This window comes from Streptomyces sp. 5K101 (assembly GCF_046506645.1).
In the GTDB taxonomy this organism is placed as follows: Bacteria; Actinomycetota; Actinomycetes; order Streptomycetales; family Streptomycetaceae; genus Streptomyces.
Genome location: NZ_JBKFFO010000001.1, coordinates 568,028 through 625,698, shown reverse-complemented (window position 1 = coordinate 625,698; position 57,671 = coordinate 568,028). Strand labels below are relative to the sequence as shown.

General features: G+C 70.4%; 43 protein-coding genes and 2 pseudogenes (2 of these 45 running past the window's edge). 26 read left to right on the top strand and 19 right to left on the bottom strand.

Annotated features, from left to right (window positions below; translation table 11 throughout):
• Nucleotides 1-1,163: the 3' portion of a DHA2 family efflux MFS transporter permease subunit gene (locus tag ACLB9X_RS02795; protein WP_410358557.1), read on the top strand. 910 nt of this gene lie to the left of the window's left edge; only the last 1,163 of its 2,073 coding nucleotides appear in the window; its start codon lies off the left edge, out of view; it ends in the stop codon at nt 1,161-1,163.
• A gap of 3 nt (nt 1,164-1,166) precedes the next feature.
• Here the strand turns inward: ACLB9X_RS02795 and ACLB9X_RS02790 are convergent, their stop codons facing one another.
• The 5 genes from ACLB9X_RS02790 to ACLB9X_RS02770 form a co-directional block, all read right to left on the bottom strand.
• Nucleotides 1,167-1,646, bottom strand: a complete 480-nt coding sequence (locus ACLB9X_RS02790) for a GNAT family N-acetyltransferase (protein ID WP_410358556.1) — start codon at nt 1,644-1,646, stop codon at nt 1,167-1,169.
• Between the two features lie 86 nt (nt 1,647-1,732).
• Nucleotides 1,733-2,056, bottom strand: a complete 324-nt coding sequence (locus tag ACLB9X_RS02785) for an antibiotic biosynthesis monooxygenase family protein (protein ID WP_410358555.1) — start codon at nt 2,054-2,056, stop codon at nt 1,733-1,735.
• Between the two features lie 290 nt (nt 2,057-2,346).
• Nucleotides 2,347-2,769 carry a hypothetical protein gene (locus tag ACLB9X_RS02780; protein ID WP_410358554.1) on the bottom strand — a complete coding sequence of 141 codons (423 nt, stop codon included), beginning with the start codon at nt 2,767-2,769 and terminating at the stop codon, nt 2,347-2,349.
• A gap of 81 nt (nt 2,770-2,850) precedes the next feature.
• Nucleotides 2,851-9,324 carry an RHS repeat-associated core domain-containing protein gene (locus ACLB9X_RS02775; RefSeq protein WP_410358553.1) on the bottom strand — a complete coding sequence of 2,158 codons (6,474 nt, stop codon included), beginning with the start codon at nt 9,322-9,324 and terminating at the stop codon, nt 2,851-2,853.
• A gap of 179 nt (nt 9,325-9,503) precedes the next feature.
• Nucleotides 9,504-13,304 carry a LamG-like jellyroll fold domain-containing protein gene (locus ACLB9X_RS02770; protein ID WP_410358552.1) on the bottom strand — a complete coding sequence of 1,267 codons (3,801 nt, stop codon included), beginning with the start codon at nt 13,302-13,304 and terminating at the stop codon, nt 9,504-9,506.
• A 733-nt stretch (nt 13,305-14,037) separates the two neighbouring features.
• Between ACLB9X_RS02770 and ACLB9X_RS02765 the strand changes: the two genes are divergently transcribed.
• Nucleotides 14,038-15,450, top strand: coding sequence for a hypothetical protein (locus ACLB9X_RS02765; protein WP_410358551.1), 1,413 nt, complete (start codon nt 14,038-14,040; stop codon nt 15,448-15,450).
• 175 nt (nt 15,451-15,625) lie between these two features.
• Here ACLB9X_RS02765 and ACLB9X_RS02760 read toward each other — a convergent pair whose 3' ends face one another.
• Together ACLB9X_RS02760 and ACLB9X_RS02755 are read right to left on the bottom strand one after the other, a co-directional pair.
• Complete coding sequence (locus ACLB9X_RS02760; protein ID WP_410358550.1) at nt 15,626-16,321, bottom strand: O-methyltransferase; 696 nt, start codon at nt 16,319-16,321, stop codon at nt 15,626-15,628.
• A 15-nt stretch (nt 16,322-16,336) separates the two neighbouring features.
• Nucleotides 16,337-17,473: a DUF2330 domain-containing protein gene (locus ACLB9X_RS02755; protein WP_410358549.1), complete on the bottom strand. Its 1,137-nt coding sequence runs from the start codon at nt 17,471-17,473 to the stop codon at nt 16,337-16,339.
• 247 nt (nt 17,474-17,720) lie between these two features.
• On the opposite strand from ACLB9X_RS02755, the gene ACLB9X_RS02750 reads away from it, so the two are divergent.
• Nucleotides 17,721-19,736: a bifunctional glycosyltransferase 87/phosphatase PAP2 family protein gene (locus ACLB9X_RS02750; RefSeq protein ID WP_410358548.1), complete on the top strand. Its 2,016-nt coding sequence runs from the start codon at nt 17,721-17,723 to the stop codon at nt 19,734-19,736.
• A gap of 80 nt (nt 19,737-19,816) precedes the next feature.
• Here the strand turns inward: ACLB9X_RS02750 and ACLB9X_RS02745 are convergent, their stop codons facing one another.
• Nucleotides 19,817-20,251, bottom strand: a complete 435-nt coding sequence (locus tag ACLB9X_RS02745; protein WP_410358547.1) for an ATP-binding protein — start codon at nt 20,249-20,251, stop codon at nt 19,817-19,819.
• Between the two features lie 129 nt (nt 20,252-20,380).
• On the opposite strand from ACLB9X_RS02745, the pseudogene ACLB9X_RS02740 reads away from it, so the two are divergent.
• From ACLB9X_RS02740 to ACLB9X_RS02725, 4 genes and pseudogenes are all read left to right on the top strand, one after another.
• Nucleotides 20,381-20,859, top strand: a pseudogene (locus ACLB9X_RS02740) (Scr1 family TA system antitoxin-like transcriptional regulator); the annotation flags it as partial.
• A gap of 491 nt (nt 20,860-21,350) precedes the next feature.
• Complete coding sequence (locus ACLB9X_RS02735) at nt 21,351-22,196, top strand: MIP/aquaporin family protein (RefSeq protein ID WP_410358546.1); 846 nt, start codon at nt 21,351-21,353, stop codon at nt 22,194-22,196.
• Nucleotides 22,197-22,266: 70 nt separating this feature from the next.
• On the top strand, nt 22,267-23,784 hold the full coding sequence (gene glpK, locus ACLB9X_RS02730) for a glycerol kinase GlpK (protein WP_410358545.1): 1,518 nt from the start codon (nt 22,267-22,269) through the stop codon (nt 23,782-23,784).
• Nucleotides 23,785-23,869: 85 nt separating this feature from the next.
• Nucleotides 23,870-25,582 carry a glycerol-3-phosphate dehydrogenase/oxidase gene (locus ACLB9X_RS02725; RefSeq protein ID WP_410358544.1) on the top strand — a complete coding sequence of 571 codons (1,713 nt, stop codon included), beginning with the start codon at nt 23,870-23,872 and terminating at the stop codon, nt 25,580-25,582.
• Between the two features lie 324 nt (nt 25,583-25,906).
• On the opposite strand, the gene ACLB9X_RS02720 is transcribed toward ACLB9X_RS02725, so the two are convergent.
• Nucleotides 25,907-27,151 carry a cytochrome P450 gene (locus tag ACLB9X_RS02720; protein WP_410358543.1) on the bottom strand — a complete coding sequence of 415 codons (1,245 nt, stop codon included), beginning with the start codon at nt 27,149-27,151 and terminating at the stop codon, nt 25,907-25,909.
• A gap of 256 nt (nt 27,152-27,407) precedes the next feature.
• On the opposite strand from ACLB9X_RS02720, the gene ACLB9X_RS02715 reads away from it, so the two are divergent.
• Nucleotides 27,408-28,577 (top strand): steroid 3-ketoacyl-CoA thiolase, encoded by a 1,170-nt coding sequence (locus ACLB9X_RS02715; protein ID WP_410358542.1) that lies wholly within the window; start codon nt 27,408-27,410, stop codon nt 28,575-28,577.
• 50 nt (nt 28,578-28,627) lie between these two features.
• Complete coding sequence (locus ACLB9X_RS02710; RefSeq protein ID WP_410358541.1) at nt 28,628-29,083, top strand: nuclear transport factor 2 family protein; 456 nt, start codon at nt 28,628-28,630, stop codon at nt 29,081-29,083.
• Between the two features lie 451 nt (nt 29,084-29,534).
• Here ACLB9X_RS02710 and ACLB9X_RS02705 read toward each other — a convergent pair whose 3' ends face one another.
• Entirely contained in the window at nt 29,535-30,569 is a 1,035-nt protein-coding gene (locus ACLB9X_RS02705; protein ID WP_410358540.1) for an MBL fold metallo-hydrolase, read from the bottom strand.
• A gap of 267 nt (nt 30,570-30,836) precedes the next feature.
• Here ACLB9X_RS02705 and ACLB9X_RS02700 point away from each other — a divergent pair, with 267 nt between their 5' ends.
• From ACLB9X_RS02700 to nadE, 3 genes are all read left to right on the top strand, one after another.
• Nucleotides 30,837-32,306, top strand: coding sequence for an aldehyde dehydrogenase (locus tag ACLB9X_RS02700; protein WP_410358539.1), 1,470 nt, complete (start codon nt 30,837-30,839; stop codon nt 32,304-32,306).
• Complete coding sequence (locus tag ACLB9X_RS02695; protein ID WP_410358538.1) at nt 32,299-32,532, top strand: ferredoxin; 234 nt, start codon at nt 32,299-32,301, stop codon at nt 32,530-32,532. Before ACLB9X_RS02700 ends, ACLB9X_RS02695 begins: the two co-directional genes overlap by 8 nt.
• Nucleotides 32,533-32,672: 140 nt before the next feature.
• Nucleotides 32,673-33,503 carry an ammonia-dependent NAD(+) synthetase gene (nadE, locus tag ACLB9X_RS02690; protein ID WP_410358537.1) on the top strand — a complete coding sequence of 277 codons (831 nt, stop codon included), beginning with the start codon at nt 32,673-32,675 and terminating at the stop codon, nt 33,501-33,503.
• 531 nt (nt 33,504-34,034) lie between these two features.
• On the opposite strand, the gene ACLB9X_RS02685 is transcribed toward nadE, so the two are convergent.
• Entirely contained in the window at nt 34,035-34,733 is a 699-nt protein-coding gene (locus ACLB9X_RS02685; protein ID WP_410358536.1) for a TetR family transcriptional regulator, read from the bottom strand.
• Nucleotides 34,734-34,928: 195 nt separating this feature from the next.
• Between ACLB9X_RS02685 and ACLB9X_RS02680 the strand changes: the two genes are divergently transcribed.
• The 3 genes from ACLB9X_RS02680 to ACLB9X_RS02670 all read left to right on the top strand — a co-directional run bounded on the left by ACLB9X_RS02680 (nt 34,929) and on the right by ACLB9X_RS02670 (nt 38,172).
• A complete protein-coding gene (locus ACLB9X_RS02680) occupies nt 34,929-36,242 on the top strand; it encodes a glycosyltransferase family 4 protein (protein WP_410358535.1) in 1,314 nt (437 codons plus the stop codon).
• Between the two features lie 35 nt (nt 36,243-36,277).
• Nucleotides 36,278-37,036: a class I SAM-dependent methyltransferase gene (locus ACLB9X_RS02675; RefSeq protein ID WP_410358534.1), complete on the top strand. Its 759-nt coding sequence runs from the start codon at nt 36,278-36,280 to the stop codon at nt 37,034-37,036.
• A gap of 89 nt (nt 37,037-37,125) precedes the next feature.
• The gene (locus tag ACLB9X_RS02670) at nt 37,126-38,172 is read left to right on the top strand and encodes a prenyltransferase (RefSeq protein ID WP_410358615.1); all 1,047 of its coding nucleotides are present in this window, start codon (nt 37,126-37,128) and stop codon (nt 38,170-38,172) included.
• A 212-nt stretch (nt 38,173-38,384) separates the two neighbouring features.
• Here ACLB9X_RS02670 and ACLB9X_RS02665 read toward each other — a convergent pair whose 3' ends face one another.
• The 5 genes from ACLB9X_RS02665 to ACLB9X_RS02645 form a co-directional block, all read right to left on the bottom strand.
• Nucleotides 38,385-38,675, bottom strand: coding sequence for a hypothetical protein (locus ACLB9X_RS02665; protein WP_410358533.1), 291 nt, complete (start codon nt 38,673-38,675; stop codon nt 38,385-38,387).
• Nucleotides 38,676-38,737: 62 nt separating this feature from the next.
• Nucleotides 38,738-39,748, bottom strand: a complete 1,011-nt coding sequence (locus tag ACLB9X_RS02660; RefSeq protein WP_410358532.1) for an LLM class F420-dependent oxidoreductase — start codon at nt 39,746-39,748, stop codon at nt 38,738-38,740.
• A 113-nt stretch (nt 39,749-39,861) separates the two neighbouring features.
• Nucleotides 39,862-40,695: a hypothetical protein gene (locus tag ACLB9X_RS02655; RefSeq protein WP_410358531.1), complete on the bottom strand. Its 834-nt coding sequence runs from the start codon at nt 40,693-40,695 to the stop codon at nt 39,862-39,864.
• 157 nt (nt 40,696-40,852) lie between these two features.
• On the bottom strand, nt 40,853-41,794 hold the full coding sequence (locus ACLB9X_RS02650; protein WP_410358530.1) for an N-acetylmuramoyl-L-alanine amidase: 942 nt from the start codon (nt 41,792-41,794) through the stop codon (nt 40,853-40,855).
• A gap of 32 nt (nt 41,795-41,826) precedes the next feature.
• Nucleotides 41,827-42,480 carry a class I SAM-dependent methyltransferase gene (locus ACLB9X_RS02645; RefSeq protein WP_410358529.1) on the bottom strand — a complete coding sequence of 218 codons (654 nt, stop codon included), beginning with the start codon at nt 42,478-42,480 and terminating at the stop codon, nt 41,827-41,829.
• A gap of 125 nt (nt 42,481-42,605) precedes the next feature.
• On the opposite strand from ACLB9X_RS02645, the gene ACLB9X_RS02640 reads away from it, so the two are divergent.
• The 8 genes from ACLB9X_RS02640 to ACLB9X_RS02605 all read left to right on the top strand — a co-directional run bounded on the left by ACLB9X_RS02640 (nt 42,606) and on the right by ACLB9X_RS02605 (nt 52,731).
• Nucleotides 42,606-43,454, top strand: a complete 849-nt coding sequence (locus ACLB9X_RS02640) for a helix-turn-helix transcriptional regulator (protein ID WP_410358528.1) — start codon at nt 42,606-42,608, stop codon at nt 43,452-43,454.
• Nucleotides 43,414-43,689: a DUF397 domain-containing protein gene (locus ACLB9X_RS02635; RefSeq protein WP_410358527.1), complete on the top strand. Its 276-nt coding sequence runs from the start codon at nt 43,414-43,416 to the stop codon at nt 43,687-43,689. Before ACLB9X_RS02640 ends, ACLB9X_RS02635 begins: the two co-directional genes overlap by 41 nt.
• Nucleotides 43,690-44,064: 375 nt before the next feature.
• A complete protein-coding gene (locus ACLB9X_RS02630) occupies nt 44,065-44,601 on the top strand; it encodes a hypothetical protein (protein WP_410358526.1) in 537 nt (178 codons plus the stop codon).
• A 167-nt stretch (nt 44,602-44,768) separates the two neighbouring features.
• The gene (locus ACLB9X_RS02625; RefSeq protein WP_410358525.1) at nt 44,769-46,202 is read left to right on the top strand and encodes an MFS transporter; all 1,434 of its coding nucleotides are present in this window, start codon (nt 44,769-44,771) and stop codon (nt 46,200-46,202) included.
• 247 nt (nt 46,203-46,449) lie between these two features.
• Entirely contained in the window at nt 46,450-46,863 is a 414-nt protein-coding gene (locus ACLB9X_RS02620; RefSeq protein ID WP_410358524.1) for a hypothetical protein, read from the top strand.
• A complete protein-coding gene (locus ACLB9X_RS02615) occupies nt 46,860-48,767 on the top strand; it encodes a GMC family oxidoreductase (RefSeq protein WP_410358523.1) in 1,908 nt (635 codons plus the stop codon). Before ACLB9X_RS02620 ends, ACLB9X_RS02615 begins: the two co-directional genes overlap by 4 nt.
• A gap of 60 nt (nt 48,768-48,827) precedes the next feature.
• Complete coding sequence (locus ACLB9X_RS02610) at nt 48,828-50,675, top strand: peroxidase family protein (protein ID WP_410358522.1); 1,848 nt, start codon at nt 48,828-48,830, stop codon at nt 50,673-50,675.
• Nucleotide 50,676: 1 nt separating this feature from the next.
• The gene (locus ACLB9X_RS02605) at nt 50,677-52,731 is read left to right on the top strand and encodes a trypsin-like serine peptidase (RefSeq protein ID WP_410358521.1); all 2,055 of its coding nucleotides are present in this window, start codon (nt 50,677-50,679) and stop codon (nt 52,729-52,731) included.
• Nucleotides 52,732-52,981: 250 nt separating this feature from the next.
• Here the strand turns inward: ACLB9X_RS02605 and ACLB9X_RS02600 are convergent.
• Nucleotides 52,982-53,425, bottom strand: a pseudogene (locus tag ACLB9X_RS02600) (response regulator); the annotation flags it as partial.
• Nucleotides 53,426-53,692: 267 nt separating this feature from the next.
• Between ACLB9X_RS02600 and ACLB9X_RS02595 the strand changes: the two are divergent.
• Genes ACLB9X_RS02595 through ACLB9X_RS02585 form a run of 3 tightly spaced genes read left to right on the top strand, consistent with a single transcriptional unit; the run spans nt 53,693 to nt 56,637 of the window.
• Nucleotides 53,693-54,547 (top strand): MaoC/PaaZ C-terminal domain-containing protein, encoded by an 855-nt coding sequence (locus ACLB9X_RS02595; RefSeq protein WP_410358520.1) that lies wholly within the window; start codon nt 53,693-53,695, stop codon nt 54,545-54,547.
• 19 nt (nt 54,548-54,566) lie between these two features.
• Nucleotides 54,567-55,643, top strand: a complete 1,077-nt coding sequence (locus ACLB9X_RS02590) for a Zn-dependent alcohol dehydrogenase (RefSeq protein ID WP_410358519.1) — start codon at nt 54,567-54,569, stop codon at nt 55,641-55,643.
• A gap of 10 nt (nt 55,644-55,653) precedes the next feature.
• Nucleotides 55,654-56,637 (top strand): 3-oxoacyl-ACP reductase, encoded by a 984-nt coding sequence (locus ACLB9X_RS02585; RefSeq protein ID WP_410358518.1) that lies wholly within the window; start codon nt 55,654-55,656, stop codon nt 56,635-56,637.
• 88 nt (nt 56,638-56,725) lie between these two features.
• On the opposite strand, the gene ACLB9X_RS02580 is transcribed toward ACLB9X_RS02585, so the two are convergent.
• Together ACLB9X_RS02580 and ACLB9X_RS02575 are read right to left on the bottom strand one after the other, a co-directional pair.
• Entirely contained in the window at nt 56,726-57,127 is a 402-nt protein-coding gene (locus ACLB9X_RS02580) for a hypothetical protein (RefSeq protein ID WP_410358517.1), read from the bottom strand.
• Nucleotides 57,128-57,485: 358 nt separating this feature from the next.
• Nucleotides 57,486-57,671, bottom strand: partial view of a hypothetical protein gene (locus ACLB9X_RS02575; RefSeq protein ID WP_410358516.1) — the final stretch only. It continues 1,029 nt past the right edge of the window; 186 of the gene's 1,215 nt are visible here — the last part of the coding sequence; the start codon falls outside the window, past its right edge — the gene reads right to left on this strand; its stop codon occupies nt 57,486-57,488.

The following is a 57,671-nucleotide window of genomic DNA, read 5'->3' as shown; positions in this document are numbered from 1 at the left end:
AGGTCGTGCAGGGCGTGTCGCCGACCATGTCCGGTGTGCACATGCTGCCGATGGTGCTCGGCATGCTGCTCACCTCCACGGGGTCCGGCCAGATCGTCAGCCGTACCGGCCGTTGGAAGGTGTTCCCGATCACCGGAACGGCCGTCACCGCGCTGGGACTTGTCCTGCTGCACCAGATGAAGGAATCCAGCTCCACCTGGCAGATGAGCGCGATCTTCTTCGTCTTCGGCGCCGGACTGGGACTGGTCATGCAGGTGCTGGTGCTGGTCGCGCAGAACGCGGTCGGTTACGAGGACCTGGGCGTCGCCACGTCCGGAGCGACGTTCTTCCGGTCCATCGGGGCGTCGTTCGGCGTCGCCGTCTTCGGCACGGTCTTCACCAACCGGCTGGAGAACAAGCTCGCCGCCGCCCTCGCCGGACAGCAGGTGCCGCCGGGCGCGGGCGCGTCCGAACTCGCCGCCGACCCCCGCGCCATCGCCGAACTGCCGCCGCCGCTGCGCCCCTCCGTGCTGCAGGCGTACGCCACGTCCATCACGGACGTCTTCCTGTACGCGGTGCCGGTCGTCCTCCTCGCGTTCCTCCTCTCCTGGTTCCTCAGGGAGGACAAGCTGCGCGGCTCGGTCACCGCGCCCGACCCCAGTCAGACGCTCGCGTCCAACCCGGTCGAACGCTCCTCGCACGACGAGGTGGCCCGCGCCCTGTCCGTCCTGGGCTCCCGCGAGGGGCGCCGGCACATCTACGAGAAGATCACCGCGCGCGCCGGGTACGACCTGCTGCCCGCGTCCAGCTGGCTCCTGCTGCGCATCAGACGGCACGGCATGGTGGAACCGGCCCGCCTCGCCGAGACCACGCCCGTGCCGCTGCGCGCCATCACCGATGCGGCCCGCGAGATCGAAGGGCGCGGGCTGGCCCGCCGCGAGGGCCTGGACCTCCTGCTCACGGACCGGGGCGCGGAGGCGGCGGCCCGCCTGTCGCAGGCCCGCGAGGAGTCGCTGGCGGAGCTGCTGGGCGACTGGTGGGGGCCGGACCGGCCGACCGACCTGATCCAGCTGGTGCGCGAACTCAACAGCGAGCTGTGCGGATCGGACGCGGAACGCCCCTACAGCCCCGAGCCGCGCGGCGACCACGAGCGGCCGGCGGCGGAGTACCCGCCCCGGCACTGAGCGCTACAGCTTCTTGCCGTACCAGATCTCCATGTACGGGCCGGTGCAGTACGCCGGGATCTCCTCGTAGCCATGCCGTACGTACAGGGCCCGGGCGGCGAGCAGATCCAGCCGGGTGTTGAGCACCATGCGGCGCGCGCCCAGTGCGCGGGCCTCGTGCTCCAGCAGGTCCATGAGCAGCCGGGCGCCGCTGAGGCCGCGGAAGGAGGGGCGGACGAACACGCGGGTGAGCTCGGCCCGTTCGGCGTCCAGCAGCAGCACCCCGCCACAGGCGGCGGGCTCGCCCCCGTACCGCCCGACGACGAACTGGCCCGTGGGCGGGACGAGTCGCTCGGCCCCGTCCCCGGCCAGGCCCTCGTCGATCTCCGCGTCGGTCGTCGGCCGCTTCCAGTAGCTGCCGGCGACGTCGCCGTAGTAGGCGCGGCGCAGGGCATGGGCGTCATCGGTGTCGACGGCCTCGGGGGCCAGGATCCACTGGGTCATACGACCTCTGTAGCCCCGGCGGCCGGCTCGGGCCACCGAATTAGGGACCCGGGCCTGCCGCTCCGGGGCTTCCTCCGGACGTGGGGTCAGGCCTTGGGGCCGGCCTGCTGGACGACCTCGAAGGACCACACGGTCGACCCACTGGCGGCGGGCCTCGGCCGCTCGCCGCCCTCGCCGCCGCCTTGGTGCGCGGCCTTCATGGGCCCCTCCATCCACGCCTGGAACGACTCCTCGTCGCGCCAGCGGGTGTACACGAGGTACTGGTCGGTGCCCTCGACGGGCCGCAGCAGCTCGAACCACTCGAACCCGTCGGACGACTCGACGGTGCCGGCGCGGGAGGCGAAGCGCTTCTCGAGGGTCTCGCGCTGCTCGGCGGGAACGGTGAGGACGTTGATCTTCACGATGCTCATGGACCTATCCTGCCGCACGCGCTGCTATGCATCCCGTGCGGCGTTGGCGGACACCGTGCACAGTACGGTACACGGCCCGGGCGGGAGCCCTTTGACAGCCAATGCCGATCGCTGTACTCCAGGCCATCTGGTTCCTGCCTATCGGCGAGCAGTTTGGCGTCGGGGAAACTGTCGGCTGGTCCTACGCTCGGCGGGAAGGACGTCAACGGCATGCCGCTGGGAGGATGCTGGCGGCAGGCGGTCGCCGTTGTTGCCGCCCGCGATACCTGCCCGCCAACGATGCGCCGCGCCTACCAGTCGTCGCCAATGTCGAAGTTTGCGGCGATCGGCATGCCGTACTCCTCGAACACGATCAGTAGGTACGTTCCTCCAGCGGCTAGCCCTTCGTAAAGCCTCTCCGCTAGCTCCCAGGTTTCAAGGGACCCCGAACGGGATCTGGCGGTTAGCATCGCGGGCACCTTTTCATAGGGCCAGCCGGGCTCACCATCGTCCACAAACATGGACACACTCAGATCATCGTTCTCGAACCCGTATTTGTAGCCGCCGACGCCGTCCGAAACACCGGTGCTGCCGCCGAATGAGGCGTTCAGAATTCGTGCTACATCGCCCCAGAGGCGATCGGCGAATGCCTTGCAGTCCCAGGCGCCCTCCGCCAGTCCGACTCTGAAGTCGAAGTCCCGGTCTGCGCCGCTGTGTTCCTCAAAGGTCCCCATGAACCGTTTCCGTTCACTCTCGCAACGAAAGTGCGGGGTGTCCAGGACTGGCCGTGCTGGACACCCCCACATACGCGGACGCTACAGGTCCTTCACGATCCTGTAGCCCCTGCCGTATATCACGACTTTCCGTATGTTTCTATTGCTTCTAGCGAAATCGTCGTAGCCCTTCAATGCGACCTCCTTGCTCATTCCGCCTGGCCGGAGGTCGACAACTGCCATCTCCACCTCCTGCTTCCTGTCCGCCTTTTTCAAGTGGTTTCGGAGCCCGTCGTCCCTTGTGCTCTTCATAGCCTTGAATTCTGTCCGCTTGCCATCGACCCAAGCGTCACCCGCGTGCGGCGCAAGCTGGTCGTCATTTCTTGACATCACCTCGTGCCCATGGATGGCAAGCGTCAGAGCGATCTGGAATTCGGCATCCTCTTTGAAGCCGAACCCCTCTCCCCCCAGCTTATCCGCTCGCTTCCACGACTCATCGATACGCTCCATGATGTCTTCAATGTCGCTTTCGGACGGCCCGATCAGCTCCTTGATGTCCTCGGCGAGGTTGGCCGCGCCACAGCCGTCCCGCGCACCGCGGCGGCAAGCTTTGTCCATGGCGTCCTCGATCTCTTCTTCATCGTAGTTGTGCAGGTCGAACCGGCCGTCGAGGATCTGCTTGACCCGCTCCTTGCGCAGCTGCGCCGCGATCTCCGCGTTGGTGAAGAGAAGCTTCTCCAGGTGGTACCCGTAGCGCGGAGCGCCGGCCGGCGCGCTACCGGACCTTCCGTTCTTGTACACATGGGTTGTTCCGCTGTTGTTTTTCTTCTTTTTCTTCTTGGCCTCACGCTCCGCTTTCGTGTCGGGGATGCCTCCCGTGCAGGAGATTTCACCGGTCAGGCACTCAGGCACGGCCTGGCCCGACGGGTCGCTCAGCGTGGTGGGGTTGTTGTTGGCGTACGAGTAGCCGTTCAGGGACTGATGCTGGTCCAGCGTGAGCAAGGGGTCCACGCTGATGAATTGGCCCGTGGTCGGGTCGTACTCGCGTGCGCCGACGTGCGTCAGTCCTGTCCCGGCGTCCGCGGGCTTGCCGAGGAACGCCTTGTCGTCCGGCCATGTGCCGGTGGCCGTGCCCCGGCTCGCGCCGAACGGTGTCGTGTAGCGCTTGCTCAGTTCCTGCGCCGTGTCACTGGAGACGGCGACTCCACTGGTTCCGTGGTGGTCGGCCGAGAGGAACGAGACTTTATCTGTTCCGCTCTGATTGGTGCGCACCGCGAGGGTGGTGTCGTTCACGGTGTAGTACCGGTTGGCCCACTTCTTCCCCGCCTTCAGGTGCACCTCGGTGGCTCCGAGGTACAGGACCGTCTCACCGGCTGCCGCGCTGTCGCGACGGATGAGGAGAGTGCCATCGGCGTCGTAGACGTAGTCGGTGGCCGTGCTCCCCTCGGTGAGCTTGTCCAGCTTCCCTTCCCGGTTCCACGCAAGAGTCTGCTGCACTGCCGAGCCGGCACTCTCGGGACGGGTCTCGGTGTTGCCGGCGTTGTCGTAGGTGTACTGGGCCGCCAGCGTGTCGCAGACGCCGAGTCCCATCGATGTCGTCGTCGCCTTCAGGGCGTGCTTGCGCGTTGGGTCATAGCAGTACGTCGAGGTGACCGGGGTGGCCCCGTTCCTGGTTTCGGTCGCCCGCTGGCCTGCTGCCGTGTATGTGTAGCTGTTCCAGTACGGCGCCGCGCCGCCCAAGTTGGCTGCAGTGCGGCCGCTGGTCGCGCAGTCAGCGGTCTTCGGCGTCCATGCCTCGGTCAGCCTGCGCTGGCTGTCGTAGGTGAAGCACTGGTTGTCGGCGCCGGTGCCGATGCTGGCGTGGTCGAAGATCGACGTGACGTTGCCGGCCTGGTCGTAGCTGTACTCAAGGTCCTGGACGGGCCCCCTAGTCTGGTCATCGGTGGACGACGTCAGTAGTCGGCCGGTGCCCGCCTCGTAGGTGCGGGAGACGAAGACCCGCTTGGCCGCGGCCGACGTGCCCAGCTCGAGCTGGTGGACTTGGCCGAGGGCGGAGTAGTCCACCCCCAGCAGATAGCCGGAGATTCCGGACTGCTGGACGGGCAGGCCAGCGTCGTTGTAAAGGGTCTCGACCGTCTCGGCGGCGAGTCCGCCGACGGAGGGCTCCTTGGTGTTGTTGAGCGTGCCGTCGAGACGGTAGGCCGTGCCGAAGGTGGTCGTTGCCGTTATAGCACCGGACGTCACCAGCGGATCGGTGGCCGGCAGGGTCAGCGTGGTGGCCGTGGCACGGCCCATGCTGTCGTAGGCGGTGACGGCCTTGGTGTAGGCCTTGCTGGTCGCCTGATTGACCCCGTTCTCGTAGCGGATGGACTGGTCGGGCAAGCCCTTGAGCAGTCCGTCGAAAGTCCACTTGGCAAGCTTGTTGGCGTCAGTGCGGCTGGTGTGCCACAGATCCGTCTTGCGGCCCAGCTCGTCATAGCCGTAGTAGAGGAACTGCCCCTTCGCGTCCTTGGTGTGGTCCACCTGGTCGAGGACGGTGTAACCGGTGGTCACCGTGCCTGTGTCCGGGTCGGTCGACGAAACTTCCCGGCCGTACAGGTCGTACGTATGGGTCCAGATCGCGCCGTCCGGGCCGGTGACGGTCAGCGGTTTGCCGTCCCGGGTGTAGGTGTAGGCGACTCGCGTGTACGCCGTGCCGAGCGTGGCGCCGTACTCGGTGTCGTCCGGCTGCGGCCCCGCGTACGTGCGGGCCTCCGCCGTGCGGCCCAGCGCGTCGGTGATCACCCGGGAGGCGGTGCCTCCCTGGACTGCGCTGGTGGCCACCGAGTCACCGGTGTACGTCGTCGTGGTGTCCCACTTCTTGGTCCCCCACGAGGACAGGGTGGTTTTCACCGCCCGTCCTGCGCCGTCGTACACCGTGTCGTTCTGCACAGGCGACTGCGCGTGGTCCACACCGGTGTACGTGCGGTTGGGAGGCTTCGTGCTGTCGTAGGCGTCGGCCTGCGTCACGACTGCCAGCCCCCGCGAATCGTAGCGGGTGTCCGTCAGGATGCGGCCGCCGGTGGCACCCGGCGTCTGCGTCTGGATCTGGCGCAGCAGCGAGTCGTAGAGCGTGTAGCTGGTTCGGTAGCTCGTGCCGTCGGCCTTCAGGGAGGACACCGAGGTCCACGACGGCGCCGTCTGGCTCACTCCATACATGAAGGAGCCGCTGGGGCTGTCGCCTGCGGCCTTCGAACGGTTCGGCAGCCAGGTCGCGGTGACTCGGCCGAGCGCGTCACGTGTGTACTCCGTGCGCTTGAGGTTGGCGTCGAGCGCGTAGGTGACAGAGCCGCGTGCCGGGTCGAAGTACGTGTACGACTTGTGCGTCTGCCCATTCGAGCTGAGTTTGGGGTGGGTGACGATGACGCCAGTGACCGGGCCCCCGTTCGCGGGGTAGTAGGCGGTGGACGTGACGTTGCCCTTGGCATCCGTCACCTTGAGCGGCCGACCAAGCTTCGCAGTGGCGGTGTCGAAGGCAGTGAGGGCGACAGTCTGCCAGGAGTCGGCGCTCGGATTGCGGTCGGCTGTGCCGTTCGCAGCCGGGTAGCCCGTCGGCTGTCCGGTCCAAGTGGGCAGACCAAGCGTCGGGGTCTGGCCGGGCGTCCAGACAGTGGCCACCGGGTCGTCGAAGACGGTAGCGGCATCTGAGATGACGTCCCCGCGCGTGGCGACCGAGGTCGGCAAGGACAGCTTGTCGTCGGTGTCCGCACAGGGCTTTCCGACCGTACGCGTCCGGGAGACCAGCGAGGTCAGCCCCAGGGCGTCGTTGCGTGCGTACCAGCTGCGGGTGCAGGTCTCGTCGCCGGCCGCAGACCAGTCACCGTGGTTCTCGACCTTGGTGACCATGCCGTACGTGTCGTCGTACGTGTTCGAGGTCGCCGCGATCCGCCATCGCGCGGGAGCCGTCAGCCACGTGTACTCGTAGGTGCGGGCGATCCGCACGAAGTACGCCTTCGTGTGCGCGTACGACCTCTGCTGGCTGGCGGTCTGTTTCCCCCACAGATTGTTGACTGTGAACGAGATCGGGGTGTCGCCGTCGTACGTGATCTGCTGCCGGAGCTGGCCGGCGTACTGGTCGTGGTCGTTCGCCGTGGATAGTGTGGCCGACGGGACCGGGACCGGTGTGACGACCGCGCTTCGGGTGCTGCCGTCCTTCAGCCTGTCGCCGTTCATGCCCTGCATGAAGACCTTGACCGTCCTGCTCCGCGTACCGCCGACTTCCCCTGTGTAGGTCGTCACCTGCTGGTAGCCGCGCCAGATGGACCAGGTGCGCTCCTTCTCCTTGGTGAACGGGTCGTCGTTGTAGTGCCAGCCCGGCTTGGCGTACGTGTAGCTGTGCTCCACTGCGGGGTTGTTGGCGGCCGGGTCACTCGTGTTGATCGACGTGACCCGGTACTTGTGGAACCAGTCAAGGGCGGGATCGCCCCCGTTGATCGGCCAGTAGACCGGGTAGCACGAGAGGTTGTTGTCGTCCTCGGCCGCGGGCATGTTGGTGCCCCGCACGCACTCCGGGTTGGACAGGACCACCGTCGTGATGGCACCGGCCTCAGAGGTGATCGTGGAGATGCGGGGACGGGTCAGCGGGAGAATATCGGCCCCGCCGGGCTGGGTGCCGCCTGCAACGCGGTTCGGGCGCTGCTGGTAGGTAAACCCGACGAGTGGAAGGGAGAAGGCCGGGCCGTTGAGGCCCGTGCGCTTCAGCGAGGTCAACGTGAGGACCTGGTCGGAGCTGTTGCCGATGTCCTGGCCGTCGAAGAACTCCTGGGTCAGTGCGAAGGAGTCCACCGGTTTGAAGGCGTCCGGTTCGGCTGCTGTCGACCACACCTGTGTCTCGATGGCGGACAGACGCTTGCGGGTGAAGAACGACGGGCCGGTCGCGGCGCAATCGGCCTCGGAAGCGGAGCAGATCGAGTCGAATGGCACGTCCGGCCAGTTGTCGGCCGTGTCCTTCGTCAGCGAGTCGCATGAGGATGCGGTGCAGCGCTCCTTGTACGAGAACACGACCTTGCCCGACGCGTTGCCGGTGAACAGGGCGTCCACCCGCTGGCCGTATCGGATCTCGGTCGGGTGGCCGCCGCGGACGTACTGCGCCAGCTTGGTCTTGTCGCCGTTCTTCGCGTAGTGGTTATCGTCCTTGGCGTACCAGTAGGTCGATGCGTTGCCGTGAACGTCTTGGACGAGGTCCAGGTTCCAGCGCCACGCCTGATTCTTCGCCCGACCGGCGAAGTCGCTCCCCGAGGAGAAGCCGGGTTCACCGCTGTCGTCACCGAAGACGGGCACGGTCCACGTGGAGTTGGTGCGCTCCGTCCCCGCACCAGGCAATTTGTTCAGGCCGAAGGTGTACGTGGTGCCGTCACCGGTGGTGACCGTCCAGTACTCGCCCTTGCCGTCGCCCTTGCCGTCCGTGATGTCGTCGCCGTCGTCTTCGTTTTCGGCGCCAACCTTGTGGACGACCTTCGAGGCGTCGTCGTTCTTCAGCCTCCACTTGCCGGTCGTGTCGTCCTTGACGAGCTCGGTGGCACTACCGTTCAGCACGAGTGAGGCGTTCTCGTACTTCCAGCACTGGTCGGACTTGTCGGCCTGACCGTCGTCCTCACAACTGCCGTACTTGCGCTCGACGTAGGACTCGGTCATCGAGAAGCCTTCGCCGACCAGCGAGCCCTGATTGTTGGTATTGGCCGTGCGACCGTCGATGCTGCCCGAGTCGTACGACAGCGACAGCGGCGGCACCGGGCCTGCCGCTGCCGGCGGCAGCGTGATCGGGTAAGACCACGTGAACGACCCCGATGACGCCCCGGCCTCCCACGACGACGAGGCCGCGAGGGGAGTCGCCGCGAGATCGCCCGCGCCTGCAGTCGACGTGCCCGCCGATGTCGACGTCAACGCCATCACCGTCGGCGAACTTTGCGCCGCGATGGTTGTCCGGGCCGTGACTTTCTGTGCCTTCACATCGTTTGTGGAGCCCACCGGAGTGGTGGTCCGGCACGCGGCACGCTGAGGAGTGGTCAGTGCGCATGCTGGCAGCTGCACCAGTCCCAGTCGGCTGGACCAGTTACCTCCCACCACCGAGCCGAACGCAGCGTAGTCCACCGTGACCTGCGCCGCCCCCGCCTTCTCGGCGCCCACGGAGAACAGCACGCCGGTGACGCCGGCCTTCTCCGCGGCCCGTTGGTCCAAGACGCGGACGGTCGCATCACCGGAGGCAGTCGGCCCCGACCGCCGCGCAGTGGAGGAAGGCACCACTGCGCGAACATCCACGACAGCGTGGGCCGTTGACGTAAGGGAGTCGCGGACCGCCCCGGGCTTCGGCCAGCTCGCCGTCCGTTCGGCCCGTGCCTGCGCGACCAGGCGCTGATTGGCCCGCTTTTCGCGGGCGACCTGCTCCCGTGCCTTCTTCGCGCCCTGGCCAGCGACCGGGTGGACACGGCTCACGCGGGTATCGGCAGAATCGGGAGCACCTTGCACGGGATCCGCCGCAGCTATCGAGGGCAGCATCGACAGCGGCACGGCCAGTGCGAGTACGAGCGCGCCGAGCACGGGCAGATCGCCCAGCCGACGCCGATGTCTCGGCAAACGTGGTCTGAACACGATGTTCTTTCTTGTCCATGGCGGTACGGCGGTCCGATCGGGCCGCGCGGGGTACGGAGGAGGTTTACGGAGGAGGCGCGGGCCGTAGTTCACGGCCCGCGCCCCGTTGGGGGCGGGTGCTCTGCGGATCAGTCCCCGACGACCGCGGTCTTCTGGTGGGCGTTGGCGACGGCACCCGCCCACAGTCGGATGTGATTGATCCGGCCCGGCAGCTGGCTGCCCCAGGCGCTGTTCAACCAGCCCTGGCCGACGGCCAGGCCGCCGGTGCCCGCGGCGGCCGTGAAGGCGGTGGGTACTCCCTGCCGGTCGACCAGGTAGAGGCTGATCTGTTCCGACTGGGCGTCGTAGGCGCCGACCAGCTGGACTTCGGTGCCCAGAACGGCAGTCTCGTTGCTTTGCACCGAGGCACCGGAACCATCGGCAGTGAGGCGGCCGAAGTGCCAGCGGCCGAGTGCCCAGGTCTCGGACAGGGGCTCGCCGGTCTCCTCGTTGATGACGGGCTCGCCGTTCTCGTCCAGCACCTCATGGCCGGTGGCGTCGACCCCGGTTTTCTCGAACCAGAGGCCCCACGACGAGCCCGTCGCTGTCCGTTGGCCCAGGATCTGCGCGGCGTAGCCGTTCGGCTTGCCTGCGAGAGCGGCTCCGTCGACGAGCGCCTCCACGGCCACGGTGAACGAACCCATCGGATCGACGAGCTGGGCACCGGCGAATTCGCCGCCGCCGGTGCCGTCCAGGACGATGGACTCCCCGTTCAGGCTCGCGCCGGCACCCAGATCGAGTGCCGCACCGTAATTGCTCGTCGTGTCCGTGAGGGAGGTTCCGGAAGCACCGGAAGCGTTCAGGTCGGCGACCAGTTCCAGGTGCGGCATCCCGGTGTCGTCCGGACCGTCGAGCACTCGGGCGTCGGTGGCGATCTGTTCGGCGGTCCTTGCCGCCTGCCAGACCGTCACCTCGTCGATCTCCCCGGGGAAGTGGTCGACGAAGGCGCCCTTGTACTTCACGCGGCCCAGCTGAAAGCTGCCGGAGGCCGACCAGTTGGTGGTGATCGCGTCGGTGTTCTGGAGCTTCCCGTTGACGTACAGGGAGAGGACGTTCTTATCGTGATCCACGACGGCGGCCAGGTGCGTCCACACCTTCGTCTGCGCCGGGTGCTTCGCGTTCACCCGCTGGTTGTCCAAGGACGTGGACGCGGCGTCTGCGTCGGCCAGGCGCACGCACCACGTCTGGACGTTCTCGCAGTAGCTGAGGAAGAACGGGCTGTAGTAAGTGCCGTCCTGGCTCGCCACGGTGAAGTGCTGACCCGTCGTGTCCAGCCGTGCCCACGCGGACACCGTGTACGACGCGGCTGTCTCCAGAACCGGCTTCGCCGTGGAGGCGTACGCCGAGTTCTTCAGCCACATGCCCTGATCTGAGCCCAGTACAGCAGGCTGAGTCTCGGTCGCGGCAGTCTTCACGACCTCGCCGCGCCGCCCGTTGGGCGTTCGCGTGGCGCCCGACAGCGTCAGGTCGTTGCGCAGGGTGGGATCGGCGGTGGAGGAATCAATGGCTGCGCCGCTGACCTCGTCGAAGTTCCAATGGGCGATCGCGTCGGGGCCCTCGCTGACCAGGAACCGGACGATCTGTTCGTCGCCTCCGAGCGGATAGGCCGCCGATTTCGCCTGCACGTGCAGGAGCTTCGTCCCGGAGGACGAGGGCGTGATCGTCGCCCGGTAGGTGGCGCCGCTCATCCACGGCGACCATGTCGAGTCCGTCGACAGCCTGTAGCGGTAGCCGGTGTTGGTGCTGGTCTCACCGACTCCCGGACCGAAGAGTACCGTTCCCGGCTTGCCCGGCTCACCTCCAGGGGTGCAGGCGCCGCCGGACACGCACTCGCTGTAGACCGTCCAGGAACTCACGGTCGGCTTCTGCGGCGCCTTGCTGTCGACGAGGAAGTAGCACCAGGGGGACGCGGCGCTGGTCAGATAGCTCTGCTCGTTGTTGTAAAGAGAATCGGTGAACGCGTGGTAGCGGTACAGCTTGCCGTCGGTCAGGGGGTTGTCCCAGTCCTTCGTCTGTGCTGGGAAGTTCTGCAGAGTGCTGCTGTAGGAGACATAACCGGAGGTCGGCTTGTGTGAACCGGTACTGGGCTGGGGCGCGTCCGACCACGTCGTGCCGCTCTTCACATCCACGTCGAAGTACACACGCAGGCGGGCCTCGGCCTCACCGCCGATCGCCGTCTCCGGGGTGGCCAGGAGGTCCGGCCTGGGATCGGTGATCACGCTCGGCGACGAGTCCGAAGTGCTGCACACCCGGCTTGCACCGGCTTTGATGCCGTATGCGGTGGGGGTGGCGGGCTTGCTCACGTAGCTGACGGACAGGACGGCGTCGTCGTCGAACCGCTTCCACGAGACGGTGTCGCTCTCGTCCTTGGCCATTAGCATCAGCGTGAGCCGGGGGAACTTGCCGTCGGCGAAGGTCTTGACGGTCGCCGTGAGGTTCTCGTCCGTCTCTTCCGGATTGTCGTTGAAGCTGATGGGCGCCTTGGGCTGGGAGGGGGAGCACAGCGAACCGCGCCCCGCTGACACGAGTCGGTCCCCCATCTGGTCCAGCTTGGTCGGGCCCGGCCACTTCGTGGCGGATGAGATGTTGTTGGTCCGCTCCAGGTCGACCCAGCGGGCGTCACAGGAGAACGACCACGTCTCCGTCACCGAGAAGGTGGCGTCCAGGACGTGCTTGCCCTTGAGTTTGTCCGGCGAGAACTCGAAGTACATGCGGTTCACGTAGCCGTTGCCGCAGTAGTACGACACCCCGCCGATCACAGCTGAGCCGCACTTGCCGACACTCATGCCGTTGGTGCCGCCCGAGAAGTTGTAGAACACGTCGCCGTCGGAGGACAGCACCGTGCGCTCAGACTCATTGAGCTCGACAGACGGGTCGATGTAAAGCGGCAGTTCCGCCTCGATCGTCTTGGCGATCAGGCCGGCATCGGGGATCACCTTCACGGATCCCTCGGCCACAGCGACGTCCATTACCGCAGCCTCGTCGCCGGCACCGGGGCCGCTCAGCGGATCGCCCTCATGCGGCGGAGCGACGACCACGGGGTCCGTCGCATCGGCGGAGGGCGACATGCGAACACCCAGCGGACGCAGACCTGCTGTTTGCACCGACGGTCCTGCGGCCGGCTCCGGGGCCTGGGTGCCGGGCGCCCCTGCGGCTTCACCGGCCGAGTTCCACATCTGCGCGCTCGGAGAGCGGAAGACAACCTGTCCGTTGGGATCCACCGCCTCCATGCTGCCGGCAGCACCTGCCCGGACGGTCAGTCCGTCGGCGTCCAGCCCGTACGTGATGGTCCGCAGCCCTGGGTCGGCGGCCGCTTCGAGCGTCTCGACCTCCAGGACCTGACGGAAGCCCTCCGTCGTGGCGGTCAGGATGAGATTGACATCGGGCCGCACGTTCTCGTACACGGCTCGCGCACCCTCTAGGCGCGGCTCGGGAAGAATGCCGGGCCACCCCAGCGACACGGACCGCCCCGTTTCACCGATGGTCACCAGGTCGGCGCCAGAACCACCGCCCGAGAAGGAGATGTCGACCGCCGCGGCCGTCGGGCCGACAGTGCCGTCGGCCCGTTTGACCAGCGACGCGTTCGGAATTGTCCAGCCACCGTCTGCGGTCTTCACGCGGACCGGAATGGTCGACTTCTCCAACGTGAAGGTGCTGCCGTCAGGGTTGGCGAACACCGTCTCCCGCTCTGTGCGCTCCTGGACGACTTCGACCCGCTCGCCCGTGTCCTTGGCCTGGGCCAGTGCTACGTCGGACGGAGTGGGCAGCGTCTGCTCGGCGGCGCTCGCGGGCATCGCCGTAAGGGGCAGATTCGGGCTGGCGGTCAGAGCCAGAGCAAGGGCGGTGATCGCGCCGTACAATCCAGCGGCGCGACCTCTGGGAAGTTTCATGACGCTCTCCGTGCGGAAGCGGTCAGGTGACCGATGAGTGGGGACAAGGGCATGGGCATGGTGAAGACCGTTTCGATGGAGGGCGCCCGGGAACGCGCTGGACGGTGCGTGCGGACGCGATGTGTGCGAGGCATCAGGACATCGCGGAGTGCAAACCGGCATGGTGTGCCGAGACAGTGGTGCGCAGGGATGAGTGAGATCCGGAGGGTCGGCGAGGTATCCCTGGGGCTCGAGCGGTGCCCGAACGCTAACCGGACCGCTGCCGAGAGCCGCCCGGACGGTGCACTCAGGCATGAAAATCCGCTAAACAGACAGGTCATGCCTGATCCCCCACCCCTAGGAAACACGCAGCCCCCCGCGTGTTGACCGGCAGGTTACACGGTGGTTGAGCGACCCCCGCCGGGGGCCGAAAGGGGCGTCGGGATGAGTACCTCCGGCTCGGCTCGCTGCTTGTCACGCGCTGTCATGCGGCGAGCGAGGCAGTCGGTCAGCAGCGTGCATGGGTCCCGCCTGCCACCGACGTGCCGGGGATGGTCAACTATTCCCGAAGCGGGGCGGGATGCCCGGGGCATGCTGTCCGCGAGCGGGCCCAGACTGCGGACTGTGTGCGCCGCTGTGTTGGGGTGGCTGGCACACCATCCCTCACCTGCTGGGATGCCGATTGACGCCCAGTAGGCACGAGGCCATAGTGTCCCCGGCCGAGCCGATCGGCCGGATCAAGGGGTGGGGACACATGCACAACAGCACGGAGGCCGACTCGGTGCGCTCGCACGTGCGCGAGCTGGTGAGAACGGGGCAGTTCGCGCGAGCGCGGCGGGCGGCTAGCGACGGACTCGACGGGCCGGCGGGCCAGGCGGACTCGGAACTGTACGTGCTGCTGGGCCGCTCCCATGCAGCCGAGGACGACGACGCCCACGACGACGCGGCGGAGCGCGTCTACCGCGACGGCCTGGAGGCGTTCCCCGACGACCTCGACCTCCTGGCCGCCTACGCGGAGTTGTGCGCGAGGAGCGATCCCAACGAGCGGCCCTTCCGCGTCCGGCGGGGACGGGACCTCGTCGAGCGGCTGCGCGACATCGCGCCGGACGCGCCCCAGACCCGACGTGCTGTGCAGGCCCTCGGCGGCGAGGAGGGGACTGAGCGGGGACCGTCGGCCGCACGGACACAGCGCCACGACGCACGAGCCGCGCTGGCAGGGCGCCCCATGCGGGTGGCTCGGGACGCGGCCGTGGCCCTCGCGGCGGCCGAGCCGGACGAGGAGCGGCAGGTCGTGCTCGCCCACACGCTCACGGCCCTGACGCGGCCGGGCCGCCCCGCGCTGCGGCCGCTGCTGGTCAACCCGGCGGCGAGCGGCCTGGTAACGGCGGTGGCGGCGGCCGTGCTGCTGCTCGCGGTGCCGGCGTGGGACCTGGAGCCGTGGTGGGGCTTCGCCGCCCTGCTGTGCGCCGCGCCGACGCTGACCCTGTCCGCTGTGCTGCGCGGGGCGAGGCGCCGTGCCGCGGCGCGCTGGCTGCCTCCGGCCGGAGCCGCCGCGCGTGACGCTTCCACTCAACTGCCCCCCGTCCCCGTCAGACGCGGCCGTGAGCGGGCGATCGGAGCGCTCACCCTGTCCGTGGTCCTCCTGGCGGTCGCCGCGTCCGCGGCCTGGTCGCACCACCGCTACCTGGACTACCCGCGCTACGAAGTGGCCGCTCCGCAGACCTTTGGCGATCTGGTCCTGCTGACCGACACACCGACCAGCAGCGCCCTCGCCGGCCTGATGGACGAGAACCCCTTCCCCGACGCACAGAACTTTCACTTCCTCTACGGCACCGAGGAGGGCCCGCTCGGAGCCCTCGTCGCCGGCGCGGTGGGCGACTTTCACAACCTGCCGTACGACGCAATAGGGCAGCTGCGCGCCGGCTTCGCGAGGGGAGGCGCCACCGCCGTCGAGTCCACGTGGCGGCCCGACCCGGGACTTTACGGCGGATCGATGGAGTGCATGTGGCTGAACCCAGGCGACGAACGCCCACCTGTCGTGTGCATGTGGGCCGACAAGGGCAGCATCGGCCTGGTCCTCTCCCGGCCTGACCGCAGCCGTCCGAGTGAGGAGTCCATCGCAGAAACCGCCCGCGACCTGCGCGAGGCGATCCTGCATCAGGGATGAAAGGACGGGAGAGGGATCGAGACGGATTTGGCCGTCGGCCTTGACCAGGCCGGAGCCCCGTGACGCGCGCGAAGTTCCGCTTGGACCACATGCACAAGTCGTGCTGAGTCCTGTTCTGAGCGGACCGGCCTCTATCGGGCAGGCCCCGCGGTAGGTACGGAAGTGATGGGGAGCATCAGCCCACCACGCGTGCCACCAGCAGCCCGTCCCACCCCTTCACCCCCACCGTCTGCACCACCGTCCCATCCAGCCGCGGCTCCTCCGCCACCAGCCGGTACATCTCCCGCGTGCCCACCACCGCCGGGTCCTCGCTCGACGCGTCCGTCACCGCGCCGCCGCGCACCACGTTGTCCACCACGATCACGCTTCCCGGGCGCGTCAGGCGCAGGGCCCATTCCACGTAGTGGGCGTTGTTCGCCTTGTCCGCGTCGATGAAGACCAGGTCGAACGGGCCCGCTCCCGGCTCCGCCGCCAGGCGGGGCAGCACGTCCAGCGCGGCACCGGTCCTGACCTCGGCGACCTTGTCGCAGCCCGCACGCGCGAGGTTCGCGCGGGCCACGTCCGCATGGGCCGGGTCGTACTCGATCGAGATCAGCCGGCCGTCCGCGGGCAGCGCGCGGGCCAGCCAGATCGTGCTGTAGCCGCCCAGCGTGCCGATCTCCAGCGCCGTGCGCGCCCCCTGGATCCGGGCCAGCAGGTGCAGCAACTTGCCCTGGTTCGGGGCGACGTTGATCGACGGCAGCCCCGCCGCCTCGCTCGCCGCCAACGCCCCCGTGAGCGCCTCGTCCTCGGGCACGAGAAGCTCGCCGACGTAGCGGTCGACAGCGTTCCACCGGTCCTGCAGTCGGTCCTGCGCAGCGTCCTCAGTCATACAGGCCACGCTATTTCAGGGCACCCGCGGCGGCACACGAATCGGCGCCGGCGGTGCGACCGGATCGCGCCGCCGGGCCCATACCCGCCACAGCACCGCCGCCGACGCCCCGGCCGCGACCGCGCCGAGCGTCAGCAGCCACACCGGTACGCCCCCGAGCGTCAGCAGGTCGTCGTCCCACACCACCCGCCGAAAGGGTGTGTCCTCGGCGGCTGCCCGCAGCTCGTGGTCGCCGTTGATGCGGGACGGGTCGGGAAACTCCTGGTCGAGGACCGTGAGGAAGCGTTCCTGCCCGCCCGTGAGACGGCCCAGCTCCCCGCCGGGCGACGTCACCCGCCCCGCATACGTCACCTCCGGCTCGCTGCCGCCGATCGCCGAACGCGGCTCCATGCGGTGCCCGGCGAGCACGAACAGGCCGAGGGACTGCGCGCTGTCCGCGCGCCGCGACAGCCGCATCGGATAGACGAGTTCGTCGCTCGCGAACCGCAGCCGCAGCGGGTCGAGCGTGCCCGTCAGCACCGCGCCCTCCTCGCGCGGCGCGAGCCGGACGGCCACGTACTCCCAGCCGCGGTCGACGTACGGCTCCAGGTCGCCGGTGAGGCCGGCGGGCATCTCGAAGCCGTTCTCGTCCAGCCAGTCGCCCAGCGCGCCGGGGTCGGTCGCCGTCAGCCGGGCCACGTCGAAGTCCCCCAGCCGTTCGCGGCCCACCACGCCCACCCCGTCGCCCGGGGCCACCGCACCCGGCGGCGCGGCCGCCGCCCCGTCCACGTCGTCGAACGGCCAGTCGCCGCCGCGCGGCCAGAAGTGGTGCCGCTCACGGTGCTCCGGCGCGGCGATGCGCACCAGTTCGTCGAAGAGCGCTTCGTTCGCGAGGTCCACGGTGGCCCGCCCCGGCACCGGCATGATCCACGCCGCGCGCGGCGTGTCGGACGCGACCGTGAAGCGCATGACGATCTGCTCGGTGCGGCCGTCCCAGTCGACGACCGAGGTCTCCCGGCCCACCGAGATGTGTGCGTTCCGGTCCGGCACCATCGCGCCGCAGCCGCAGGCGTGGGCCGGTGCGACGAGCGCGCCGAGCTGGAGGCCGAGCAGCAGCAACAGGACGACGAGCACGCGCGAGCGCGGCCCGTGTTCTTGTATGTTCCCCCGCATGCCTGCTGTGACGAGGCCGCATGCCCCGGCGGTTCCGGCTGGTCAGCGCCTTCGGCCGCGACGCGGCAGCGAAATCCGGACGGTAACGGGGTGACAGTCGGGCGAAGAGGGGGTTGCCTGTGTCTTTCGGACGGGGCAGTGCGACGCTCCACCGACGCCCTGTGAGGCCGGCACAGGACGACAGGACCGCAGGACCGCAGAACCAGAACGACACAACGGTGGCAACTGTGGGGAGGCGCGGCGCGACGTGGCGAACGCGGAGGGCAGCGTGCGCGGCAGCACGGCGACGGACGCGAGGATCGGGGCGGCCAGGGCGGCGCTGTGGCTCCTCGCCGCCGTCCTCGCCGTACGGCAGACGGCGGCGGTGCTGCGGCAGCCTCCCGGTCAACGGCTCACCGACCTGGAGACCTGGACCGGCCCCAGCGGCGTGCTGCACGTGACGGGCGGCCTCTACGACGCCGACCGGTTCACCGGCACCCCCTTCGCCGGGCTCGTGCTCAGACCGTTCGCCAGCTCCGCCGAACAGAGCCTGGGCGTCGCCTGGACGTTCGGCACCCTGCTGCTCGTGGTCGCCCTCGGCCTCGTCGTCTCGCGCGCCCTGCCCGTCCCCGTGTCGCGCCGCAGCACCCTGCTGGCCGCGCCGGTCGCCATCAGCCTGCTGATGCTGTCCCTGCCGGTGCGCAACAGCTTCCACCTCGGCCAGACCAGCATCATCCCCGTCCTGCTCGTCCTCCTCGGCTGCTTCGCCGCGCGCGGGGAGCGGTCCTCCGGCCTGCTCATCGGTCTCGGCGCGGCCCTCCAGCCCACCGTTGTGCTCTTCGCGCCGTTGCTGTGGTTCACCGGCCGCAGGCAGACCGCCGCGACCGCCACGGGCGCCTTCACCGGACTCTCCGCCCTCGCCTGGGCGGCGCTGCCCGGCGACTCGTGGACGTACTGGGTCCACCACGTCGCCGGCGCCGGGCTCGGCGCCCGCCCCGACGACCTCGCCAACCAGTCCCTGCACGGCGCCCTGCTCCGCCTCGGCCTCCAGGGCCCGCTGGAGACCGCCCTCTATCTGGCGCTCGCCGCGGCCGTCGCGTTCCTCGGCCTGCGCCGCGCCGTCCACTACGCCCGCGACGGCCAGGTCCTCCTCGCCGTCGCGCTCACCGGCTGCGTCGCCGTCGCCGTCTCCCCGACGGCCTGGCAGCACCAGCTGCTGTGGGTGCTCCTCGCCGTCGTCGGCCGGGTCGGCAAGCGCGCCTGCGACCGCATGCTGTGGCCGGTCCTCGTCGTCCTGGTGACGACCCTCCCGGGCACGATGCTGCTGCCCAACATGACGGTGCTGCACCCGATCCGCGACAACGCCCTGCTCGTCGCCGCGCTCGCCGCGGCCTGCGCGGTGCCGTTCCTGTCGCTCGAGTCGCCGTACTTCCGGCGCCCCGTCCCCACGCGGTACGCCCGGCCCGTGCCCGCGCGCTGGAGCCGCGTACCGCTGCTCCCGTTCTGGCGGCGCGTGCTCAGCCGCCCGAACCTCCTCCTCGAACTGCTGGTGACACGGGTCGGCTATTCCGTGTACGCGCACATCCGCGCCGCCGCGACCGGCAGCGTGGACGCGGCGGAGTCCCACGGCCGGCAGATCCACTCCCTCGAGGGCGCACTCGGCATCGACATCGAGCACTGGGTCAACCAGGCCGTCGTCCGGACGGACTGGCTGGAGGCGTTCTTGGATTTCTACTACACGTCCTTCCACTTCGTGATCCCGCTGGGCATCCTCGGCGTCCTGTACGTCCGCCGTCCCTCCGACTACCGCTGGGCCCGCTCCTCGCTGGCCTTCGCGACGCTGCTCGCGCTGCTCGGGTTCTGGCTGTACCCGCTCGCGCCGCCGCGCCTGATGCCGGGCATGGGCTTCGTCGACACCGTGCACGGACCGCAGGACCTGGCCGACCCCGACTACGGTGCGATGACGGCCGTCACCAACCAGTACGCGGCCATGCCGTCGCTGCACTTCGGCTGGTCGCTGTGGTGCGGACTGGTCGTGCTGGTGCTCGCGCCCACGCTGTGGCTGAAGCTCGTCGCGCTCCTGCACCCGCTGTTCACGGTGTGCGCGATCGTCACCACCGCGAACCACTGGGTGCTCGACGCGGCCGGCGGTGCGGCTGTCGTCGGCGCGGGCTTCGGCCTCACGTACCTCCTGGGCGGACGCCGCCAACTCCAGGTCCCGGCCAGTGCCGTGCCGCACGCCAGGGCGGCGGAGGCCAAGGAAGCCGCCGCCACACGCGCGTGATCCCCGGCAGGTGCGCACGTGCGTGATCCCCGGAGGGTGCGGGACGTGCGTCCCGCACCCTCCGGGGTGGATCGTCGCGTTCAGCCATCGTCCGACAGGTCGGCCGGTTGCGCCACTTGAGGGGCGGCCGGAGCGAGCTCGAACCACACGGTCTTGCCGGTGCCGCCCCGGCCGCTCTCCACGCCCCACTTGTCGACGACGGCGTCGAGCAGTGCGAGCCCACGCCCGTTCTCGTCGTCGTCGCCGGCGTGCCGGAGCACCGGCAGCCGCTCGTCGCTGTCCGACACCTCGACGCGTACGCCGTCGGGATGCCGCAGGATGAGGAACCCGCAGTGCCCGCCGGGCACATGGCGCACGACGTTGGCCAGCAGCTCGGTGACCGCGAGCTCGACGGAGTCGGCGAGTTCGCGCAGTCTCCACAGCGTCAGGTAGCAGCGGACGATCCGCCGCATGTGACGCGCGGAGTGGGCGCCCACGGTGAGGCGCATACCGTACTGGGGAATGTCTTCGTTCACGGTACGAGCTTGGCCTGCGGTGACTACGCTGGGCTACCGGACGTACGCAACGTGCCGAGCCGTTGCGGCAGTTGAGCGAGTCGAGCCGCAGGTTCCCGCCATGTCCGTCGTCCGCCACATCATCGCGCCGATCCGAGCGCCTCACCGCTCGCCTACTACGGCTATGAACCGCGCCGTCACCGCGAGACGGCGGGCCTGACACAGAAACAGCTCGGCGGGATCGTGGCTCGCTGGTGGGCCGTGGGGGAACGGCCCGGAAGCTGCCGACTGCGGAGTTCAGCGAACGCGTGGACGCGGCGCTCGGGACGGGCGGTCTGCTGTCGCGGCTGGTCGGCCTGGTGCTGCGCAGCCAGCTCTCCGCGTGGTTCCGGCAGGTGGCGGAGCTGGAGGCGCGCGCGACGGAGATCTGTTCGTTCCATACGGATCTGGTGCATTGTCTCCTGCAGACGCAGGACTATGCACGTGCCGTGCTCGGAGCTCTGGATCAGCCCAGGCTGGAGGATCGAACGGCGGTCCGGCTCGCCCGCCAGCGGATCTTCGACAAGGAGGAGCCACCCGTGTTCTGGGTGATCGTCGGAGAAGGCGTGCTTCGTCAAAACATGGGCGGCACCGGTGATGCGCGGTTAGGTGATCAACGAGACGTCTCAGCCCGGGGCACTCCGGAGGCCGCCGCGTGAGTCATCCGCCGAACGGATCCGTTAGGGTCGAAGACCAGGTCGGAGGGCAGTTTCGCTGCGGTCCAGGCAGCGGGCAGGGCTGGCGGCGATGCAGCGGCGGACGATGTTTCGGGCCGGCTCGCCCTTGGTGCAAAGCCGCGTTCATGGCAGATTTTTGCTGTCCGGCGCCGCCAACGGTCGAAGGTCCAAGACTTCGGCGGGTACCGCTCCGGTCGACCAGGGATCGGCCATGGCCGGTGGCTTGGGCGGCGAAGAACTGCTCGGTGCAATGCGGCCCCGGACGAAGCCGGTCGCTGCCGTGATCGGCAGCGGGGGTGAAGCGCTTTCGCGCGCGAGCTTCGCCTGACCAACTTACGATGATTCGTGGATCACTCGGGGTTCGAGCGACGGGCCGGTCCAGAGCCGGCAGGAAGCAGGCTCACATGGCTGAGCGGCTCAAAAGGTCAGGGTTGATCGGCGAGCTGTCGTCCGAGTTCCTCGGCACCATGATTCTCATCCTCTTCGGTTGCGGTGTGGTTGCCCAAGTGGTCGCGGGCGGAGCCCTCACGGACCCCGCGGGCGGCCTCGGAGACCACGACAGCATCGCCTGGGCATGGGGCCTCGGCGTCACCCTCGGCGTCTACACAGCAGCACGGCTGAGTGGTGCACACATCAATCCCGCGGTGACCCTGGCCCTGGCCGCGTTCAAGGGATTCCCGTGGAGCAAGGTGGCGCCCTACGCGCTGGCCCAGACGGCGGGTGCCTTCGTCGCGGCGCTGCTGGTGCGGTGGAACTACACCGAGGCGCTGGCGAAGGCGGACCCCGGCCACACGATCAAGACGCAGGGCGTCTTCTCGACGCTGCCGGCCAATGGCAACACGAATCTGCCGGTGTACGAGTGGGGCGCGTTCCGGGACCAGGTCATCGGCACCGCGATCCTGCTGCTGCTGGTGATGGCGGTTACCGACCTGCTGAACACGCCCCCCGGTGCCAATCTGGCGCCGTTTATCATCGGCCTGATCGTCGTGGGAATCGGTATGGCCTGGGGCACCAACGCGGGCTACGCGATCAACCCCGCCCGTGACTTCGGGCCGAGGCTGGCGAGCTTCCTCACGGGATACGGCGGAGCGTGGCGAGATCAGTACGGGAACTTCTACTTCTGGGTGCCGATCGTCGGTCCGCTGATCGGCGGTCTCCTCGGCGCCTTTGTGTACAAGTTTTTCGTCGGCCGGTTCTTGCCGTCCGCGGAACCGGAACTGCCCGGACGAGTTCCCACCCCCGAGAGGTGACCGGCCTCGCGTGAGGCCGCCAACTCCAGTCCATCCAGGAGACTCCATCCAGGAGAAGAGGCGAAAAGCCATGGCGGACTTCGTCGGCGCGGTGGACCAAGGAACCACCAGCACACGGTTCATGATCTTCGATCACGTCGGCAACGAGGTGGCGAGTCACCAGCTGGAGCACGCCCAGATACTCCCGCGGTCGGGTTGGGTCGAACACGACCCGGTGGAGATCTGGGAACGCACCAACTCGGTGATCCAGAACGCCCTCCGGCACGGCAACCTGTCGCCGGACGACCTGGCGGCGATCGGCATCACCAACCAGCGGGAGACGACCGTCGTCTGGGACCCCCGCAACGGCCGTCCGTATTACAACGCCATCGTCTGGCAGGACACCCGCACCGACTCGATCGCGGCCGCCCTGGAGCGCTCGGGCCGGGGCGACGTGATCCGCCGCAAGGCGGGACTGCCGCCGGCGACGTACTTCTCGGCCGGCAAGATCCAGTGGATCCTGGAGAACGTCCCCGGTGTCCGCGAGGCGGCGGACCGGGGCCACGCCCTGTTCGGAAACACCGACGCGTGGGTTCTGTGGAATCTCACGGGCGGGCCCGAGGGCGGCATCCACGCCACCGACGTGACCAACGCCAGTCGCACCATGCTGATGAACCTGGAAACCCTCGACTGGGACGACGAGTTGCTCGGGTTCTTTGGTATCCCGCGGTCGATCCTGCCCACCATCAACCCGTCCTCCCACCGGGAGGCGTTCGGCGTGACCCGCACGTCCCGGCCGCTGCGGGCCGCCATTCCCATCACCGGTGTCCTCGGCGACCAACAGGCGGCAACCGTCGGGCAGGTCTGCTACTCACCCGGCGAGGCCAAGAACACCTACGGCACCGGCAATTTCCTGGTGCTGAACACCGGCACCGAACTGGTCCGCTCCGAACACGGCCTTCTGACCACCGTGGCGTACCAGTTCGGCGACAGCCCCGCGATCTACGCCCTCGAGGGTTCCATGGCGGTCACCGGGTCGGCGGTGCAATGGCTGCGTGACCAGCTGAAGATCATCACTGACGCCGCCGACAGCGAGCGTCTGGCCCGCACGGTCGAGGACAACGGCGGCATCTATTTCGTCCCCGCCTTTTCGGGGCTGTTCGCCCCGTACTGGCGCTCCGACGCCCGTGGCGCGATCGTCGGTCTCGCCCGGTACAACGACGGCGGCCACTTGGCGCGGGCCACCCTGGAAGCCATCTGCTACCAGAGCCGCGACGTGGTGGAGGCCATGGAGCAGGATTCGGGCGTCCACCTGGACGTACTCAGGGTCGACGGCGGTGTGACGGCCAACGATTTGTGCATGCAGATCCAGGCCGATGTCCTCGGCGTACCGGTCAGCCGGCCCCTCGTCGCCGAGACGACCGCGCTCGGTGCCGCGTACGCGGCAGGTCTTGCCACGGGGTTCTGGCGGGACACGGATGAACTGCGTACTCACTGGCAGGAATCCAAGCGCTGGGAGCCGCAGTGGTCCGAGGAGCAGCGCGCGGAGGGATACGCAGGCTGGAAAAAGGCGGTGGAGCGAACGCTCGACTGGGCGAAGGTGGAATAGACCCGCCGGCTCAAGGCGGGGGTTGCATCGCGGGATACCAGGCCGGTGCACGTGGCCCACGACCGCAGCACGAGGAGGTGAGACCATGGTGAGCCCGTTGCCTCTCTCGCCCCACTCACGAGCCCGAGCCCTTGCCGGGCTGGGTGGAGGAGAGCTGGACGTCCTCGTCGTCGGTGGCGGGGTCGTGGGCGCCGGGGCGGCCCTGGACGCAGCTACCCGGGGCCTGCGAGTCGGCCTCGTCGAGGCCCGGGACTGGGCCTCGGGTACGTCCAGCCGCTCCAGCAAACTCATTCACGGCGGTTTGCGTTACCTCGAGATGCTGGACTTCCGGCTGGTCGCCGAGGCGCTGAAGGAGCGCGGACTGCTGCTGCAGCTCCTGGCCCCCCATCTGGTGCGTCCGGTGCCGTTCCTCTACCCATTGCAGCACCGGCTTCTGGAGCGTCCGTACGTGGGAGCCGGCGTTCTGCTGTACGACACGATGGCCGCAGCCTCCGGCGGGGCCGGCGGCCTTCCCCGCCACCGACACCTGCTCAAACGCCAGGCACTGCGCGAGGCACCCGCCCTGCGCTCCGACGCCTTGGTCGGAGCAGTCCAGTACTGGGACGCCCAGGTCGACGACGCCCGACACACCATGTTTCTCGTCCGTACCGCAGCCGCGTACGGGGCACTGGCCGCCAATCGCGCCCGCGTCAGTCGCTTCCTGCGCCAGGGCGAGCGCGTCGTGGGCGCTGTGGTGACGGACCTGGAGACCGGAGAACAGACCGAGGTACGGGCCAAGCAGATCATCAACGCGACTGGCGTGTGGACCGACGACACCCAATCGATGGCCGGCACCCGCGGGCAGTTTCACGTCCGCGCTTCCAAAGGCGTGCATCTGCTGGTCCCGCGTGACCGGATCAACTCCCGCACCGGCCTGATCCTCCGGACCGAGAAGAGCGTGCTGTTCGTCATCCCTTGGGGACGGCACTGGATCATCGGGACGACCGACACCGACTGGAATCTGGACAAAGCCCATCCCGCACTGAGCGCCAGAGACGTCGACTACCTGCTCGAACACGTCAACCGCGTACTGGCCACACCGCTGGTCGCGGAGGATGTCGAGGGTGTCTACGCCGGGTTGCGTCCACTCCTGTCGGGGGAGGCCGCGGAGACCAGCAAACTGTCCCGGGAGCACCTGGTCGCGCACCCGGTCCCAGGGCTTGTGGTGGTGGCCGGCGGCAAGTACACGACCTATCGGGTGATGGCCAAGGACGCGGTCGACGAGGCGGCCCGCAGTCTGGACGAGAAGGTGGCCGCCTGCATCACGCAGCGCGTGCCGCTACTCGGCGCGGACGGCTATCCGGCCCTATGGAACTCCCGGCACCGCCTCGCCCAGCGCTCCGGACTGCATGTCGCCCGCATCGAGCACCTGCTCAACCGCTACGGCTCCTTGGTTCCCGAACTGCTCGACATGGTCGCCGCTGATCGTTCACTCGGCGAGCCGCTGCCCAGTTCCGACGATTACCTCCGCGTCGAGGCCGTCTATGCCGTGACCCACGAGGGAGCCCGCCATCTGGAGGATGTGCTCGCCCGGCGTACCCGGATCTCCATCGAGTCGTGGGACCGCGGCGTGGACGCGGCAGGCACGGTGGCCGGGCTGATGGCCTCCCACCTGAGGTGGGACCGGGCGCACCAGGACCGCGAGGTCGACCACTACCTCAAGCGAGTGGCGGCGGAACGAGAGGCCCAGCAGCAGCCGGACGATCAGACCGCCGACGCTGTACGGCTCGGAGCCCCCGACATCATCCCGGTGCGTTGAGCTTTCCGGCCCGCGCCTGAAGAAACGAGCCTCACTGGCCCCGGTCGGAGCCGGGCGGCCGGACCGTCATCGTGGCGCTGCACCGCAGCCTTGCACCTGGGACCCTTCGATCCATCCTTCGCCAAGCCGACTGGACTGTCGACGTCCTTGAAGAGCACCTGAAGTAACCCCGTCGCAGGGCTCTGACGGCAATGCTGATGGCAACCGGACCGCGGCTGCTGAAGGCTCCTCGGTCGCGCGGAGGGCGTACACGTGGCCGCTGCGCTCTCCGCGCTCCTGGCGTTGGGCCCGACAAGTACGAGAAGCGGACCGATCGGCCAGAGGTCAACCGATGCGCACCCGCAGCTCCTTGATCCCGTTCAGCCACGCGGAGCGCAGGCGGCGCGGGTTGTCCGCGAGTCGCAGGTCGGGGAGCGCGTCGGCTATCGCCTGGAAGATGAGGTCGATCTCCATCACCGCCAGCGACTTGCCCAGGCAGAAGTGCGGGCCGCCGCCGCCGAAGCCCAGGTGGGGGTTCGGGTCGCGGGTGATGTCGAAGCGTTCGGGGTCGGTGAAGACCTCCGGGTCGTTGTTGGCCGAGGAGTAGAACAGGCCGACCCGGTCGCCCTTCCTGATGCGGGCGCCGCCCAGGTCGACGTCCTGGGTGGCCGTGCGCTGGAAGGAGACCACCGGCGTCGCCCAGCGGACGATCTCCTCGGCCGCCGTCGCCGGGCGCTCGCGCTTGTAGAGCTCCCACTGCTCCGGGTGGGTCAGGAACGCGTGCATCCCGTGGCTGATCGCGTTGCGCGTCGTCTCGTTCCCGGCCACCGCCAGCAGGATCACGAAGAAGCCGAACTCGTCGGAGGAGAGGTTGCCTTCGCCCTCGGCCGCGACCAACTGCGTCACGATGTCCTTCGCCGGGCACTCCTTGCGGGCGGCCGCCAGGTTCATCGCGTACGAGACGATCTCCATCGCCGCCTCGGTGCCGACCTCCGCCGTGATCGCGTACTCGGGGTCGTCGTAGGCGGCCATTTTGTTGGACCAGTCGAAGATCTTGGCGCGGTCCTCCTGGGGGACGCCGATGAGTTCGGCGATCGCCTGGAGCGGGAGTTCGACGGCTATCTTCGTGACGAAGTCGAAGCCGCCGTCGTCGTCGGCGGAGGCCAAGGCGGTCGAGACGATCGAGCGTGCCCGGCGGCGCAGGGCGTCCTCCAGTGAGCGCACCGCGCGCGGGGTGAAGCCGCGCTGGACGATCTGGCGGACGCGGGTGTGCTCCGGCGGGTCCATGTTCAGCATGATCAGCTTCTGGACCTCGATCTGGTCACGGCTGATCGACTCGTTGAAGCGGATGACCGCCGTGTTGGTGTTCGACGAGAACAGCTCGGGGTGCGTGGAGACGTATCTGACGTCCGCGTGCCGGGTGACGACCCAGTAGCCCTCGTCGTCGAAGCCGGAGACGCCGGTCGGCTGTGTGCACCACGAGACCGGGGCCGTACGCCGCATTTCGGCGAACTCCGGGTGGGGGACGCGTGCCTGGAGGAGGTCCGGGTCGGTGAAGTCGAACCCGTCGGGCAGATGAGGGCAGGACATCGGCAGCTCCGCGTTCGTGGTCGGAGGGTCTGACGGCCCATCAGAAGGTGTCCGAAAGGTAGTAACGAGTTCTACAAGTGGCAAGGGTCACGGCCGCAACAGTTGCCTGGAAAGGGCGCACTGGAGACGTGCACGACCCTTGCGTACCGGCGGTAGCACTTACGACACTTCAGGTGGAACTAGAACGCGTACCAGTTCGTGAGCAGGGCCCAGGGCGCCGGGACGCCCGGAGGCCGCGCGAGGAGAGGACGAGCTCATGGCCGCGGAACCCGTCATCGTCGAAGCCGTACGCACCCCCATCGGCAAGCGGGGAGGACTCCTCGCCAACCTCCATCCCGCCTACCTGCTCGGCGAGACCTACCGCGAACTCCTCGGCCGCACCGGCATCCCCGCCGACTGCGTCGAGCAGATCGTCGGCGGCACCGTCACGCACGCCGGCGAACAGTCCATGAACCCCGCCCGCACCGCCTGGCTCGCCATGGGCCTGCCGTACGAGACGGCCGCGACGACCGTCGACTGCCAGTGCGGGTCCTCGCAGCAGGCGAGCCACATGGTCGCCAACATGATCGCGTCCGGTGTCATCGACATCGGCATCGGCTGCGGCGTGGAGGCCATGTCACGGGTGCCGCTCGGCAGCGGGTCCAAGCACGGGCCCGGCAAGCCCTTCCCGGACGAGTGGAACGTGGACCTGCCCAACCAGTTCCACGCCGCCGAGCGGATCGCGCAGCGCCGCGGGCTGACCCGCGAGCGCGTGGACGCCCTCGGGCTCCTCTCGCAGGAGCGGGCCGCGATCGCCTGGAGCGAGGAGCGGTTCAAACGCGAGACGTTCGCCGTGCAGGTGCCGACCACCGAAGAGGAGCAGGCCGCCGGCCAGGGCATGTGGCGGCTCGTCGACCGCGACGAAGGACTGCGGGACACCTCGATGGAGGCGCTGGCACGGCTGAAGCCGGTCATGCCGAACGCCGTGCACACCGCCGGGAACTCGTCGCAGATCTCCGACGGCGCCGCCGCCGTGCTGTGGGCGTCCAAGCGGATGGCGCGGGCGCTGAAACTCAGGCCCCGCGCGCGGATCGTCGCGCAGGCCCTCGTCGGGGCCGACCCGCACTTCCACCTCGACGGCCCGATCGACGCCACGCGCGCGGTGCTCGGCAAGGCGGGCATGTCGCTCAAGGACATCGACCTGGTCGAGGTCAACGAGGCGTTCGCGTCGGTCGTGCTCAGCTGGGCCCAGGTTTTCGACCAGGACCTGGAGAAGGTGAACGTCAACGGCGGAGGCATCGCCCTCGGCCACCCTGTCGGCGCGACGGGCGCGCGCCTGATCGCCACCGCCCTGCACGAACTGGAGTGCGCCGACAAGGAGTTCGCGCTGATCACGATGTGCGCCGGCGGCGCGCAGGCGACCGGGACGATCATCCAGCGGCTGTAGAGCCGGCGCGCCTTGACCTCGACCGAGGTTGAGGGAGCAGTCTCGACGTCATGACCACACAGAGGGATCACCACGACATCAGCACGCTCGTCAGCCGCCTCTTCCGCGCCCTGGACGCCAGGGAGTTCGCGGACGGATGGGGTGCGGGCTACTTCACGGACGACGTGCGGACCACGACTCCGGTCGGCGACGCGGCAGGCGCCGATGCCGTACGTCACACCGAGGTCGCCATCGGCCGGTTCGCCCGCACACAGCACTTCGCCTCCGACGTCCTGGTGGACGTCGGAGGCGACGGGGAGACGGCGACCGCCTCCTGGAACGCGCTGATGGTGCACGTCCACCACGACTCGACCCTGCGGCAGCGCGGCGACGGGGCGAACCCCCTGTTCACCGTCGGCGGGGTGTACGAGACGGAGCTGCGGCGTACGCCCGGCGGCTGGCGGATCAGCCGCATGGACGTGCGGGCCGTGTGGACCACGGGCGAGCCGCCCGTGGTGACCGCGTGACGGTTCCTACGTCTCAGCGGCTCCGGATCCGCTATGGTCTCGGCGGGCGCGCTTGTCGCTGTCCTCAACAGGGCTTCCAGGGCACCCCGGGCGCCCCCGGCTCCCAAAGCCTCCAGGGCACCCAGGGCTCTCCCGGTCCGCAGGGCACCCAGGGCCTCCAGGGCACCCAGGGCGTCGGCACCGGACCCACCGTGGAAAACGCTGGTGCGACCGTCGGTCCCGGCGCGACGTCGACTGCCCCCTGTCCGGCCGGAACAACGGCTGTTGGTGGAGGTTACGCTTTCACCGGTGACAATCCGGCGGATGGCGTCGTGTTCAGCGATGCGACGCCGACGCTTGACGGGTGGCAGGTCCAGAACAAAAGCACGTCGGTCAATTCGCTGACCGCGCCGCGGCTGAGCGCACACGTTCCGGCCGCCGCGGCGGTGCCGGTCCGTGCGGACCGCACAGGTCACACCGCGACGTACCGGGCGGGCGCGCTGCCGGGCACCTCCTCCGCCCGGCCGAGCTTCACCAGCCGCCGCAGATGCGACTCGGCCTCGGAGACCGCGATGGTGCGGGAGCCGTACGGGATCCCGGCCCAGGGCCTGTTCCACTCCATCCGCTCCGCGACCTGCCAGGGCGTCAGCGGCGTCGACAGCAGGCGCAGCAGTCCCGCGAGCCGCTCCTCGTGGTGGGCGAGCAGCTCCCGCACGCGGCCCGTCGCGTCGGCGAAGGCGTGCTGGTGGGCGGGGAGCACCTCGGCGACACCGAGCCGGCCGACGCGTTCGAGGGAGTCGAGGTAGTCGCCGAGCGGGTCGGTGACGGTGTCGTCGTCCGGGTCCTCGTACAGCCCGATGTGCGGGGTGATGCCGGGCAGCAGGTGGTCCCCGGAGAAGAGCCGGCCGTGCCCGGGGCGCTGTGCCGGGTGGTCCTCCTCCAGGTGCAGGCAGACGTGCCCCGGGGTGTGGCCGGGCGTCCACACGGCGCGCAACCGGCGGCCCGCGAGGTCGAGCAGTTCGCCGGGGACGATCTCGCGGTCGGGCAGGGCGGCGCGCAGTCCGGGCAGCCGTCCGCCGCCGGCGGCCCGCATGGCGCGCAGGGGTGCCAGGTGTTCCTCGGGCGCCCCGGCCCGTTCCAGCTTGTCGGTCAGGTAGCCGAGCCACACGCCCGGTTCGGCCCCGCGGGTGCGGCGTACGACGCCGGCGTCGGCGGGGTGCATCGCGATCCACGCCCCGGACGCCTCGCGGACGCGTCCGGACAGGCCGTGGTGGTCGGGGTGGTGGTGGGTGACGATCACGCCGTGGATCTCGGCGGCCGAGGTCCCGCAGGCTTCGAGGCCGGCGGTGAGCGTGTGCCAGGAGCCGGGGTCGTCCCAGCCCGTGTCGACGAGCACCGGGCCCCGGTCGGTGTCGAGGAGGTGGACGACGGTGTGGCCGAGAGGGTTGTCGGGAATCGGGACGCGGAGGGACCGTACGCCGCCTCCGTGGTCGGTCACCTGCGTCATGGAGTGCTCATCTCCCGTCCGCCGAAGAGCCGTTGCCCGTGCGTCGATAATAGCGAGAACTGGTTCTCATGGTTGCCTCGGTCTCCTGCTGGCGTCGGGGAGCTGTGCGCTGCCGACGGCCGTGGGTAGCCCCGTCGTCGTCGCGGCCGGTGATCGTGCCTCACCCGTGGACTCCTGGAACAGGAACTGGTATCAGTTCTGAAACACCGTCAGATACGGCGTGGGTCACGGCGCCGGACACGGCCGGCCCAGCGGGAGGCAGCGGTCATGACCGACTTCCAGGAGTACCGACAACTGTTCATCGGCGGCCGGCTTGCCGATCCGCTCGGGAGCGACACCATCGAGGTCGTCTCCCCGCACACCGAAGAGGTCATCGGCCGCGTCCCGCACGCCTCGCGCGCGGACGTCGACCGGGCCGTCGCCGCTGCGCGCCGCGCCTTCGACGAAGGCCCCTGGCCCCGGATGTCCCTCGCCGAACGCATCGAGGTCGTCTCCCGGATCAAGGACGCGATCGCCGTACGCCACGAGGAGATCGCCCGCTGCATCAGCGCGCAGAACGGCTCCCCGTACTCCTGGAGCGTCCTCGCCCAGGCCCTCGGCGCGATGATGGTGTGGGACGCGGCCGTCACGGTCGCCCGCGGCTTCGCCCACGAGGAGCACCGCGACGGCGTCCTCGGTCCGGTGCTGGTGCGCCGCGAGCCCGTCGGTGTCGTCGCGGCCGTCGTTCCGTGGAACGTCCCGCAGTTCACCGCCGCCGCCAAGCTCGGCGCGGCGCTCCTCGCGGGCTGCACCGCGGTCCTCAAGCCGTCGCCCGAGTCGCCGCTCGACGCGTACCTCCTCGGCGGGATCGCGCAGGAGGCCGGGCTGCCGGAGGGCGTGCTGTCGATCCTTCCCGCGGACCGGGAGGTGAGCGAGTACCTGGTGGGCCACCCCGGCGTCGACAAGGTGTCGTTCACCGGCTCGGTCGCGGCCGGCAGGCGCGTCATGGAGGTCGCCTCCCGCAACCTCACCCGCGTCACCCTGGAGCTGGGCGGCAAGTCGGCGGCCGTGATCCTGCCCGACGCGGATCTCCCGGGGGCCGTCGCCGGGATCGTCCCGGCCGCGTGGATGAACAACGGGCAGGCGTGTGTGGCCCAGACCCGTATCCTCGCGCCGCGCAGCCGGTACGACGAGATCGCCGAGGCGTTCGCCGCGGCGGCCTCCGAACTGGTCGTCGGCGACCCGCTGGACGCCGCCACCCAGGTCGGGCCGCTGGTCGCCGAACGCCAGCAGCGGCGCTCGCTCGACTACATCCGCGTCGGCCAGGACGAGGGCGCCAAGATCCTGAGCGGCGGCGGTCGGCCGGCGCACCTGGACCGCGGCTGGTACGTGGAGCCGACGCTCTTCGGCGGAGTCGACAACTCCATGCGCATCGCCCGCGAGGAGATCTTCGGCCCGGTGATCTGCCTGCTGCCGTACGGGGACGAGGACGAGGCCGCCGCGATCGCGAACGACTCCGACTACGGGCTGAGCGGCAGCGTGTGGACCTCCGACGTGGAGCACGGCATTGACTTCGCGCGCCGCGTCAGGACGGGCACGTACAACGTCAACACCTTCAGCCTCGACATGCTCGGACCGTTCGGCGGCTACAAGAACTCCGGTCTCGGGCGGGAGTTCGGCCCCGAGGGATACGGGGCGTACCTGGAGCACAAGATGATCCACCTGCCCGCCGGATGGGAGGCACGGGCCGATGGGTGACCGCTGGCACGTCGAGGTGGACCGGAGCGTGTGCATCGGCTCGGGCATGTGCGTGGGCCACGCCCCGGACGGCTTCCGGCTCGACACCGCGCGGCAGTCGCACCCGCGCGCCGAGACGGCGGACGCGAGCGAGGAGGTGCTGGCCGCGGCCGAGAACTGCCCCGTCGAGGCGATCACGCTCACGCTGCTGGACGGCGGCGAGCCGGTCTTCCCGCCGGAGGACTGACTCCCGGGGGGCACCCGGCTCGCTTCCGGGGCTTCACCCCCGTAGGTGCCCCCCACCCGGTCCGAGCGGCCCCGGTCCTTGCGGAACGCGCTGGGTAGGGTGGGCCGACAGCACACCGTGAACCGGAACGAGGAGCAGACGTGAGCGAGCCGGCGTCCATCGCCCTGCAGCAGGAGATCGCCCGGGAACTCGAGGTCGCCGAGACCTTCGAGGCCGAGCGGGAGATCGAACGCCGGGTGGCCTTCCTCGCCGAGCGGCTGACCTCCACCGGCCTGCGCTCCCTCGTGCTCGGCATCAGCGGCGGCGTGGACTCCACCACCACCGGCCGGCTGTGCCAGCTCGCCGTCGAGCGGGCCCGGGCGGCCGGCCACGAGGCGCGGTTCTACGCGATGCGGCTGCCCTACGGAGTCCAGGCCGACGAGCACGACGCCCAGCTCGCGCTCTCCTTCATCCGGGCCGACCACGTGCTGACCGTCGACATCAAGCCCGCGAGTGACGCCGCGCTCGAGGCCACGCTGGCCGCGGGCGTGTGCTTCCGCGACGCCCACCACCAGGACTTCGTGCACGGCAACATCAAGGCCCGCCAGCGCATGATCGCCCAGTACGCGGTGGCCGGCGCCCACGGCGGGCTGGTCGTCGGCACGGACCACGCCGCCGAGGCGGTCTCCGGCTTCTTCACCAAGTTCGGCGACGGCGCCGCCGACCTGGTCCCGCTGACCGGCCTGACCAAGCGCCGGGTGCGCGCCGTCGCGGACGCGATGGGCGCGCCCGCCGAACTGGTGTGGAAGACCCCGACGGCCGACCTGGAGACCCTGGACCCCGGCAAGGCCGACGAGGACGCGCTCGGGGTCACCTACGACGACATCGACGACTTCCTGGAGGGCAAGCCGGTGGACGAGCGCGCCTTCGAGACGATCGTCACCCGCTACCGCCTCACCGACCACAAGCGCCGACTGCCCATCGCCCCCTGAGGCCGCCGCGCGGCTTGTCGGCGACCGGCGGCGTGGGCCGGCGCGCCGTCGCCCAGCCCGGCGGTCCGGCGGAAGAGCAACTGGCGCGCCGTCGCCGCCCGGGCCCGGCTGCGCGCGGCTGTGCCTTTCCCGGCCGTCCCGCGGCCGCACCGTCGTCCCGGCTGCCCGGCGGGCGGCTGGACCGCTGCTGCCCCGGCTCGGCTGCCAAGCCGCTGCGCGGCCGTCGCCGCCGGCCGTCCGGTGGACCGGGGGTGAACAACTGGCGCGTTGCTGCCCGGCCGCCTGGCCGTCTCGCGACGGCGAGGCCGACGAGGGGCCGCCCAGCGGCCGCTACGTCGCCGCCCAGCAGTCCGGGGATGAGTAACTGACGTGTCGCTGCCCGGCCGTCCGGCGGCGAGTAGCTGTGCGTCGCCGGGCGAGCGGCGGCTTGGGCCGCGCGGGCCCAGCTGCGCCCGGCCGTCGCGGCCCGGGCCCGGCCGCCCGGCCGTCCCGGCAAAGCGAGGTCGGCGAGGGGCCGCCCCGCAGTCCCCGCTAGCGCGACGGCCGGCCGCGTCCCCTTGCCGGCGCCGGCGGCGTGGGTGGGGTCGTCAGGTCGATCAGGCGGCAGACCGTTTCGATGTCGATCTTCACTTGGGCGATCGACGCCCGCCCCGACAGCCATGTGATCAGCGCCGAGTGCCAGGTATGCTCGATCACCCGCACCGCGGACAGCTGCTCCGGCGTCGGGTTCTCCAGCCCCATCGCGTCCAGGATGATCGCCGTCGTCTGCCGCGAGACCGTGTCCACCTCCGGGCTCACGCTGCGGTCCGCGAACGTCAGCGCCCGCACCATCGCGTCCGCGAGATGCGGCTCGCGCTGCAGCGCCCGGAACGCCCGCATCAGGGTCTCCGCCACCCGCTCGGCCGCGCCCTCGCCGCCCGGCGGGCGTTTGCGCAAGGTCGTGTGCAGGCGCTCCAGCTGGTCCTGCATCGTCGCGACCAGCAGATGGATCTTGGAGGGGAAGTAGCGGTAGAGCGTGCCGAGGGCGACTCCGGCCGCCTCCGCGACCTCCCGCATCTGCACGGCGTCGAAGCCGCCTCTGCAGGCCAGCTGCGCGCTGGCGTGCAGGATGCGACGGCGGCGCGCTTCCTGCCGCTCGGTCAGGGGCGGCGACGTCCTGGGCGGTGACGTCCTGGACGGTGACGTCATGGGCGATGACCCAGGCACCGCCGGCTTGGCTTCCGCTGTCATAGGTCCCGTTCCCGCACGCGTCCGCGATCGTCCGGCACCGCACGCCCGCCGTGGCGCGAATCACCTGATCCGCCGGTCACAGTTGCGCTACCTGCCGGTAGATTCGAAGCTCCTCGAACGATCAAGTCTGAAACTTGTTCTAGATTAGCGCGACCGATTACGCTCCGGCGAAACGCAGTGAGAAGGGGGCCGTGGGTGACCGCAGAGGCCATAGAGATCGGCCCCCGTGCGGGCGCGACCGGCGGCGGTGACTCCCCGCTGCGCATCGCGCTCCTGACCTACAAGGGGAACCCGTTCTGCGGCGGCCAGGGCGTCTACGTACGCCATCTGTCGCGCGAGCTCGCCCGCCTCGGCCACCATGTCGAGGTCATAGGCGCCCAGCCCTACCCCGTCCTCGACGAGGGCGTGCCGCTCACCGAGCTGGCCAGCCTCGACCTGTACCGCCAGCCCGACCCGTTCCGCACCCCGAAGCGCGGTGAGTACCGCGACTGGATCGACGGACTCGAGGTCGCCACCATGTGGACCGGCGGCTTCCCCGAGCCGCTGACCTTCTCCCTGCGCGCCCGCCGCCATCTGCGCGCCCGGCGCGGCGAGTTCGATGTCGTCCACGACAACCAGACCCTCGGCTACGGGCTCCTCGGCGACCTCGGCGCCCCCCTCGTCACCACGATCCACCACCCGATCACCGTCGACCGGCAGCTCGAACTCGACGCCGCCGCCGACTGGAAGCGCCGCGCCTCGGTACGCCGCTGGTACGGCTTCACCCGCATGCAGAAGCGCGTCGCCCGCCGCCTGCCGTCCGTGCTCACCGTCTCCGGTTCCTCGCGGCAGGAGATCACCGACCACCTCGGCGTAGGCGGCGACCGCATCCACGTCGTCCACATCGGCGCCGACACCGACCTCTTCTCGCCGGATTCCTCGGTCGCCGAGGTCCCCGGCCGGATCGTCACCACCTCCAGCGCCGACGTGCCCCTCAAGGGCCTCGTCCACCTCGTCGAGGCCCTCGCGAAACTGCGCACCGAGAACCCGGACGCCCACCTCGTCGTCGTCGGCAAGCGCGCCGAGGACGGTCCCGTCGCCCAGCTCATCGAACGGTACGGACTCGCGGACGCCGTCCGGTTCGTCAAGGGCATCACCGACGCCGAACTCGTCGACCTCGTGCGCAGCGCCCAGATCGCCTGCGTGCCGTCCCTGTACGAGGGCTTCTCGCTGCCCGCCGCCGAGGCCATGGCCACCGGCACCCCGCTCGTCGCCACCACCGGCGGCGCGATCCCCGAGGTCGCGGGCCCCGACGGCGAGACGTGCCTGGCCGTGCCGCCCGGCGACGCCGAGGCGCTGGCCGCCGCCCTGCGCCGCCTCCTCGGCGAGCCGGACCTGCGGGCCCGGCTCGGCGCGGCCGGCCGCGCCCGGGTGCTCGCCCGCTTCACCTGGAAGCAGGCCGCGATCGGCACGGCCGAGCGCTACCGGGAGGCCATCGCGGCGTCCCCGGCCCCCCTCCGTACCGCCTGAAAACCCTTGCTCCGCCCCCAGGAAGGCAGACCTCCGTGCTGACCGTCGACTTCTCCCGCTTTCCGCTCGCCCCGGGCGACCGCGTGCTCGACCTGGGCTGCGGCGCAGGCCGGCACGCGTTCGAGTGCTACCGGCGCGGTGCCCAGGTCGTGGCCCTGGACCAGAACGGCGAGGAGATCCGCGAGGTCGCCAAGTGGTTCGCCGCGATGAAGGAGGCGGGCGAGGCGCCCGAGGGTGCGACGGCCACCGCGATGGAGGGCGACGCGCTCAACCTGCCCTTCCCCGACGAGTCCTTCGACGTCGTGATCATCTCCGAGGTGATGGAGCACATCCCCGACGACAAGGGCGTGCTCGCCGAGATGGTCCGCGTGCTGCGGCCCGGCGGCCGGATCGCCGTCACGGTGCCGCGCTACGGCCCGGAGAAGATCTGCTGGGCGCTGAGCGACGCGTACCACGAGGTCGAGGGCGGCCACATCCGCATCTACAAGGCCGACGAACTGCTCGCCAGGATCCGGGAAGCCGGCCTCAAGCCGTACGGCACGCACCACGCGCACGCGCTGCACTCGCCGTACTGGTGGCTCAAGTGCGCCTTCGGCGTCGACAACGACAAGGCGCTGCCGGTACGTGCGTACCACAAGCTGCTGGTCTGGGACATCATGAAGAAGCCGCTCGCGACCCGGCTCGCGGAGCAGCTCCTCAACCCGGTCGTCGGCAAGAGCTTCGTGGTGTACGCGACCAAGCCGCATTCCCCCTCGCTCGACGGCGGGTACACCCAGCCCGAGGCCGGGGCGTGACGACCTCCCGCCGCCCCGGTGCGGCCCCGGGGAAACCGCCCACCGGACAACGACCGCCGGCGCCCCCGGCCACGGCGGACCACCTCGTCCTGCCCGGTGTCCTGACGGCCGAGCAGGCCGCGCAGACCGTCGCGGGGATCCTCGCAGCGCAGCGCGAGGACGGGGCGATCCCGTGGTTCCGGGGCCACCACCTCGACCCCTGGGACCACACCGAGGCCGCGATGGCGCTGGACGCGGCGGGCGAGCACGAGGCGGCGGCCCGCGCCTACGCGTGGCTGGCCCGCCACCAGAACGACGACGGCTCCTGGTACGCCGCCTACCACGACGGCGACGCGGACGCCGTGACCGACCACGGCCGCGAGTCCAACTTCTGCGCGTACGTCGCGGTCGGCGTCTGGCACCACTACCTGACCACGGGCGACGAGGCGTTCCTCGACCGGATGTGGCCGGTGGTCTTCGCCGCGGTCGAGTTCGTGCTCGGCCTCCAGCAGCCGGGCGGCCAGATCGGCTGGAAGCGCGAGCCGGACGGGACGGCGGTCAACGACGCGCTGCTGACCGGCAGTTCGTCGATCCACCACGCCCTGCGGTGCGCGCTCGCGATCGCGGAGGAGCGGGAGGAGCCCCAGCCGGACTGGGAACTCGCCACGGGCGCGCTGGCCCATGCGATCCGCCACCACCCCGAGCGCTTCCTCGACAAGGACCGCTATTCGATGGACTGGTACTACCCGGTCCTCGGCGGCGCGGTCACGGGCGCGGCGGCCACGGCGCGGATCGAGTCGCGCTGGGACGATTTCGTGGTGCCCGGCCTGGGCGTGCGCTGCGTCCTGCCGAACCCGTGGGTCACGGGCGGCGAGAGCTGCGAACTGGCCCTGGCGCTGTGGGCGATGGGCGAGTCCGACCGCGCGCTGGAGATTCTGAAGTCCATCCGGCACCTGCGCGCCGAAGACGGCATGTACTGGACGGGCTACGTCTTCGAGGGCGACCGCGCGGTGTGGCCGGAGGAACTGACCACCTGGACGGCGGGCTCCCTGCTGCTGGCGGTGGCGGCGCTGGGCGGCGACGAGGCGACGACGGCGGTGTTCGGGGGGGAGCGGCTGCCGAGGGGCTTGGCGGGGGAGTGCTGCGGGGTGCTGTGACCGGTGGGTGTTCGTTCCGGGGGCGCGGCCCCCGCACCCCCGCGCCTCACACGCCGGCGGGGCTGCTTTGCAGCCCGGCCGGCGCTTGAGGCCACCGCGCGGAGCGCGGTACCGGGGGCTGGGGCGGAGCCCCGGTTTCGGGAAGGGGCGGGGAGGGGAACAGCCCGCGCAGCGGCCCCCAGCGCGGCCCACCCGCCGCGGCCTCGCCCCCGCTACCGCTTCCGCAGCGCCCCCGCCACCCCGTGCCCCGCGACCAGGTACACCACCGCCGCCAGGCCGTAGCCCGACACCACCCTCGCCCACTCCTCGTCGAACGTGAACAGGTCGTGCGACCAGCCCGCCAGCCACCGTGCCGTCCCGCGGACGAACTCCACGAGCTCGTTCGCGCGGTTGGCCTCCAGCAGGTACATCAGGATCCACAGGCCGATCACGACGGCCATGACGTCCGCGACGACGACAACGATCCGCGCCGCCACCGCGGTGTTCCTCGCGTGTGTTGTCATGCCCAGCATCTTGCCGCTTGTGCGCGCGTGAAACCCGTCCGCGTCACGACTAACGCGGCCCGCTACGCGTTCAGCTCCGCCAGCACCCGCAGCGTACGCGCGTCCGGAGCCGTCACCAGCAGGTCCGTCACCGGCCCCTTGCGCCACAACTCCAGCCGCTCCGCGATCCGTTCCCGCGGCCCGATGAGCGAGATCTCGTCCGCGAACGCGTCCGGCACCGCCAGCACCGCCTCCTCGCGCCGCCCCGCGAGGAACAGCTCCTGCACTCGGCGCGCCTCCTCCGCGAAGCCCATCCGCGCCATCAGGTCGGCGTGGAAGTTGCGGGCCGCGTGCCCCATGCCGCCGATGTAGAAGCCGAGCATCGCCTTCACGGGCAGCAGCCCCTCCGCCACGTCGTCGCAGACGCGGGCCCGCGCCATCGGCGCGACGACGAAGCCCTCGGGCGCGGAGGCCAGCGACGCGGCGTAGACGTCCGTCCGCAGCGGCGACCAGTACAGCGGCAGCCACCCGTCGGCGATGCGCGTCGTCTGCGCGATGTTCTTCGGCCCCTCGGCGCCCAGCAGCACCGGCAGGTCCGCCCGCAGCGGATGGGTGATCGGCTTCAGGGGCTTGCCCGTGCCGGTGCCGTCCCCGCCCGCGTACGGATGGGAGTGGAAGCGTCCCGCGAGCTCCACGGGGCCCTCGCGGGCGAGGACTTGGCGCACGACGTCCACGTACTCGCGCGTCGCGGTCAGCGGGCTCGCCGGGAACGGGCGCCCGTACCAGCCCTCCACCACCTGCGGCCCCGACAGGCCGAGCCCCAGCATCATCCGCCCGCCGGACAGGTGGTCGAGCGTCAGCGCGTGCATGGCGGTCGCGGTCGGCGTGCGCGCGGCCATCTGCGCGACCGCCGTGCCCAGCCGGATACGGGAGGTGTGCGCGGCGAGCCAGGTCAGCGGCGTGAACGCGTCCGACCCCCACGCCTCGGCCGTCCACACGGAGTCGTAGCCGAGCCGCTCGGCCTCACGGGCCAGTTCGAGATGTGCGGGATCGGGGCCGCGGCCCCAGTAGCCGAGGGCGAGTCCGAGTCGCATGCGCGCCGCCTCCCACTGCTTCCTGACGGAGCGTCAGCGTACGGCAACGGCCCCCCGCCCGGAAGTCCGGGAAGTCCCGGAAGGGCGAGGGGCCGCTGAGGGCGCGCGCGACGTCAGCCGCGCTGGATGCCCGAGGTGTCCTGCAGGACGCCGCGACGGCCGTCCTGGGTCTGGGCCACCAGGCCCGGACCGCGCTGCTCGACCGCCAAGTACCAGGTACCCGGGGCGAGTTCGGCCACCGGCGTCGGCGAACCGTCCTCGCCGTACAGCGGCCGGGCGACGGGCACGGCGAACCAGAACGGCGAGAAGTCGGACGCTGCACCGCCCTGCGAGGCGTCGGCCGGGGCCGCGGCGGCCGGCTGGCCGCCCTGCGGAACGCCTGCCTGGGCGTACGGCTGCGGCTGGCCCGGCTGCGCGCCGTAGGGCTGCTGCTGGGCGCCCGGGTAGCCGTAACCGCCCTGCGGCTGCATGCCGTACGGCTGCGGGGCCGCGGGGCGGGGGGTGCCGAGGAGGGGGGCCTTGAAGGCCGGGACGAGCAGGCTGCAAACGGCGCCGACCGCGAGCACGAGCGCGGCGATGAAGCCGAGGATGAGCCCGGTGCCGGAATCGGGGCTGAACCCTTCGGCGTTGAGCGAACCGGCCGGGTCGAAGATCGCGCCGAGCGCGGACCAGGCCGTGAAGAGCGTCAGGGCGACGCCGAGCTGTCCGAGGTCGAGACCGATGACCTTCGGGGGCTGCGGCAGCGCGCGGGACAGGACGATCAGGGCCGCACCGATGATGCCGGCGAGGTAGAAGCCCAGGAGCAGGGATCCGTTGTCCCAGGCGGTCGGCACGTCGTCGCATTGACTGCCGGAGCAGTCGAACGTGCCGAGGAACGAGGCGATGAACAGCAACACCGCTGCTCCGATCACCACGCCATCGCCTCGAGTGAGGGAGCGGATGTTCACGTGTCAGTCCTTCGTAGGTCGTCTCATCGGGGCGGTCGTCGCTGCCGCCTGGTCGGGCGGGTGCACGGACGCGGAGCTCGGGGGTGACTCCCCATCGTAGAGGCGAATCTATCGTCCACCGGTTCCCGCCGTCCTCCCGGTATCGCAGTTGCCCGGGTCACCGCCCGAGGTAGCTGCCGATCCCGTCCGCCATTCCCTGGGCCGCCTTCTGACGCCAGTCCGGACTGGACAGCAGAGCGGCGTCCTTGGGATCACGCATGTTGCCGCATTCGATGAACACCTTGGGAACGGTGGACAGGTTGAGCCCGCCGAGATCCTTCCGCACATCCAGTCCCGTACCGCCGCCCACATAATTGGACGGCGCGCTTCCGGTTGCCCGCAGGAAGTGGCCCGCGATGCGTTCTCCCAGGCCGCGGGAGGGTCCGACGATCTTCGACGTGTCCGCGGCGCCGCCCTTGACGAGTGCGGGCAGGATCACGTGGAATCCGCGGTTGCCGGTCGCCGATCCGTCCGCATGCACGGAGATCACCGCGTCGGCCTTCGCTTCGTTGCCGAATCGTGCCCGTTCGTCGATGCACGGACCGAAGGGGCGGTCGCTTTCGTGGGTGAATTCCACCCTTGCGCCCTGCTTTTCGAGCAGCGTGCGAAGGCGTCGTGAAACATCGAGGGTGAAATCGGCCTCGCGGTATCCGTCGACGGTCGCCGTGCCCGTGGTGTCGCATTCCTTGCGGTTCGTTCCGATATTAACGAGCGCGTTGATGTCGCGCGGGTGACGGAAATTGCCGGGATTGTGCCCGGGGTCGACGACGACCACCTTCCCGGCGAGCGGGCCGTCGGCCCCGGGCCGCCCGGCAGACGGGGAGGCGGACGCGGAGGCGGAGGCGGACGCGGAGGGGGCGGCGTCGCCCGGCTTGCCCGCGGGCTCGCTCACCGATGCGGCCGTCGGCTCCGCCACCGGCCCGCGGTCCTCGTCCCCGCCCGCTCCCTGCCAGAGAAGCCACGCGGTGAACGCCACGGGCACGAGCGCGGCAGCGACGACGAGACCGCGCGCGGAGCGGCGCGGTCCGGTGGGGCGATGCTGGTTCTCGTCGTACGACACGCTCGCGATGCTAGCCGGGCGGCCCGCCTGAATCAGATCCCCGCGCCCGTGCGTCGCAGTACCCGCAGCGACCCCGTCGCCGACACCTCGGTGAACGCGCCCGACCCCAGCGCCCGCAGGTAGACCCGGTACGGGGCCTGGCCGGTGAACTCGTCCGCCGGGTCGGGGAACACGTCGTGGATCACCAGCAGGCCGCCGTCCGCGACGTGCGGGGCCCAGCCCTCGTAGTCGTTCGTCGCGTGCTCGTCCGTGTGGCCGCCGTCGACGAAGACGAGACCGAGCCGGCCGGCCCACACCCTGGCCACCTGCGGCGACCGGCCGACGATCGCGATCACGTGGTCCTCCAGGCCCGCGCGGTGCAGCGTGCGGCGGAAGGTGGGGAGCGTGTCCATCAGGCCCACCTCCGGGTCCACCACCTCCGGGTCGTGGTAGTCCCAGCCCGGCTGCTGCTCCTCGCTGCCCCGGTGGTGGTCCACGGTCACCGCCACCGTCCCGGCCGCGCGGGCCGCGTCGGCGAGCAGGATCGTCGACCGCCCGCAGTACGTTCCCACTTCGAGCAGCGGCAGCCCGAGCGCCCCGGCTTCCACGGCGGCCGCGTACAGGGCCAGGCCCTCGTCCACGGGCATGAAGCCCTTGGCGGCCTCGAAGGCGGCGAGGGTCTCCGGCTTGGGGGTGGCGGGCGGCATGCGGTCCTCCGGGCGGGTGTGCGGATCGGAGGCCATCGTGCCTTACGGGCCGGTAGCTTCCCCCTTCGCGGGCAGTTACCTGATTCACATCACCTGCGTGCGTCCGTGTGGTTACGCTCGGCTACATGGTGCAACTCCGCAGCCTTGACCCCTCTGCGTCGCCCCTGGACTACTACGGCTTCGAACTCCGCCGCCGGAGGGAGGAAGCGGGCCTCAAACAGAGCCAGTTGGGGGCGTGCATCTTCGTCACCGGCTCGCTGGTCGGCCAGATCGAGACCGCGAAGAAGGTCCCGACCCGGGACTTCAGCGAACGCGTGGACGCCGCGCTCGGGACGGACGGGATGTTCTCCCGGCTCGTGGGCCTGGTGCTGCGCAGCCAACTGCCGCACTGGTTCCAGCCGTACGCGGAGATGGAGGCCAAGGCGGCGTACATCTCCACGTACCAGGCGCAATTGGTCGACGGATTGCTGCAGACCGAGGAGTACGCACGGGCGCTGCTCAGCGTCAGGGAAGAGGTGAACCTCGACGCCAGGGTGGCGGCTCGGATGGACCGCCAGCGCATTCTGGACCGGGAGACGCCGCCTCTGATGTGGGTGGTGCTCAGCGAGGCCGTGCTGCACCAGGAGGTCGGCGGCCGGGACGTCATGCGCAACCAACTCGCCCACCTGTTGGAGCTGCGCGGGCGTGAGTGGCTGAAGGTGCAGGTCCTGCCCTTCTCGGTCGGCGCGCACGCCGGGCTGATGGGTTCCTTCAACTTGCTGCGGTTCGAGGACGACCCGGAGCTCGTCTACACCGAGGACTTCGTCCAGGGCCATATGACGGCCAATCCGGCCGCTATCAGGGAGGGTTCGCTCCGTTACGATCACCTGCAGGCCGCCGCGCTGTCCGTCGAGGACTCCGCGGCACTCATCGCCCGCGTAATGGAGGAACGTTATGGACACCAACCTGGGCCTGACGGGCGCACGCTGGCGTAAGTCGTCGTACAGCGGCGACACCGGGGGACAGTGCGTCGAGTGCGCTCCCCTCGGCGGCGCCACCTGGCGCAAGTCCTCGTACAGCGGTTCCAGCGGCGGTGACTGCGTCGAAATCGCCGACCTCGCCCCCCACATCGCCGTCCGCGACTCCAAGAACCCCGGCGGCCCCGTCCTCACCCTCACCCCCGCCGCCTTCGCGGCGTTCGTCGCCGCGGCGGCCGGCAGCCGGCTCTGACCTGGCGCGCCCGACTCCGCCCGGAGGCGTAGGACCAACGGCGAGGCGATACGTACATGTCGGGCTGCCCTCGATGCGGGCGGACCTCTGGGGCGACGGAGTGTCCGCACGGGCTACCCGGCTCGCCCATACGGCCCTCATCCACGCGGTTCGAGCACGCGCGAGCCGATCACGGCGCTTAGCGTCGGCTGCGGCGATCTCAGCGCCGCGGCGATCCCGGACGCCCTGAGCGGGCAATCGATCGCCGGCTTCGTTAGGAGCACTCGCCCACATCGGGTGCGGTGCACTCGAGGAGGTCTGCATGTCGGGTATCGCGGTATGGGGGGCATCGGGGCGGGGAAGTACGGGGCGGCGTCGTGGGGGCGGCGGGGCGTGGTGGGTGGCGCTGCGGGCCTGGGTGGCGGGAGTGGCGGGAGTGGCGGTACTGGCCGGACTGGCCGTCCCGATCGCCGTGGCCACGCCTGCCGCGGCGCAAACCGGAACCTTTGCATCGAAGAGTGGATCCCGACCAAGCTCACCCTGAAACTGGAGAAGAAGAAGGGTAAGGGGAAGGACGCACTCGAGGCCCTGGGAGGCAAGCGCGGCCTCACCCTGAAGGCCAAACTCACCGCCGAGGGACAGCCCCTGGAAGGCCGGCCCATCGAGTTCACCACCGATGCCATCTCGCTGTGCACCGAGACGACCGACAGCAAGGGCAAGGCGACCTGCAAGGTCCCGCGCGGCCATGAGAACGAGACCTGCTACACCGCCACCTTCGACGGCGACGACACGTACGAGCCCGACACCACCACCGTCTGCACGTTCAACGACAACGACAACGGAAAGCCCGACTCGGCGTCAGAACTGCTCGACCGGAGCACCATCGGCGACCTGGTGAACACCGGCATGACGCCGGCGGGCCTTCAGGGCTGACACCACCGCTTCCGGATCGCCTGACGGCGTGCAGGGAACGGGAAGCCCTCTCCAGCACTCGCGGGGAGAGGGCTCCTCCGTTTCCTGCCGTGCACCGTCGATCCGATGTGCCGTCATGGGGACCCCATGGATGTACGGACCGTAGAACGCCTGCGACCATGACACGCATGGCCGCAGCCCGTTCGCACACACAGACGTCCGTCCCGTCGTCCGACGCCGGGAGGCCGGCGCGCACCTGGGCGGTGATCCTCGCCGCGTGCGCCGGGCAGTTCCTCGTCGTGCTCGACGTCTCCGTGGTCAATGTCGCGCTGCCGTCGATGCGGGCGGACCTCGGGCTGAGCGCCACCGGGCTCCAGTGGGTGCTCAACGCGTACTCGATCGCCTTCGCCGGGTTCATGCTCCTGGGCGGCCGTGCGGCCGACATCTTCGGCCGCAAGCGGATGTTCCTCGTCGGGCTCGGACTGTTCACGGCCGCGTCGCTGGCGGGCGGGCTCGCCCAGGAGGGCTGGCAGCTGCTCGCCGCCCGTGCCGTGCAGGGCCTCGGCGCGGCCGTCCTCGCTCCGGCGACGCTCACGCTCATCACGGCGGCCGTCCCGCCCGGCCCCGCCCGCACGCGCGCCATCGGCACCTGGTCGGCCGTCGGGGCGGCGGGCGGCGCGGCCGGCGGACTGGTCGGGGGCGTCCTCACCGACCTGCTTTCCTGGCGCTGGGTCCTGCTGATCAACGTGCCCGTCGGGGTGCTCGTCCTGGCCTGCGCGCTCGGGTGGCTGAACGAGAGCCGCGTGGCCGAGGGCCGCCGCCTCGACCTGCCGGGCGCGGTCCTGGTCACCGGCGGACTCGCGGCCGTCGCGTACGGCATCGTGCAGACCGAGGAGGCGGGCTGGGCCGAGAGCGGGACGCTGCTGCCGCTGCTCGGGGGCCTCGTGCTGCTGGGCCTCTTCGTGGCCGTCGAGGCGCGCACGGCCGCACCCCTGATGCCGCTGAAAGTCTTCCGCTCGCGCGCCGTGTCGGCGGCGAACGTGGCGATGACGGTCACCGGTTCGGTGTCGTTCGCCATGTGGTTCTTCATGACCGTCTACGCGCAGAACGTCCTCGGCTACACGCCGCTGGAGGCCGGACTCGCCCTGATTCCCAGCTCGTTGAGCATCGTCATCGGCTCGAAGATCGCCCCGCGCCTGATGGTGCGCGCCGGTGCGCGCAACGTCGCCGTCCTCGGCGCGCTGATCGCCGCCACCGGCTTCGGCTGGCAATCGACGATGGGGGCGGACGGCTCGTACCTGACGACCATCGCGCTGCCGGGCGTGCTGATGATGACCGGCGTCGGCCTCGTCGCGACGCCGCTGGCCTCCCTCGCCACCTCGGGCGCGGCGCCCGGCGACGCCGGTCTGGTCTCCGGCCTCGTCAACACCTCCCGCACCATGGGCGGCGCGCTCGGCCTCGCGATCCTCTCCACCGCCGCGGCCTCCCGCACCGGCGGCGCGACCACGCCCGAGGCGCTGACCTCCGGCTACGCGCTGGCCTTTCGCACGGGCGCCGGGGTGCTGCTGGGCGCCGCTGTCCTGATGCTGCTGTGGCTGCCGAGGCCGGAGCGAAACTCCTGACCCCACGAACGAGCCGGCCAACTCGAGACGCGCGGGATGCGCCTCCGAGCGTCCGCCAGGATCTCGCCCCGCCCACCGGGCCAGGCCCCCCGGGGGGCCGGACAACCGCCCCGTCACGCCCTCGAGGTGCGGGCAAGGAACCGTTCTCATAATGTGTTATTCGGATGATTTCGGGAGGTTTCCCCCCTCGTGTCGAGGCATTCGCGGGGCCCTGATTGCCAGAGTTACCGCACCCTCAGGAGACATCATGGCCAAGCAGCCTGTTGCCCGCCGCCCTGCCTCCGTCTACGCGCTCGCCGGAATCCGGCTCTTCAACGGGGTCACCGGTCTCCTGGCACCGGAGCTGCTCATCAGGCGGCTCGATCCCGACCGTGAGCCGCTCAGTCCGGCAGCCGTCTACGCCTTCCGGCTCTTCGGGATCCGGACGATCCTGCTCGGGCTCGATCTGCTGACCAATCAGGGCCGGCGTCTGCGGGAGGACCTGCGCGAGGGCGTCCTGATCCACGGCAGTGACACCGCGACAGCGGCCATGCTCGGCATCCGCGGTCATCTGCCGCCCCGCACCGCGGTGCTGACGACGCTCATCTCCGCGGCCAACACGGTTCTGGCCGTCACCGCGACCGCCTCCCTCACGGACTCCGCGAGGGGGAAGCGGAAGTGACCGCAGAGTCCGGTGGCCCCCCGGCCGAGACGGGTTTCGACTACGTCGTCGTGGGCGCGGGCGCAGGGGGCGGGCCGCTGGCGGCCAACCTCGCCGCCGCCGGCATGCGCACCCTGCTGCTCGACGCGGGCGGCGCCGAGGAGAACGACAATTATCTGGTCCCCGCCTTCCACGCGGATGCCTCCGAGGACCCTGTCCAGCGGTGGGACTACTTCGTACGGCACTACGCCGACGAGCGGCAGCACCAGCGCGACAGCAAACTCGTACCGGACAAGGGCATCCTCTACCCGCGTGCCGGGACGGTCGGCGGCTGCACCGCGCATCACGCGCTGATCACCGTCTATCCGTACAACTGGGACTGGGACGAGATCGCACGGGAGACCGGGGACACCTCATGGCGCAGCACGGCCATGCGCCGGTACTTCGAGCGCTTGGAGCGCTGCACGTACCGACCCAGGCCCAAGGAGCCGCCCGGCAATCCGCTGCTGGCCGCGCTGCTGAAGCTCCTGCCCTTCACGGCCGCCCGGTACGGCAACGGCTCGCGGCACGGGTTCGACGGCTGGCTTCCGACCACGCTGGCCGACCCGGAACTGGCCGTCCAGGACGAACAGTTGCTGAAGGTCGTCCTCTCCGCGGCGCAGGACACGCTCGCGGACTTCCTCGGCCGGCCGCTGTCCCCGCTGGAGGGGTTCGGCTCCTTCGTGGATCCCAACGACTGGCGGGTGCAGACGCGTGCTCTGCAGGGGCTGTGGCAGATCCCGATCTCCACGGCCGACGGGCGGCGCAGCGCCGTCCGTGAGCGCGTCCGGTCCGTGCGGCGCAGCCACCCGGACGAGCTGGTGGTCCGTACGAACGCCCTGGCCGCACGGGTCGTGTTCGACGGGAGCGGAGTGGCGACGGGCGTCGACTATCTGGACGAGCCGCACGCCTACCGGGCCGATCCCGGCAGCCGGCACGGCACGGGGCCACCGGTCTCGCGCAGGGTGCTCGCCTCCCGTGAGGTGATCCTGGCCGCGGGGGCCTTCAACACGCCCCAGCTGCTGATGCTTTCGGGCATCGGCCCGCGTGAGGAACTGCAGCGGCACGGCATCCCCGTACGCGTCGACCTCCAGGGCGTGGGTGCCAATCTGCAGGACCGTTACGAGGTCGGCGTGGTCAGCCAGATGGACCGCGAGTTCCCCGTAGTGAAGGACTGCGACTTCCACGCGCCGCGACCCGGAGCCGACCCGGACCGCTGCTACCGGGCCTGGCAGCGGGGCGAGGGCCTGTACACGACCAACGGCGCCGTCGTCGGCATCACCCGCAAGTCCCGCCCGCAACTGGACGTCCCCGACCTGTTCATCTTCGGCGGCCCCTTCGACTTCCGCGGCTACAGCCCCGGCTACTCGCTCGACCTGACACGCCACCGGGACCGCTTCACCTGGGCCATTCTCAAGAGCCGCACCCACAACAGCGGGGGCCGGGTGCGGCTGCGCTCCGCCGACCCCCGCGACACCCCGCTGGTGAACTTCCACTACTTCACCGAGGGCACGGACAACAACGGCGTGGACCTCGAAGCGATGGCCGACGCCGTGGAGTTCGTGCGCGGGATGAACCGCAGGGCCGACTCCGTGATCCTCAAGGAGCTGTGGCCCGGCGAGGAGGTCGACGATCACGAGAGCGTCCGCCGCTTCGTACAGGACGAGGCATGGGGCCACCACGCGTCCTGCACCTGCAGGATGGGCCCGGCGGACGATCCCTCGGCCGTCGTCGACAGCGGCTTCCGCGTGCGCGGCGTGGACCGCCTCCGGATCGTGGACGCCTCGGTCTTTCCCCGTATTCCCGGATTCTTCGTCGCCACCCCCATCTACATGATCAGCGAGAAGGCGAGCGACGTGATCCTCGGCGACGCGGCCCGCGCCTGAACCGGCACGGTCCCGTCGCATTCGTGCGAATCGAGTTGGAGCTACGCAAGGAGTATCGCGATGAGCAGGCAACGACGCGCCGCACGGCGTTCCGGGTCCGGATACCGCACGTCGCTCCCCTGGCGGATCGTCACCGGTGTCGCCGCCTATGTCGACCGGCGCATCGGGTGGGACAGGCTGCCCGTCCTGCCGGGCCTGCTGACGCTGCTCGGACTGCGGGTCAGACTCCGGCAGGAGAACCTCCACGACACCGACCGACTGCCCTCGGTGAATCGTCCCGATCCCGCCCCCTCGGCCGAGAGCCACAAGGTCAACCGGACCGCCGACGGCAGCCACAACGATCTCGACGAGCCGCGCATGGGCATGTCGGGTACTCGCTTCGGCCGGAACATCCCGCTGGACCGGATCCCCCCGGCCACGCCCGAGGACGTCCTGTCCACCCCGAACCCGCGCGAGGTCAGCCGCGCCCTGCTGACCCGCGACGAGCTGACCCCGGCCGGCCCGGTCAACTCCCTGGTCGCCGCGTGGCTGCAGTTCATGATCCGCGACTGGTTCAGTCACGGCACGAGCCCCACGGAGCGGCCCTGGGAAGTGCCCCTCATGGCTGACGACCCGTGGCCGGAGCGCCCGATGCAGATCATGCGGACACCGGACGACCCCACCCGCGACCCGCAGGCGCCCGCCGGGACGCCCGACACACGCATCAACGTCTCCTCCCACTGGTGGGACGCGTCCCAGATCTACGGGGCCAACGAGGCGGAGCAGCGCCTGCTGCGCACCGGCGAGCTGGGCAGGCTGCACCTTTGGGACGGCGAGCCCTTCCCCTCGGACCCCTCCCGCGATCCCTCGCGTGTTCCCGGCTTCTGGCTGGGCCTCGCCATGATGCAGAACCTGTTCGCCCGGGAGCACAACGCGATCTGCGACCACCTGCACGCCGCATACCCGTCCTGGGACGACGAGGAGCTGTTCCAGCGCGCCCGGCTGGTCAACGCCGCGCTCCTCGCCAAGATCCACACCGTGGAGTGGACTCCGGCCGTGATCAGCCACCCCACCACCGTCAAGGCGCTGCGCGCCAACTGGTGGGGCATCGCCGGCGAGCGCGTCCACAACCTCTTCGGCCGGATCAGCGGGAGCGAGGTCATCAGCGGCATCCCCGGCGGCGAGACGGACCACTACGGCATCCCGTACTCCCTCACCGAGGAGTTCGTGGCCGTCTACCGCATGCATCCGCTCATCCGCGACGACTGGCATCTGCGCTCCGCCGCCGACGACTCCACCCTGCGCCACTGCACCTTCCGCGACATCGCCGGCCCCTCGGCGCTGAAGGTCCTGGAGACCACGTCGACGGCCGATCTGCTCTACAGCTTCGGCACGCTCCACCCCGGGCTGGTCACCCTGCACAACTTCCCGAAGTTCCTCCAGGAGTACGAGCGTCCGGACGGGCATCTGCAGGACCTCGCCGCCACCGACATCCTGCGCACCCGGGAGCTCGGCGTGCCCCGCTACAACGAGTTCCGGCGGCTGCTGCGGCTGAAGCCCGCGGCGAGCTTCGAGGAACTGACGGACAACCCGGGGTGGGCCGAGGAGATCGCGCAGCTCTACGACGGCGACATCGAGAAGGTCGACCTGATGGTCGGGATGTACGCCGAGAAGCTCCCCGCCGGATTCGCCTTTAGTGACACGGCGTTCCGCATCTTCATCCTGATGGCCTCACGCCGGCTGAACAGCGACCGCTTCTTCACCGAGTACTACACCCCCGAGGTGTACTCCAAGGCCGGCATGGCCTGGATCGACGACAACACCATGGTCACCGTGCTGCTGCGCCACCACCCGGAGCTGCGCACGGCCCTCGCCGGGCTGACGAACGCGTTCGAGCCGTGGCGCACCGCCGACAGGACGGTGACGTGACATGAGAGCGACGGACAGGTCCCGGGCGCAGCGGGAACGCCAGGTGGCGGCGGCCGCCGGGCGGGGCAGCGAGACCGGTGCCGAACGGCGGGCGGTCAGGCAGCAGCAGGAGTCCGGGGTCCCCTTCCCGGACTCCCGGGAGGCGATCACCGCACGCGCCACGCGCCTGCTCGACCGGCATGCCGTGCCCGCCGCGCTGGCGGTCGAGGCCGTCCGTGAGGAGCAGCTGGGCGCGACCGCCGCGTACGAGCGCATCCTCGGGGCGTCCAAGGAACTGCAGGCGTGGAGTTTCCTGCCGCGCGGCGCCCGGGCGGCACGTACCGTCGCCCGGATATCGGCGCGGGAGAACGGCCGCGAAATACCGCTCGGAACCGGCTTTCTCGTGTCGCCGCGGCTGCTGATGACCAACCATCACGTGCTTCCCGACGCCGAGGCGGCCCGCGAGTGCTTCGTAGAGTTCGACGCCCAGGTCACCATCGACAACACGCCGCAGCCGCCTGCGCGGCTCGCGCTCGACCCGGACACGTTCTTCGTCGTGGACGAACGCCTCGACTTCGCCCTGGTGCTGGTCGGCCCAGGCCCCGACCAGCGACCGCCGGGAGAGGCGTTCGGCTGGAACCGCCTCAGCGCGCAGCTGGGAAAGCTGGTCGTCGGCGAGCCGGTCAACGTCATCGGCCATCCGATGGGCCGGCTGAAGGAGATAGCGGTACGCGACAACATGCTCCAGGTGCGCCTCGACGACTTCCTCCACTACCGGACCGACACCGAGCCCGGCAGCTCGGGGTCGCCGGTCTTCAACGACCAGTGGGAGGTCGTCGCGCTCCACCACATGGGTGTGCCCCGCACCGACGACCAGGGCCACATCCTTCGTCGCGACGGACAGGTGTGGAAGCGCGGTGACGGAGACGACGCCATCGACTGGGTGTCCAACGAAGGCGCACGCATCAGCTCCATTCTGAGACACCTCGCCGCCCTGCCGCTCACCTCCCAGGAGCGGGCCCTGTTGGGCGAGATGGGCCCGGAGTCCGGCCTGCACCTCCCACAGGCGGTCGTCGGCCCCGCAGCGGCGCCCGCCGTCGCTCCCCCGGTGACTGCCCCCGTCGCCGCGCCACGCCCGGCCGAGAGGGTCACCACGCAGGCGGGCCTGCGCGCCCGGGGCGGCGCGTTCGGCGGCAACCGTCATCTCGTCTTCCTGCACGGCCGCTCCCAGGAGGGCAAGAACGCCGGGCAACTGGAGCAGCTGCGCCGCGACTGGGCCGGCGGACTCAACCAGGGACTCGTCCGTGCCGGGCTCTCTCCGGTCGAACCGGCCGACGTCTGGTTCCCCTACTACGGCGACAGGCTGGCGCAGGCCCTCACCGCGCACGAGGCCGTCCCCCGTTTCGTCGACGTGACGGCCATCACCGCGGAGGCGGTCGGCCCCGCCTCTCCCACCGCCCGCGCGGCGTTCAAGGAGATCGTCGGCGAGGCGGCCGCGAAGGCCGGCATGCCGGACGAGGAACAGTTCGCCCAGGAACGGATCGGCCTGGGCGACGTGGTCGGGGCCCTGCAGAGGCAGCTGAGCTGGCTGGCCGCCACGACCGGCGTCGACTCCCTGGCCATCGCCCTGGTCTTCCGTGACGTGGCCGCCTACCTCGACGACCGGCGCATCCGCGACGACGTCCTTGAGTGCGTGCTCGACACGATGCCGGACTCGGGAGACGTGGTCCTGGTCAGCCACAGCCTCGGCACGGTCGTCGGCATGGACCTTGCCACCCGGCTGCCCGCCGGTGTGAACCTCGTCCACCTCACCACGACGGGAAGTCCACTCGGCCTCGACAGCGTGTACGGCAGGCTGCTCATCGGCGGACCGAACCGTCCGGACAAAGTGGCCGACTGGCTCAACGCATGGTCGCCGAATGACGGGGTGGCCATCGGATGCCCGCTGGGCGACGACTGGAAGGACGGAGTGGTCGACATGGCCGTCCTCAACGCCCGCGACCGGGCGCACAGCATCACGGAGTACCTCTCCCACGCCGAGGTCGCCCGGGGTATCGGCGGCCCCCTCGCTCTCTGATCACCCGCACACGCGCTCAACCCGGGAGTCGGCATGGCTCGCATCACCATCAACGGGGGATGTCAGGGCGGTCCCCTTCGCTCGCACCGACGGTGATGACGTTCTTCGCCGCTGCCTGCGCGCTGACAGCCATCAGGACGACCATGTCCTGCCCGGATGGTGTCCGGTGCCGCGTGGCCGCAGGTGGCGCAGCGCGTCGGTGAACGCAACGGTCAGCTCACGTCCCCGGGGGCCCGTCGTTGCGCACGGCCGACGACTCCGCCGCCGCGGCCAGCACCGGATCGATCACCGTCTCGCCGGTCAGCGCCCGGCGGATCGCGTCGGCCAGGTCCTCGACCGGACCGTCCTTCACCAGGAGTCCGGCCGCCCCGGCCTCCAGGGTCTCGCGCAGGAGCCCCGGCCGGCCGAAGGTCGTGAGGATCAGGACCCGGCAGTCCGGCACCTCCTTGCCCAGCTCGGCCGCCGCGTCGAGGCCGCTGCGGCCGGGCAGGTCGCAGTCGAGCAGTGCCACGTCGGGCCGCCGGGTCAGCGCCGCGTCCACGATCTCGTCACCGCGGCCCACTTGGGCCACCACCTCGATGTCGGCCTCCATGCCGAGGAGCAGCGCGAGCGCGCCGCGCGTGGTGCTCCGGTCCTCGGCGATCAGCACCCGTACGCACTTGGCGGGTCTGTGCTCCTGCGGCATCTCGTCCACGGTGTCAAGGGTATGACCGGTCGCCCCGGCCCGCCTGTCGTGACGAGCCGGGGCGGCCGACGGCTCACCCGCCCATCGGCGCCCGCTTACTGGATCTGACAGGCCGTCAGACGCCTTCCCAATGTCCCGAGGCTGCGTTATACATAGGGCCCATCGGCCTGGAACGCGTTCTAGAACTGTCTGGGCCCTGTCCGGGCGACCTCGGTGCGGCCGACGGTGCGGAAGGCCGTGCCGAGGTCTTCGAACCCCTCGAGGAGCAGCAGCCCCATGCCCATTGACCCTGCCAGGGCCCTCGCCGCCGAACCCCGCTCGACCACGATCCGCTGGGACCACAAGGACGTCCAGCTCTACCACCTCGGCATCGGGGCCGGCGTCCCGGCCACCGACCCCGACGAGCTGCGCTACACCCTCGAATCCCGGCTCCACGTGCTGCCGAGCTTCGCCACCGTGGCGGGCGCGGGCATGGGCGTCGTCGGCGGACTGTCCGCACCCGGCATCGACGTCGACCTCGCCGCCGTCCTGCACGGCGGCCAGCGCATCGCCGTCCACCGCACCCTGCCGGTCAGCGGCACGGCGACCTCCACGTCACGCGTCGCGGCCGTGTACGACAAGGGCAAGGCGGCGGTCCTCGTCCTGCGCACCGAGGCGGCCGACGACGACGGGCCCTTGTGGACCAGCGACGCTCAGCTCTTCGTCCGCGGCGAGGGCGGATTCGGCGGCGAACGCGGCCCCTCCGAACGCCTCGCCGTCCCCGACCGCGCACCCGACCGGACCGTCGAGCGCGTGATCCGCGAGGACCAGGCGCTGCTCTACCGGCTCTCCGGCGACTGGAACCCGCTGCACGCCGACCCCGAGTTCGCCAAGCTCGCCGGCTTCGAGCGGCCCATCCTGCACGGGCTGTGCTCGTACGGCATGACGCTCAAGGCCGTCGTCGACACGCTCCTGGGCGGCGACGTCACCAAGGTCCGCGCGTACGCCACCCGCTTCGCCGGCGTCGTCTTCCCCGGCGAGACCCTGCGCATCCGCATGTGGCGGCACGACAACGGCGTCCAGGCGGCGGTGACGGCGGTGGAGCGGGACGACGCCCCGGTGCTCGCGGACACGATCGTCGACCATTCCTGACCTTCCGAAGGGATCCGCCATGCGCGCAGCCGTACTGCACGAGACAGGCCAGGAGAAACTCGAAGTCCTCGACGACGTCGAGGCGGTGGGCTTCGGCCCGGGCAAGGTGAGGATCCGCGTCCGGGCAACCGGACTGTGCCACTCGGACATCTCCGCGATGACCGGCGTGCTGCCGCAGCCCGCCCCCTTCGTCCCCGGACACGAAGGCGCGGGCGAGATCATCGAGGCCGGCGACGGGGTGACCGGCCTGGCGCCGGGCGACCGCGTCCTGCTGTGCTGGCTGCCCGCGTGCGGCAGCTGCCCGTCCTGCCGGCGCGGGCAGCCGCACCTGTGCCTGGCGGGGTTCATGAACGCCGGTACCCCCAACTTCGCCCGCCCCGGCGGCGATGTGTTCGGCTTCGCCGGCACCGGCACGTTCGCCGAGGAGGTCGTCGTCGGGGCGGGCTGCGCCGTGCCCATCCCCGACGACGTGCCGTTCGACATCGCCGCGCTCATCGGGTGCGGCGTCACGACCGGGCTCGGCGCGGCGATCAACACCGCCCAGGTGCAGGCGGGTTCGTCCGTCGCCGTCATCGGCTGCGGCGGCGTCGGCGTCTCCGCGATCCAGGGCGCACGGCTCCAGGGCGCGGCCGAGATCGTCGCGGTCGACCCGGTGGCCTCCCGGCGCGAGGCGGCCCTGCGGTTCGGCGCGACCGAGGCCGTGGCACCCGGCGAACTCGCCGACGCCAAACAGCGCCTCACCGCCGGCGAGGGCTTCGACTACGTCTTCGAGGTGGTCGGCCGGTCGCAGACGGCGCGGACCGCGTACGAGACGACCCGGCGCGGCGGAACGCTGTGCGTCGTCGGCGCGGGCGCCATGGACGACCACCTCCAGCTCAACATGTTCGAGCTGTTCTTCGACGAGAAGCGCATCCTGCCCTCGATGTACGGAGGCGGCGACGTGCTGCGCTCCTACGAACGGGCCATCGCGCTGTGGCGGGCGGGCAGGATCGACCTGGAGTCGCTGATCACCCACCGGGTGCCGCTGGCCGGGATCAACGACGCCCTGGCGCAGATGCACAGCGGTGAGGCCCTGCGTACCTGCATCGAGATCTGAGGGGCCCGCGATGACACTCCCTCCGACGGAACCTCCGCCGCCGGAACTTCCGCTGACGGCACTTCCTCCGACGGCACTCCCTCTGGCGGGTCTCACGGCCGTCGTCACCGGCGCGGGCCGGGGCCTCGGCCGCGCGGAGGCGCGGGAACTGGCGCGGCTCGGCGCGGCCGTCGTCGTCAACGACTACGGGAAACCGGGCCGCGACGGCAGCGGCGAGGCGTCGGCAGCGCCCGCCGAGTCGGTCGCGGCCGAGATCCGGGCGGCGGGCGGCCGGGCGGTCGCCCACCTCGGCGACGTCGCCGACTTCGACACGGCGCGGGGGCTGATCGACCTGGCCGTGGCGGAGTTCGGCAAGCTCGACATCCTCGTCAACAACGCGGGCATCCTGCGCGACCGCATGATCTTCTCGATGACCGAGAGCGAGTGGGACTCGGTGGTCCACGTCCACTTGAAGGGCCACTTCACCACGACCCGCTTCGCCTCGGAACACTGGCGCGCACGGTCCAAGGCGGCGGGCGCGCCCGTGTACGGCCGGATCGTCAACACCTCGTCGGAGGCGTTCCTGGCGGGCTCGGCGGGCCAGCCCAACTACGCGGCGGCCAAGGGCGGGATCGTCGGCCTGACGACGTCGTCGGCGCAGGCGCTGGCCAAGTACGGGGTGACGGTGAACGCGATCTGCCCCCGGGCCCGGACCCGTATGACGACGGACGTCTTCGGCGACGCCCCACCCCCGGGCGCGACCGACCCCCTGTCCCCGGAGCACGTGGCACCTCTGGTGGGCTACCTCGCGTCCCCGGCGGCATCGGTGGTCACGGGCCAGGTGCTGGTGGTGCACGGGGGGATGGTGGCGGTGATGGAACGCCCGAGGGTGGCGGCGAAGTTCGACACGTCGAAGGACGTGTTCACCTACGAGGAACTGGCGGCGGTGCTGACCCCCCACTTCGACGACAAGTCCTTCGCGGCCCCCGAGGTGCTTGGGCTGCGGAGGGGGTAGGGGGCGGGCGCCTCTGGCTCTGCGGGGGCGCTGCGCGCCGCCCTTGTCGGGGCGCTGCCCCGAACCCCGCACACGCGGATCGCACCAGTTACGCCTTCCGCGCGTCCGCGAGCCTGTCCAGTTCGCGCAGGGCCTCGGCGTGGGCGCTCATTCGGCGGGTCACGGTGCCGGTCGTGAACAGCGCCACACCGGCGGCCGTGACGGGGAGGGACAGCCCGAGCACGGCCAGGGCCTCGGGCCAGTCGCGTTCGTTCTGGCACCAGTCATGTGCGTACAGACCATCGTTGGCTGTGCCGCGCTCCGTGAACAACCGTGATTCGCATTGCTCCGGGTAGCGGTCGTCAGGCTTCCTGTCGACCTCGTACGGCGTGAGAAGCAACAGAAAGCACCATGTCCACAGCACCGCTGCCAAGGACAGCAGACCGATGCCCCAGGCCCGTATGCGACTGGCCCGGTCGCGGAAGTCGAGGTCGTACTCACGTGATCGCATGGCGAACGAATCTAGGGCGGGGGAAGCGCCCCATGCCAGCGCCTCACCCCCGCCCCCACGATCACGCGCCCCCGCCCTCCGACGGCCCCGGACGCCGGTGGCGGCCGTGGGCCGGCGCCGCCCCGTCCTCCGACGTGGCCGCCCCGCCACGGTGCTTCCCCGCGCCGCCGGCGTCAGCCCCGACCGCGTCCGCCGGCTGCGGGCGCTCGTGGGCCGTGTCGGTTCGGACTTCAGACATGTGAGAACTTCACCCCGTCATGATCGCTGATGCACTGTCAAAGGCTCCGGCAGCAAGCCCCCCTGAGCCCGTCACCGTCGGCGCACGGGCGGTGCGGCTGCGTAGCCCCGGCCGCAGAGTCTAACCACGGGCCGCACGGCCGGTGAGGGGTGCCTGCTGCAAGGGAACCGGCTTGCACCCCCCAGGAGGACTCCCTGGGGCCTCGCACGGTTCCCCACCTGCGTGTTCCGGTTGTGCCGGTTCTGTGGCCGGGCCCTTGCCGGGGCTCCGCACACCCTTCGCATCCGGCGGCCGGCCGAAGGTTTC

What these genes read in the sequence shown, in the direction of transcription:
- ACLB9X_RS02790 (WP_410358556.1), bottom strand. Translation starts at nt 1,646, where the DNA reads ATGACCCAGTGGATCCTGGCCCCCGAGGCCGTCGACACCGATGACGCC.
- ACLB9X_RS02785 (WP_410358555.1), bottom strand. Translation starts at nt 2,056, where the DNA reads ATGAGCATCGTGAAGATCAACGTCCTCACCGTTCCCGCCGAGCAGCGC.
- ACLB9X_RS02780 (WP_410358554.1), bottom strand. Translation starts at nt 2,769, where the DNA reads ATGGGGACCTTTGAGGAACACAGCGGCGCAGACCGGGACTTCGACTTC.
- ACLB9X_RS02770 (WP_410358552.1), bottom strand. Translation starts at nt 13,304, where the DNA reads ATGAAACTTCCCAGAGGTCGCGCCGCTGGATTGTACGGCGCGATCACC.
- ACLB9X_RS02765 (WP_410358551.1), top strand. Translation starts at nt 14,038, where the DNA reads ATGCACAACAGCACGGAGGCCGACTCGGTGCGCTCGCACGTGCGCGAG.
- ACLB9X_RS02760 (WP_410358550.1), bottom strand. Translation starts at nt 16,321, where the DNA reads ATGACTGAGGACGCTGCGCAGGACCGACTGCAGGACCGGTGGAACGCT.
- ACLB9X_RS02755 (WP_410358549.1), bottom strand. Translation starts at nt 17,473, where the DNA reads ATGCGGGGGAACATACAAGAACACGGGCCGCGCTCGCGCGTGCTCGTC.
- ACLB9X_RS02735 (WP_410358546.1), top strand. Translation starts at nt 21,351, where the DNA reads ATGGCTGAGCGGCTCAAAAGGTCAGGGTTGATCGGCGAGCTGTCGTCC.
- glpK (WP_410358545.1), top strand. Translation starts at nt 22,267, where the DNA reads ATGGCGGACTTCGTCGGCGCGGTGGACCAAGGAACCACCAGCACACGG.
- ACLB9X_RS02725 (WP_410358544.1), top strand. Translation starts at nt 23,870, where the DNA reads ATGGTGAGCCCGTTGCCTCTCTCGCCCCACTCACGAGCCCGAGCCCTT.
- ACLB9X_RS02720 (WP_410358543.1), bottom strand. Translation starts at nt 27,151, where the DNA reads ATGTCCTGCCCTCATCTGCCCGACGGGTTCGACTTCACCGACCCGGAC.
- ACLB9X_RS02715 (WP_410358542.1), top strand. Translation starts at nt 27,408, where the DNA reads ATGGCCGCGGAACCCGTCATCGTCGAAGCCGTACGCACCCCCATCGGC.
- ACLB9X_RS02710 (WP_410358541.1), top strand. Translation starts at nt 28,628, where the DNA reads ATGACCACACAGAGGGATCACCACGACATCAGCACGCTCGTCAGCCGC.
- ACLB9X_RS02705 (WP_410358540.1), bottom strand. Translation starts at nt 30,569, where the DNA reads ATGACGCAGGTGACCGACCACGGAGGCGGCGTACGGTCCCTCCGCGTC.
- ACLB9X_RS02700 (WP_410358539.1), top strand. Translation starts at nt 30,837, where the DNA reads ATGACCGACTTCCAGGAGTACCGACAACTGTTCATCGGCGGCCGGCTT.
- ACLB9X_RS02695 (WP_410358538.1), top strand. Translation starts at nt 32,299, where the DNA reads ATGGGTGACCGCTGGCACGTCGAGGTGGACCGGAGCGTGTGCATCGGC.
- ACLB9X_RS02685 (WP_410358536.1), bottom strand. Translation starts at nt 34,733, where the DNA reads ATGACAGCGGAAGCCAAGCCGGCGGTGCCTGGGTCATCGCCCATGACG.
- ACLB9X_RS02665 (WP_410358533.1), bottom strand. Translation starts at nt 38,675, where the DNA reads ATGACAACACACGCGAGGAACACCGCGGTGGCGGCGCGGATCGTTGTC.
- ACLB9X_RS02660 (WP_410358532.1), bottom strand. Translation starts at nt 39,748, where the DNA reads ATGCGACTCGGACTCGCCCTCGGCTACTGGGGCCGCGGCCCCGATCCC.
- ACLB9X_RS02645 (WP_410358529.1), bottom strand. Translation starts at nt 42,480, where the DNA reads ATGCCGCCCGCCACCCCCAAGCCGGAGACCCTCGCCGCCTTCGAGGCC.
- ACLB9X_RS02640 (WP_410358528.1), top strand. Translation starts at nt 42,606, where the DNA reads ATGGTGCAACTCCGCAGCCTTGACCCCTCTGCGTCGCCCCTGGACTAC.
- ACLB9X_RS02635 (WP_410358527.1), top strand. Translation starts at nt 43,414, where the DNA reads ATGGACACCAACCTGGGCCTGACGGGCGCACGCTGGCGTAAGTCGTCG.
- ACLB9X_RS02625 (WP_410358525.1), top strand. Translation starts at nt 44,769, where the DNA reads ATGGCCGCAGCCCGTTCGCACACACAGACGTCCGTCCCGTCGTCCGAC.
- ACLB9X_RS02620 (WP_410358524.1), top strand. Translation starts at nt 46,450, where the DNA reads ATGGCCAAGCAGCCTGTTGCCCGCCGCCCTGCCTCCGTCTACGCGCTC.
- ACLB9X_RS02610 (WP_410358522.1), top strand. Translation starts at nt 48,828, where the DNA reads ATGAGCAGGCAACGACGCGCCGCACGGCGTTCCGGGTCCGGATACCGC.
- ACLB9X_RS02605 (WP_410358521.1), top strand. Translation starts at nt 50,677, where the DNA reads ATGAGAGCGACGGACAGGTCCCGGGCGCAGCGGGAACGCCAGGTGGCG.
- ACLB9X_RS02595 (WP_410358520.1), top strand. Translation starts at nt 53,693, where the DNA reads ATGCCCATTGACCCTGCCAGGGCCCTCGCCGCCGAACCCCGCTCGACC.
- ACLB9X_RS02590 (WP_410358519.1), top strand. Translation starts at nt 54,567, where the DNA reads ATGCGCGCAGCCGTACTGCACGAGACAGGCCAGGAGAAACTCGAAGTC.
- ACLB9X_RS02585 (WP_410358518.1), top strand. Translation starts at nt 55,654, where the DNA reads ATGACACTCCCTCCGACGGAACCTCCGCCGCCGGAACTTCCGCTGACG.
- ACLB9X_RS02580 (WP_410358517.1), bottom strand. Translation starts at nt 57,127, where the DNA reads ATGCGATCACGTGAGTACGACCTCGACTTCCGCGACCGGGCCAGTCGC.